We start from the raw sequence: 57671 nt of genomic DNA, 5'->3' as shown, positions 1-57671 counted from the left end.
TACCCCACTGCCAGTGTTGACGTTGCCGGAGGTACCACGAATCGACTGAGCATATTGATCGCCAAACTCGACACGCGACCCCTTGAAACCGGTCGTTGCCACGTTGGCAATGTTGTTGCCGGTGACATCGAGATTCTTGTTCGCCGCATAGAGCCCACTAAGGCCGATATTGAATGACATTTACCACTCCTCGCCGCTTGGTCGGCTCTTACAATCCGATTGTCTGTACTTTGGACAACGCGATACTGCTACCGCCCGCCAGGTTAAGGGTCATGTCAGCGCCAGTGGACGACATCTTCACGCTACTGACGGTCGCCGGCAGGTAGGTGGTCAACGCGGTGCCGCTGCCATTGATCGAGGCATTGGCACTAAAGGTATAAGTGCCAGCCGGGAATGCAGTACCGTCATCCTTGAGACCATCCCACGTAAAGCTCTGCGTACCGGCAGACTTCGACCCCATATCAATGGTATCGACCAGATTCTTTTCGGCGTCGTACACACTGATCTTGGTTGAAGTGCTCGATGCTGGCAGAACCACAGAACCGGTCAGCCCCTTGCCCGCCTCCACATAGACACTGCCCGCATCAACCATCACTGAGCGACCGACCAGCGAAGACGCCTGCAGCGCCTGCGAAGACTTGTAGGTGGTAGCAATCGCATCCACCGACGAGGTCAGGTTCTGCATGCTTTCCAGGCTACTGAACTGCGCAAGCTGCGACACGAACTGGGTGTTGTCCTGAGGATCCAGAGGGTTCTGGTTCTTCATCTGGGTCACAAGCAGTTGCAGGAACGCGTCTTTGCCCAGCGCGCTGGTGCCGGTTTTCTGCTCGACCTTGGTGGAGGTCGGATTCTGCAACGAATTGACGAATTTCGCGGATACGTCGTTTTCAACGGCCATGTTTCATCTCTCCGTCACTGACCCAGCGTCAGCACTTTCTGCATCATGGTTTTAGCGGTGTTCATGATCTCGACGTTGGTCTGGAAAGACCGGCTGGCGGAAATCATGTTGGCCATTTCTTCGACGACGTTGACGTTGGGGTAGTAAACGTAGCCATTCTCGTCAGACGAAGGATGATCAGGCTCGTAACGCGCTTCCAGATTGGAGCTGTCCTCGATAATCCCGGCGACTTGCACACCTTGGCCGGCCTGGCCCTGATCCTGGAACAGCGAACCACCAGACACCGACTGCTGACCCTGCAGCACGGTGGCAAACACCGGGTGACGGGCGCGGTAGGTCTGATCCATGCTCGAAGACACGGTTTCGGCGTTGGCGATGTTACTGGCCGTGGTGTTCAGACGCGTGGTCTGGGCACTCATGGCACTACCGGCAATGTTGAACACATTGGTCAGCGACATGGATTACTCTCCGCGAAGGGCCGAGACCAGGCCCTTGAACTTGCTGTTGAGCAGCGTAAAGCTGGCCTGGAAACTCATGGAGTTCTCGGTATAGCTGGCCTGTTCGACCTGAGCATCGACGGTGTTCTGGTCCAGCGAAGGCTGAGTGGCGGTGCGGTACATCAACACGCCCTCCAGATCACTGCCAGCCCCTTGCGCTGCGATATGGCGACCATTGGTGGTATTCATCGCGAACTGGCCCTTGCTGGCCTTCTCGCTCTCGGCAGCCAGCACCGCAGAAAACTCCAGGTCACGCGCCTTGTAGTTAGGGGTATCGGCGTTGGAGATGTTGTTGGCCAATACCTCGGCGCGTTGTGCACGGAAGTTAAGTGCCTTCTCGTGGATACCCAGTGCTTTATCGAAGCTGATGCTCATGTCGGGAAACCTTTACCGGTTGACCTGATGTTCGTAGCTCTGAGAAAGCAAGCTGCGTGCCAGTTCCTCAAAAGCCATATTTACCGGGGGCCGGAGCCCGTCGGCAGAAGCCGCTGCCAGAAAAGCGGCAAGAGTTTTCCTCTCCAGGCGGACCATACGGCAAACAAGGTGCCGTTTTTTTGCCAGTATCGGCAGGTGACAACCGTTCAGCGCGGCGCTTTCGTTAGCAGGAGCCAAAACGACTGCGGGAGCGGCGCCCGGTCCTGTTATGGATGGGCGTCGCTCCCGCAGATGGCTGACTGTATTCGCTGTATTCGCGACTAAAGTCGCTCCTACCGATCCTACCGATCCTACCGCTCCTACTTGGCTTTGTAGATGATCCCCGGGCTGCACTGGACCATTTGATAATGATCCGGCAAACCGTTCAGCGCCTCGGAGGCCCCCAGGAACAGGTAGCCGCCCGGCTTGAGCGTGCCATGAATGCGTAACAGGATGTCCTTCTTCACCTCGGCTGAGAAGTAGATCAGCACGTTGCGACAGAACACGATGTCGAATTTGCCCAGGCTGGCATAGCTGTCGAGCAGATTGAACGGGCGAAACTCCACCCGGTTCTTGATCGGCGCCTTGACCGCCCAGCGTGCCGGCCCCTTGACATCAAAGTAACGCTGCAAGCGGTCTGGCGACAAACCACGACCAATGGCCAGGCTGTCGTACTCACCGCTTTTACAGTTATTGAGCATTGCACCGGACAAATCGGTCGCCACGATCTGCACCCCCGACTTGAGCTGGCCAGGATTGCTACGCTCGAACTCATCAATCGACATCGACAGCGAGAATGGCTCCTGCCCCGAAGAACAGGCCGCCGACCAGATACGCAGACGCTGGCCGGGGCTGGCCTTGATCTGCTCGGGCAGCACCTTGTTTTTCAGAACCTCGAACGGATAGGTATCACGAAACCACAGGGTTTCGTTGGTCGTCATCGCGTCGATCACCTGCTCCCGCAGACCGCTGCGCGGCTGGCTCTGGATCCGCTGCACCAGCTCACTGAGGGATTTGATGCCCTGCTGCTCCAACAGCTTGTTGAGACGGCTGGACACCAGGTATTGCTTGTTCTCCCCCAGCAAGATGCCACAGGCTTTTTCCAGAAAGACCCGGAACTGCTCAAAATCCAAATTACCCGTAGACAAAGGTGCCGCCTCTCAAATCATGTAATCGACCAGGGACACATCCCTAGCTGTGGTCTGCTGCCTTGATCCTGGCAACCACTCGGGCCGCCAGATCGTCAGGCCGGAATTTCGCCAGGAAATCGTCGGCGCCGACCTTCTTGACCATCGCCTGGTTGAACACCCCAGACAACGAGGTGTGCAAAGTGATGTGCAGATTCTTCAACCGCGGATCGCTGCGGATCGCTGCTGTCAAGGTATAGCCATCCATCTCCGGCATTTCAATGTCGGAGATCATCATCAGAAATTCTTCTTCAGGGTTCTTGCCCTCGGCCAGCATCGCCTGCAGGTAGTCCAGCGCCTGACGCCCGTCGTTGAGTGCCACAACCTCGACACCTACGGTTTCGAGGCAGCGACTGACCTGCTTGCGCGCCACCGACGAGTCGTCGACCGTCAATACCCGCAGCGAAACGGCCTTGTGATGAATCTCTTCATCGATCACACCCGACGACACCGACTCGCTGATCGGCGCCACCTCCGCAAGAATCTTCTCGACGTCGATGATTTCCACCAGCTGATTGTCCACCCGCGTCACTGCCGTCAGGTAATGATCGCGGCCGGTGCCCTTGGGTGGCGGATGAATCTCTTCCCAGTTCATGTTGACGATGCGCTCGACCGAGTGCACCAGAAAACCCTGAACCTTGGTGTTGTATTCAGTAATGATGACAAAGGAGTTTTCGAGCGAAATCATCCCCGCCGAACCGGTGGCCATGGCCAGGTCCATGATCGGAATGGTACCGCCGCGAATATTCGCCACGCCCCGCACGATCCTGCTCGACTTCGGCATGATGGTGAGCTTGGGGCATTGCAGCACTTCTTTGACCTTGAATACGTTGATCCCGTAGAGCTGCTTGCCCTGCAGACGAAACAGCAGCAACTCCAGGCGATTCTGACCAACCAGCTGCGTGCGCTGGTTTACCGAATCCATAACTCCCGCCATGCCCTGACCCCCTTACCTCTGCCATCGTTCACCACGTACCAGGTTTGGTAAGCGGCACGGGCCTTGCTTTTTATACGTCATGAATGCCAAGACGACAATTTTTCGACACGCCGCATTAGAAACCCGCCGACTGCTGGGTGCAATCGTCATGCTGAGTCTTTTTTGCGCAACAACACCAGGCAATGCACAGAGTTTTACTCTGCCTGAACAGCTTATCGGCGTCACCGAGGGGTTTCTTGAGTACACAGTTCAAGAGTATTTAACGACCAATCAGATTCAGGGTCGTCATGAAATCCAGGTCCGCTCCCTGGACCCGCGCATGCGCATGGCGTTTTGCGACAAGGATTTGACAGCGAGCCTGGAGAGCCCGCGCCCGGTGGGTCGGATATCAGTGCGAGTCCGCTGCGAGGGGTCTGCGCCCTGGACCGTGTTTGTGCCGGCCCAGGTCAACCTGTACCGCGAGGTCATCACCACTACCCGCCCGCTCAAACGTGACACCGTCATCAGCGAGATGGACGTGACGCTGCGCGAGCGCGATATCAGCTCACTGGGTCTGAGCTATATGACCAGCCTGGACCAGGCAATTGGCCAGAAGCTGGTCCGACCAGCGGTCGTCGACCAAGTGCTGTCACCGAACTTTCTCGAGCAACCGGCTATGGTACGCAAAGGCGACCATGTAGTGATCATCGCTCGCAGCAGCAGCCTGGCAGTGCGCATGCCCGGCGAGGCGCTGTCCGATGGCGGCTTCAACGAGCAGATCCGGGTCCGCAACCTTAATTCAAACAAGGTCATCAAGGCCCAGATTACCGCCCCGGGACAGGTGGAAGTGGCCATGTGAGAGGCAACGAGAGGCATCTGATACTGGTGCGCGGCAGCGGTTTTTTCTAGACTGCCAGGCAGGTCCGAATAGCCAGGGGCGACTTTTCAGCTCCTGCATTCGTGCATTGCCATAATGTGCCTAAAGTTTTTTCCTGGGTGGCCGAAAACAAGGCAAGCGTCCAGAACACCCAGAGGTTTACGATCATGCCCATAGATTTCAGTCGACTAGGTAATTCACAACCACTTGGCGGTGCATCACGCACCGGCAACAGCCGAGAAGCCGGCAAAACCGACGTACCTGCTACGATCGGTGATAGTGCCAATGTAAAAAATGCAGGTGAATCCGTTCACCTGAGCAGCGAGGCTCAACAGTTGCAAGGTATCACTGACAAACTGCGCGACCTGCCAACCGTCAACAGCGCTCGCGTTGCCGAGCTCAAACAGGCGATTGCAGACGGCAGCTACACCGTGGACAGCAACCGTCTGGCCAGCAAACTGCTCAACTTCGAGGCCTTGAGCTAAAGCCGAGGCATCCTCCGGACGCTTGAAAAACCAGAGCATGCGATGCAAGACACAACGTTACTGCAGATGATTACGGATGATATGGCCCCGACACGCCAGTTGCTCGATCTGCTCCAGGCAGAGTCGCTGGTACTGCACGGCCGGGACATGACCGAGATGGAGCAGGTGCTGGCGAAGAAGCAGGCACTGGTCGTCCAGTTGGAGCAGCATGGGCGCAGGCGTAGCCAGGTGCTGGCTGGCCTCGGCTTGCCGACCAACCGGGCCGGTCTCGAAGAGCTGGCCAGCCAGTCTGCGGTAGGCGAGCAGTTGCTGCAGGCAGGCGATGAGCTGGCCAGTCTGATTTCCGATTGCCAGGCACTCAACGAGCAGAACGGCAAACTCATTCAGTTGCAACAGATGACAACCGCTCATCAATTGCGCATCCTGAACGGCGGCGACACACCGACGCTGTACGATAACCGCGGTTCGACCGCTGGAAGAGCCCGGCCTCGCCCACTCAGTCAGGCGTAACTTGCTATTCAAGTCGCCCTGCGTGATGGCAGAATGCTCTTATTCAGCGTTGCCGTAGTTTTTTGCCTGGAGATGCTTAAACGTGAATGGTTTAGCCGCGGATGATGCTCCGCAACCCCCAAAGGTTCTCAATACGCCTTTGGAAATTGCCTCCAACCTGCGGTTGCTGATGGAAAGTCACGATCCACTGATCATTACCTTCCATGACCGTGCCCAGCGCTTCCAGAGCTACCTGGTCGAGGTTGACCGCGACACCGGGACCATCGGCCTGGACGAAATGATCCCGCGCGATGGCGAACGTTTTTTGACCAATGGTGAATCCTTTCGCGTCGAAGGCTTTCATGACGGCGTACGTATCGCCTGGGAATCCACCGCACCCGCAACCCTGATTGACACACCCGAGGCACGCTTCTATCGCACCCCGCTGCCTGATGAAGTGGTCTATCACCAGCGCCGCAATGCGTTTCGCGCTGCACTGAAGCTGTCGCATCTGGTCGATATCGAAATCGGCGGCGACAAGCTCAAGTCACCTCTGGTTGGCAAACTGCTGGATATTTCCGCTACCGGTTGCAAGCTGCGCTTCGAAGGTGACATTTCTGACCGTATGCAATTGGGCCAGGTCTATGAGCGGTTTATCGCCAAGCTTCCGTTCGGCGCCATGACCGCCCCGGTGGAACTGCGCTATCTGCATTTCGAGGAGCGTTTTCACACGACCTTTGCCGGCGTACGCTTCCATAACATGAGCGGCCTGGTACAACGCCAGGTCGAGCGCTTTGTCTACCAGTTGCAACGCGAAGCGCGCCGCTTCGACAAGGACGACGATTTCTGAGTCGTCTGCCGCTCCCGACCTCGGGAGCGGCATTGATTCCAGCATGTTGATTTTCCAGTGGCAACGAGCAAGCTCGCGAAAGCTGTTTCTCAGACGCTACAAATTCTGCACCTGACCCGGCCCTTTCGCGACCAAGGTCGCCCCTACATCTACCTTAGCCCTGCTTGCGCTGCGACTCATCAAGCTCTTCCACCGGCTCAGTGCCACTCTCAGGCTCGGCATCGGTGTCAGCCTGCATCTTGTCCTGCACAACCTGCTCATCGACCCGAGGGTCAAGGGCCACCGACAGCGGTGAACTGGCCATGCTGTCGGGCATTGCCACGTGCTGCAAAGGTGCATTCTCGACTTCATGCAGGCGGGTAACGGCTTTGGGACGGATCAACAGCACCAACAAGGCCGCTACAGCACAAATGAAGGCATACAGCATGTTGCCGCCAAAGGTACGCATCAGCACACCCGCCAGCAATGGTCCGATACTTGCGCCGATGCCATAGGTCATCAGCAACATGGCGGTCAGCGAAACCCGCCGTTCAGCCTCGACGTGGTCATTGGAGAAAGCGACCGCCAAAGGATAAAGACTGAACTGCATCAGTGCGGCCAGGAAGCACACGATAAACAGCACCTCTACCGGCACATCGGCCAACACCACCAACGGCAGACTGAACAGCACCAGCAGCGCCGCAATGACGCGAATCAGCAACGCCCGGTCAAACCGATCCGATAACAGCCCCAGCGGCCACTGCACGATAAAGCCGGCCAGAATGCAGCAGCCCATGAACAGACCCACCTGCTCGGTCGGCATCCCGTGCCCGGCGGCATACACCGGCGCCAGGCCATAGAATGCGCCAAGCCCCAATCCTGCGCCCAGCACGGTGGTTAGTGACTGCGGCACACGCTTCATGAAAAACAGCGGCTCCAGCGGCGCCGGGTGTAACGGTGCAGGGTGAATACTGCGGGTCATCGCCACCGGCACCAGGCACAGGGCAAAACACATCGCCACCAGCATCAGCAGCTCAGGGCCCAACTGTGGATGCACCACCAGAATCAGTTGCCCCAGTACCAGCCCCAGGTAGGAAGCGATCATGTAGCCGCTAAAGACAATACCGCGCTGGCTGGCATTGGCCTGCTCGTTGAGCCAGCTCTCGATGACCATGTATTGGCACATCATGCCAAGGCCGACAATCAGACGCAGCCCCAGCCAGGCCGGCAACCAGTCGGTCAGGCCATGGCCCAGCACCGCCGCACCGACGATCCCGGCGCAGGTGGCATAGGCACGGATATGGCCGACCCGGCCGATCAGCCGGTGGCCGATCTTGCCGCCCAGCACCAGGCCGACGTAATTGGCTGCCATCAATCCACCCACCCACAGGCTATCAACCTGATCGGCCGCCAGGCGCAAGGCCAGGTAGGTACTGAGCAGGCCGGAGCCGATCAACATCATCAGTGAAGCGAAGTACAGCGCTCGAAACGATTTCCAGATTTGGCGCATGGTAGTCCCGACTATCAAAGTTGCCCGTGTGGGCATGGTCAATCATTCGCAGCGCGGTGCCTGTAGGACTGGCTTGAGCCGGGAATGGTTTCGATCCGGCTGCCGGCCAAAGACAATACTGGTCGCTCAGATCTGGCTGCCAAGCACTCTTCTTTCCCAGGGCGTGATTTCATCGAGGAAGCTTGTCAGCTCCAGGGTCTTGCTGGCAATGAAGCCTTCGATGAACGCCTGCCCGAACAGTTCCTTGGCCAAGGCGCTGCGCTCAAGCCGCAACAGCGCCTCCTGCAAGGTGACGGGCAGCCGGAGGGCCGGCGGCACATCGATTTCGCCCTGGACCGGCGGCGCCGGCTCCAGGGCATGCTGCAGACCGTGCCAGCCTGCTGCCAGGCTGGCAGCAATCGCCAGATAAGGATTGGCATCAGCACCGGGCAAGCGATTCTCCACCCGCCGCGCCTCGGGACCACTGGCCGGAATGCGCAACCCGGCCGCGCGGTTGTCATGAGACCAGCACGCATTGTTCGGTGAGGCATAGGGATGAAACAGACGCTGGTAGGAATTGACGTTCGGCGCGAACAATGCCGTGAAGTCCGCCATGCACGCCTGCTGCCCGCCGATAAAGTGATGAAAAGCCGGCGTTGGCTGACCATCCGCATCGCTGAACAGATTACGCCCCGAGGCAACATCAACAATGCTCTGGTGAATGTGCATCGAACTACCCGCCGCCTGAGCCAGCGGCTTGGCCATGCAGACCACAGTCAGGCCATGTTTGAGCGCCACTTCCTTGAGCAGGTGCTTGAACAGGAAGGTCTGGTCGGCCAGCAACAGCGGATCACCGTGCAGCAAATTGATCTCGAACTGGCTGACGCCCATCTCATGCATGAACGTGTCGCGCGGCAACCCAAGCGCTGCCATGCAGGTACGCACTTCGGCAAAGAAAGGCCGCAAACCATTGTTGGAGGTCACACTGAACGCCGAGAAGCCCTGCTCACGACGGCCATCAAGCCCGACAGGGGGCTGGAACGGCTGCTGTGGATCAGGGTTGGGCGCGAACACGTAGAACTCCAGCTCAGTGGCGACCACGGGCGCCAGCCCCTGCCCGGTGTAACGAGCCAGCACCGACTTGAGCACGTTACGGCTAGACAGCCCGCTGGGCTGACCGTCCAGCTCCAGCGCATCACAGATTGCCAAAGCGCGATCGCCGTCGCTCCAGGGCAACTGATAAACGTGCTGCGGATCAGCGACCAGTGCCAGGTCGCCGTCATCGCTGCCGTAGAACTTCGCCTGCGGATAGCCACCCATGATGCATTGCAGCAACACGCCGCGCGCCATCTGCAACCGTCGCCCGCCGAGAAAGCCCTCGGCGGTCATCACCTTGCCACGCGGTACGCCATTGAGGTCGGGGGTGATGCATTCGACTTCGTCTACCCCGGCCAGCGCCTGCGGCGCGGCTGAGTGTTCTTCGCAGGCCATTGCCTCGTTCCTTGATATCCAGTCTGGCGAACCGCGAGATTAGGCAGCAGGCCAACGAATTTCAATGGCCACAAACAAGTTGCATAGCAATCAGACCCTGAAATAACCAACGCTGGAGTCGAACGGCAGGCGCTTGAGCTCTACCTTATTCAGGTCCAATACTTCACGCAGGGCTGTAGTCTCGCCAGGGAAATTACGGTAAGCAACTTCGTCAAGCACCACGATAGCGCCCTTGGGCATATAGGGCAGGAATGTTTCCAGCGCCACTTTGGTTGAAGAGTACAGATCCGTATCGAGGATCAGCATGGCCACGACCAGATCGGGACGGGTTTTGGGGAACGCTGGCACGGTCTCCATGATATCGCCCTTGATGATTTCGCAACGCGGAATGCGGTTGACCGGCCGCACCAGATCATTGGCATCGATCATGTCCTGAATCAGCGACTCGTCGGTGTCGGAGAACATGCTTTCGTTGATGTCCTTGGGGTCCTCTTCGGCATCGATACTTGCAAAGCCGGAGAAGGTATCGAAGCCGATGATCGAACGATTGATCGCATAAGGCTCAAGAATCATCGACAGGTGCATGTAGAGCATTAGCGAATTGCCCTTGTACACCCCGCACTCGATGATCGCGCCGGGCACATCGTGAATCATTTTGAACAGTTCCATGCGCGACAAGGCTGCCGTCACAGTAATGCGATTTGCAAACACGAACGGAGCATCGGCCACATACTGCGAGTCTACCCGCTTGAGGACGCTGGCGCGCTTTTCGTTGTATTCAACTTCAGCGGCGGTCAGGCGGCGCTTGGTCATGGATTGACTCCTTTGAACTGGGAAAAATCGCTGGCATGGAAAAACTGGGACAGGCCGGCTTCGGCTTCTCGCACCTTGTTATCAACGTTGATCGCACCACGGCCGGCCAACAGGTCGGCAATATGAATCAAGCGAAAATCGACACTGAAACGAGTCTTGTTGGTGTGGTTGGCCACCGTACCGTGCAAATGCGCTGACGAAAACAGCAAGATATCACCGGAATTACCGGCCACACGCAACTCGGAGGCGGTGGACAACTCTTCGAGCGGCAACGGATGCACCCGTACCTCTTCGGTTACATTAGCGGTCGCCAAAGGGCGCTGCACATTGATCCAGTGCGCCAGGCTCCAGTCGGCCGACGAGTTTTTCACCGCCACATCGAAATAGGCAGGATTGATCATCATCGTTTGTTCCGGCTCGATGCTATAGACCGGCATCCAGGTGTTGATCTGGCATTCGGGGCTGCCATACCAAGTATCACGATGCGGCTTGTAGGCGTAGCTAACTCCGGCATGCAGGTAGTCATAGTTGGGCACTACACGAATGCGTGGCACATCGAAAAGATAATCTTCAGGCGCCAAACCCAGGTCCACTATGAACTGGCGAATCATATCCTTGACTTGTTGGCAGTTGGTGAACTGGCCTTTGAGGCGCTGCACCAGACTGACAAATTCCTCCACCGGCATCATCGTGTGCAGAGCCTGATGATCGGTTTCACCGTTGAACGCTGCCGTAATGCTTTCTCTGGCGAAGGCACACAGGGACTCGGCCATTGGCAGATCGGTATCGAGGAAAATATCGCCGCGGTAGATCGCATGACGGAAGTCCGGCTTATTGCGGACTTGATTGATGTACAGATTCACATCAGCCCTCCTGTTGATTGCTCACGCTTGGTAATCGGCTGAAATCACCATAACTGAAGCGTGGCAAAGGGCCTGTTCAAATCGGACGATGTCGACGAATTGCCTTTACGGCAAATACAACGTAAACAACCCGCCCCCCAACGCCCCGCCATTGGCCAGCTCAACCCGGCCTGCCACCCCGTTACGCGCGTGCAGGCTGGCGATATGACCGGCAAAGTACAAGCCCAGACCGGTGCTGCCACTGATCGGGTTGATGCCTTGCACCAGCTCATGCTGGTGTTCGATCATCGACGCCGGATACCCCCGGCCATCGTCATTGATCGTGATGAACAGCTCACCGCCCTGCTCACCGGCGGTAATGGCAATCGCCTTGTCGGCGTAGCGAATGGCATTGACCATGATGTTATTAAGCACTGAGCCGATCAGCTCCCGGTCAAAGAAGCCCAGCGGGGTCAGACCATCGACGCTGTAGCTGGCCGAAATGCCGCGACTGTCGAGCACTTCTTTATGGTGCACCAGTTGCGCTTCGATGAAGTCATCCAGGTCGTGGTAGTCGGCCTGCATCGGCAACTGGTTGACGCCCAGTTTGTAGAGCCCCAGCAGTTGCACCAACATGCCATTGAGGCGGGCGAACTCGTATTCCATGACCCCGTGCTCGGGGTGCTCTAGCTGCTCCTGACTCAGGCGCTCCACCCAGTTGTGGTGGGCCTGGCTGAGGATGGTCAGGGAGTTTTTCATGTCATGCACCGTGGAGGCGATGACCATCGAGAAGTCCGGGCCTTGCGGTTGATCAGTCATGCACCAAATGCCCTTTCCTTGAGTTTCTGGTAGCGCGGGTAGCGCGCGTCAGTTTCTGGCATTTTGCCGACCATGGTCAGCGATGCCCGGCACTCTTGCAGCGCTTCGGCGCTCAAGCTCTGGCCTGGGTGCAACAGTGACTGGGCAAGGTTCAGCGCAATACTGATGTTCTTCGGCTGCAGCGCCAGAGCCTTGCGAAACAGCTCCTGGGCCTCGGACAACTGACCGGCTTTATAGCTGCGTACGCCCTGAACGTTCAAGTCGATGGCGGCCTTGTTGGCACCGAGTATCTCGGGATCATCAGTCAGGCTGGCCAGGGTTTTCATGACCTGCGGGTCATCACCGTAGATCTCTGCGGTGTTTTTCAACACGCCGGCACCCGCCTGCTCCTGACCCAGTTGCTTGAGCTGGCTCGCAACCACCATGGCGGCGTCGGCGCTAAGAAACTGGCTCATGCCATCGAGCCGCGCCACAGCCTGTTCGGTGAGCTTGGCGGCGGTTTCCGGGTCCGAGTGTTGCAGGCTGGCGGCCTTCATCAAGCGCGCACGTACCTGCAAGCCCTCGTCATTGGCATGTTCCTTGGCCACATCGCCCAGCGCCTGGTTGATTTCCGCACGGGCGCGCACGTCGAGTCCCTGATCGCCGCCTTTATTGATCAAGGCATGGGCCAGGCCCAGATTGGTTTCAGGGTTTTTGAAGCGCGAGAACTGGCCCTGGGAAACCGCCTGACGGTAAGCCCGCGAGGCGCTCTCGAAATCCTGGTTATCCATGGCCAGCTTGCCGAGCATCGTCTGCCGGCGTACCGCCAGCGGCGACAGGCGCACGGCGGTCTCCAGAACACTCTGGGCGCGCTTGGTTTCACCACGGACCATCAGCACATCGGCCAGCCCGTCGAACAGCGCAGGAAACATCGGAAAAGCCTTGGTGGCCTGCTCGTAGACCCCTTGCGCATCGGCGGTGCGGCCACGCTTGAGCAACAGGCTGCCGAGCATGCCGTAGGCCCACGGCGTGGGCCGGTCGGCAATGATCGAGTTGAGCAGGGCTTCGAGCGGCTCGACCTGATTGAGGTCGCGCAAGGCAGCAGCCTTGTAGCGCAGGCACAACGGCGCCAGGCGCGGGTCCTGCTTGGCCAGATTGACGCAGGCCGCCAATACCTCGGCAGGCTTGCCGCGGTCCAGCGCCTGGAAGATCGGCTTGAGCAGGGTCTTGCGCTGGACCATCTTCTCGATGCGCTGCGCGAGCCCGGCACGGTTGAACGGTTTGGTCAGGTAGCCATCCGGCTCCCACTCCAGAGCACTCATGACCATCGCCTGACTATTCTCGGCGGTGACCATGATAAATACGCTTTCATAACTGAGCAGTCGCTCGGTCATCAGATCTTCAAGCACTTGCTGGCCATTCTTGCGGCCGTCACCCAGATTGAAATCGTGCAGGACGAAATCGTAGCGCTTCTCCGAGCACATCTTCAGCGCCTGTTCGCCGGTGTCGGCCGTATCCACTTCCTTGACGCCCAGCTCACGCAGCATTGACCTGACCGAACTGCGGAAGTCGGAAAAGTCATCGACGATCAGAAAGCTTTTTTGGTTGTACGCCAGCATCCAGGGTCCTGTCTTCAAGGGGGTGCGAAATCGGCTCTGCGGGTTTGGGTCCCGGGTTCGACACGATTCTGAGGGCGCAGATAATAACTAACGGCACAATGCCATCAAACTGATTTTCCTGCGCCCGTTCGGCTACCTGCCTGATGGACAAGTTAGCAAAGCCAAAAAGTTTTTCGACCTTGAAGCGGGAAACTGTAGAGCGAAATCACAGTTAGACGCCTGGAAAGCGGATTTTCTTCAGTTTTCAGCGGCCATCAGGCTCGCAAGCCAGGTGCTTACGAACCCGATGGCGGCTGTCGAACGCCCGGATAGATGACTGTCAGACCCAGCCGTCGTTGCGTTTGCGCTTGCGGCTCATGGCCGGCAGGATCAGACCGATCAGCAGACCGACCCCGGCAATGCTGGCGCCGTAGACCATGTAACTCATCAGCGCCTGCTGGTTTTCGATACCCAGCCGTGCCTGAGTATCACGCAGCTCGGACTGCGCCTGGGTCAACTGCTCGGTCAGTCCCTGGCTGCGAGCCTCAAGCTCATCGATCAGTTTCTTGCGCGAATCCATGGTTTCCTGCATGCCTTGCACGCGAGCCTTCCAGGTGTCGTCGATCTTGGCCAACTGGTCGGTCAGTTGTGCCACCTGACTGGTGAGCTGTGGCAGCCGCTCGGACTGACCGGGTTCTTCCTGCAGGTCACTGGTCAGAATCCACACAGTGCTGCCACCCTCGCCGCGGATCTGGCTGTAGGAACCCTGGCTACCGAGCAACTCGACCTTCTGGCCGGATTTGAGCGTGCCGACAATCCGGTGGCCATCAGTCGGGCCGCTGCGTACGTAGGTATTGAGGCTGTCGCTGATCCAGCGGTCATTGGCGGCCGCCTGCAGCGATTGCGAACCCAGCAGGCCCAGCAGCGCGAGAAACAGTCCGGCACGCAGGTGGCGACGTGGCGGGTTTGACAGGAACAGGCCGGGCGCGCGGGCCAGCAGTGAGGAAAAATGACGAGGCATGGCAGTGACTATCTTCGCTGAATAAAACAAAGGCCGCGGTGAACGGGCCGGCGCACGATGGGCATCCATGACGGGACTTTGCGTGCAACTCCTGCAGCCGCCGGATGTCAGCAGTACACGAGCACCATGGCCGCAAGGCCAGGCCTCGAATCAGCAGGCCGTCGAGAATCCATCGCTCTACAGACCCTGTAAAAGGTGTCAGGTTCATTACTGGCCGATATCGGCGTCAATTTTCAGCCGCAAGGCGTTCCCGGCAAGATATTCACCAGAGTGGTTTTCTTGCGACACAAATGCTGGCAATACTGCGCAGGGTTTGCTTTGCAGCGCGGCTGCCAGCAAGAATAGCCCTCAAGCGTTAACGTCGCTGATGTTCACCATCAAGGTGCCACCGACACAGTGTCGGCGGCATCGCTCTAATGGAAAATAGAATGCTCCCAAGACAAGTGATCAACGCCTCGGTCAGCCCCAAGGGCAGCCTTGAAACGCTCTCCCAGCGCGAAGTCCAGCAACTCTCCGCCGCCGGCTCCGGCAGCGTTTATAGCCTGTTTCGCCAGTGCGCCCTGGCAATCCTCAATACCGGCGCGCATGTCGACAACGCCAAGACCATTCTGGAAGCCTACGAGAGCTTCGAAGTCCGTATTCACCAGCAAGATCGCGGCGTACGTCTTGAATTGCTCAACGCCCCGGCGGATGCCTTCGTTGATGGTGAGATGATCGCCAGCACCCGTGAAATGCTGTTCAGCGCCCTGCGCGATATCGTCTATACCGAAAGCGAACTGGACAGCCAGCGCATCGACCTGAGCTCCTCGCAAGGCATTACCGACTACGTGTTTCACCTGCTGCGCAACGCTCGCACCCTGCGTGCCGGCGTCGAGCCGAAGCTGGTGGTCTGCTGGGGCGGCCACTCGATCAACACCGATGAGTACAAGTACACCAAGAAGGTCGGCCACGAGCTGGGCCTGCGCAGCCTGGACATCTGCACCGGTTGCGGTCCGGGCGTGATGAAAGGCCCGATGAAAGGCGCCACCATTGCCCACGCCAAGCAGCGCATTCACGGCGGCCGCTACCTGGGCCTGACCGAGCCGGGCATCATCGCAGCCGAAGCACCGAACCCGATCGTCAACGAACTGGTGATCCTGCCGGATATCGAAAAACGCCTGGAAGCCTTCGTGCGCGTCGGCCACGGCATCATCATCTTCCCCGGCGGTGCCGGCACGGCCGAAGAGTTCCTGTACCTGCTGGGCATCCTCATGCATCCGGCCAACCAGGACCTGCCTTTCCCGGTGTTGCTCACCGGCCCGAAAAGCGCTGAAGCCTACCTGCATCAACTGGATGCTTTCGTCCAGGCCACCCTTGGCGAAGCCGCGCGCAAGCACTACAAGATCATCATCGACAATCCGGCCGAAGTCGCCCGGCAGATGGCCCAGGCCCTGAAAGAGGTCAAGCAGTTCCGCCGCGAGCGTAACGACGCGTTCCACTTCAACTGGCTGCTGAAAATCGACGAGAGCTTCCAGCACCCGTTCGACCCGACCCACGAAAACATGGCCAGGCTCAAGCTCAGCCACGACGTGCCGCCGCACGAACTGGCGGCCAATTTGCGCCGGGCGTTTTCCGGGATCGTCTCGGGTAACGTCAAGGACAAAGGCATTCGCCTGATCGAAGAGCACGGCCCCTATCAGATTCATGGCGACCCGGCGATCATGCAGCCACTGGACAAACTGCTGCAGGCGTTCGTCGAACAGCACCGCATGAAGCTGCCCGGTGGCGCGGCCTACGAGCCATGCTATCGGGTGGTGAGCTGATCGCGAAACTGCCGGGGCGAGACTCCGGCAGCACGCTTGAAGAACCGGGTGAAATACGCCGGTTCCGAAAACCCCAGGCTGTCGGATAGCTGATTGATGGTCATGGTGGTGTACACCAGGCCACGCCTGGCTTCGAGTAGCAGGCGCTGGTTGATGATCTGCAACGCAGACTGGTCCGCCAGCCGCCGGCACAGTGCATTGAGGTGCGCGGCACTGATACCCAGGCGCCGCGCATGCTCCTCGATTGACCAGTGCAGACGAAAACTCTCCTCGAGTTGATGCATGAAACGCTGCAAATGCTCACGCCCCCGGTCGGGGGAGCCCGCTGCCTGCCCTGCGCCACTTTGCTCACTGCGCCGGCATAACCACACCAGCAACTGATTGATCAGCGCCTGCAGCATCAGCTCGCGACCGACCCTGACCTGATGGTACTCACTGACAATCGCGCTGAATAACCGGTCAAGCTCTGGTGAATCGTCACCCGGCCCGTGACAAAGCGGGGTGGCCAACCTGAAACCGTCCAGCGCAGCCTCCAGTTGCTCCACCAGCGGCATCGCCAGGGTCAGAATGTGGCCCTGGATGGTGTCCGCGAACCGAAAGGTATGCACGCTCAGGGCAGGCACGACCTGCAGCACCGGCCCCTCGACCTCACGTACCACCTCCTCAACCTTGAGCAACGCCCGCCCCGACTGCACATACAGCAGTTGCACCAGATCACTGTGCCGGTGCGGCTTGATTTCCCAGTCGTGCAGGCTGCTGCGCTCGGCAATCGATTCGCAATGGATCAGATCGGGTGTCGGCCAGACGACCGTCTCGCCGTACAGCTTGAACACCGGGATGTTGCTGCCAGGCCGGCCGGACATTCAGATAACCCTCGAAAAATCCAGATAATGCGCTGGATAGTGCCTTCTTATGCGGTATCCATCCATTAAAAATACAGGAGACAACAACAACGACAGCCCGCAGACCCTTGGTGTGCAGGGCGCAAAGACAGGACAACAACAATGAAAACCCAAGTCGCGATCATCGGCTCAGGCCCGTCCGGGCTGTTGCTGGGCCAACTGCTGCAACGTGCCGGCATTGCCAACATCATCATCGAACGCAAAGACCCCGCCTACATACTCTCGCGCATTCGTGCCGGCGTGCTGGAACAAGGCATGGTTGAGCTGCTGCGTGAAGCCGGTGTCGGCGCACGTCTGGACGAAGAAGGGCTGGTACACGACGGCTTCGAACTGGCCTTCGATGGCCGCTGCGAACGCATCGACCTCAAGCACCTGACCCAGGGCAAGACCGTGATGGTCTACGGCCAGACCGAAGTGACCCGCGACCTGATGCAGGCCCGCGACGCCGCTGGCGGCACCACCCTATACGACGCCGACGATGTGCAACTGCATGACCTCAAGACCGACCGACCCTACGTAACCTTCACCCGCAATGGCGAAAGCCAACGGGTCGACTGCGATTACATCGCCGGGTGCGACGGTTTTCATGGCGTATCCCGCCAGTCAATCCCGGCCGACAGCCTCAAGGTCTTCGAGCGGGTCTACCCGTTCGGCTGGCTCGGCGTGCTGGCCGACACCCCGCCGGTCAACGAAGAACTGGTCTACGCCAACCACCCGCGTGGTTTTGCCTTGTGCAGCATGCGCTCACCGACCCGCACCCGCTATTACGTGCAGGTCGGGGCAGAGGAAAAGGTCGAAGACTGGTCGGACGAACGCTTCTGGAACGAGCTGAAAACCCGCCTGCCCAACCATCTGGCCGAACGCCTGATCACCGGCCCGTCCATCGAGAAGAGCATCGCGCCGCTGCGCAGCTTCGTCGCCGAACCCATGCAGTACGGCCAGCTGTTTTTGCTCGGCGATGCCGCACACATCGTCCCGCCTACCGGCGCCAAGGGGCTGAACCTGGCGGCCAGCGATGTCAGCACCCTGTACCGCATCCTGCTCAAGGTCTACCGCGAGGGCCGCACCGACCTGCTGCAACGCTATTCACAAATCTGCCTGCGCCGGGTCTGGAAAGCCGAACGGTTTTCCTGGTGGATGACCTCGCTGCTGCACAAGTTTCCAGACACCGACGATTTCAGCCAGCGTATCCAGCAGACCGAGCTGGATTACTACGTGGGTTCGCAGGCCGGGCGGCAGACCATTGCCGAGAATTATGTGGGGTTGCCTTACGAGGCGGTGGAATAGCCCGGCTTGATGGCCGTCTTGTTGGTGATCATGTCGGCAAGGCGGCTCAAAACATTCCCGCCTTGCTGATGGCCATAGGCTGGTTTAACCTTGCGAATAATTCTTATCTACAGATGCATTCGCAATGGCCGCCAGCGAACTCCCTCTCAAGCACGCCGTGCATGAGCTCTACACCGAGCACCATGGCTGGCTGTTCGCCTGGCTGCGCAAGAAGCTTGGCTGCCCGCACAATGCCGCCGACCTGTCGCATGACACCTTTGTGCGCATCATGGGCTCGCGCGAAAGTCTTGGGCGGTTGCGTGAGCCGCGGGCGTTTCTGACCACCACGGCGCGTCATCTGCTGATCGACCGCGCCCGGCGGCGCAAGATCGAGGACGCCTACCTGCGCGAGCTGGCGTTGACTGCCGATGTGCTGGAGCACTGCCAGCAATCCCCCGAGCAGATCCTGCTGACCCTGGAATCGCTGGAGCACATCACTTTCGTGCTCGACGGTCTGCATGACAACGCCCGGCAGGTGTTCCTGCTGTATTTCCTCGAAGGCCGGCGTCAGGCCGAGATAGCCAGCCAGTTGGGCATCAGCGAGCGCATGGTGCGCAAGCATCTGCTCAATGCGCTGGTGCATTGCAATCATGCGCTGGACGTCTGAACCGGCATGACTCCTTTGCAAAACATCGAGCAGCAGGCCGCCGACTGGGTCATCCGCTGCACTGAAGGCCCGCTTGGCGAGGCCGAGCGCCAGCAGTTCGAACATTGGCAAGCCCAGGACCCGCGGCATGCGGCGGCCTTCGAGCGGCTGCAGACCTTCGTTGGCGGCGTGCAGTCATTACGCGCCAGGCAGGCACCGGCCCGGGCGGCGCTGAATGCCGGCGCGGTGGCGCGCCGACGCTTGCCGCTGCGCGGCGCGACCTGGGCGCTGTTGCTGGCCTTGCCACTGGCCCTGCTGCTGCGCAGCTATCCGCCTGCGGTGCTGCTCGCCGATCAACGCAGTGCACCGGCGCAGTGGCAACAGCTGACTCTGGATGATGGTTCACGGTTGGTCATGAGCGGCAACAGCGCGGTGGACATCGACTTCAGCCACAACCAGCGACAGATCAAACTGCTGCGCGGTGAAATCCTCATTGATGTGGCCCGTGACCACCAGCGCCCCTTCACGGTGGTGACCGAAGATGGGCGTATGCGCGCCCTCGGCACGCGCTTTACGGTCAAGCGTGAACACGACTCAACGCTGTTGAGCATGCTCGAATCCAAAGTGGCTGCGCGCACTGCGCTGGCGCCTGAAGAGACCCAGGTCAGTGCCGGCGAGCAGGTTCGAATCACCCGCGAGCAGGTGCAACGGCTCAGCAGCATCGACCCGGCGGCGTTGTCGGCTGCCTGGCAACGCCATCAACTGGTGGTGGATGACCGGCCGTTGCCTGAAGTGCTTGATGAACTGGCCCGCCAGTATCGCGGCCATGTGCAGTTCGACCGCCAGCAACTGGCCGATCTGCGCGTCTCGGCGGTGCTGCCGCTGGATAACCCGCAGCAGGCCATGCGCCTGATCAGCGATGTGCTGCCGGTGCGTATCGAACCTTACGGGCCTTGGTGGTTGCAGGTCGAACGGATTGCGGCCTCGGCAGCAAAATAAATTCTGCGCCGGTTCCGGTTTGCCCACGCCCTGCGTCAAGGAAGGACAACCCACAAGACAGGACTGCCTTCCATGCCGCTGGACACGCCCCAGACCTTCCCCTGCCGCCTGGCGCCTCTGGCGCTGACCATCAGCCTGGCCAGCAGCGCGTTGCTCGGCCTGGGCGTCCCGTTTGCACACGCTCAGCAGCAGGCTCAGTCTTACAACATCGCTGCTGGTGAGCTGGCCCAGGTGTTGAGCCGCTTCGCTCAGCACAGCGGCGTGGCGTTGATGTTCAACCCGCAAACAGTCGCCGGTGTGCAAAGCCAGGGCCTGCAAGGCAGCTATGGGGTCGATGAAGGCTTTGCACGGATTCTGCAGGGCAGCGGCTACCAGGCGCTGCGTGGTGCCAACGGCTATCTGCTGACCCCGGCGCTGCAGGCCGGCGACAGCCTGGAGCTGGCGCCCACCGCGATTGGCGCCACGACCGAACAAACCGCCACCGGCCACGTACAGGGCTACGTGGCCAAACGCAACCTGAGCGCGACCAAGACCGACACGCCCATTACCGAAACCCCGCAGTCACTGTCGGTGGCCACCAGCGATGAGATTCGTGACCGGCAAGCGGAGACGCTTTCGCAGAGTCTGGACCTCACCCCCGGTTTTACCAGCCAGCCCACCAGCTTCAACCGCACCGCCGACCGATTCCGGATTCGCGGCTTTGACGTTGAGTCAGCCACCGGTGGATCGCTGCGCGACGGCCTGCGTTTGCAGAACAACTCTTACGATGGCGTGCAGGAACCCTACGGCCTGGAACGCGCCGAAGTGGTTCGCGGCGCCGCCTCGGTGCTCTACGGTCAGTTGTCGCCGGGCGGGCTGATCAACGCAGTCAGCAAGCGCCCCAGCCAGACCTCCTGGAATGAAGTCAACGCGCAGCTCGGTGAGCATGACCGCAAGCAGTTGTCCGGCGACTTCACCGGTCCCTTGGGCGACAGCGACACCCTCAGTTACCGGCTGACCGTGCTGGAGCGCGACAGCCAGACCAGCGCCGATCATATCGACAATGACAAGTTCTACATTGCGCCGGCCCTGACCTGGCAACCGACCGAAGACACCTCGCTGACACTGCTGTCGTTCTATCAGAAAACCGCAACGGGTTTCTCGGCGCCACTGCCCTGGCAATTGACCAAGGGCGTGGGTGACAGCCCGTTCGCCATCGGCCGCCACGATTTTATCGGTGAGCCGGATTACGACCGCATGGATGGCAATATGTCGGCGCTCGGCTATGAGTTCGACCACCGCTTCGATGAACACACCAAAGTCAGCCACAAGCTGCGCTACTACGAAGCTGACGTGACCTGGCGTTATCTGCAAGTCAACACAGCGACACTGGCCAATGCCCTCAATACCGGGACTCTCGGCCGCCAGTACAGCGACCGCCGCGAACGTTCGCGCGTGCTGGCCAGCGATACCAATGTGCAAAGCCAGTGGCAGTTCGGCAACTGGCAGCACACCTTGCTACTGGGTTTCGACGCCTATGACAGCAGCTATGACTCACACAACTTCCGTGGCAATGCGCCGTCGCTGAACCTCAATAACCCGCAATACGGCCAGCCGGTGGTGGTTAACCGCAACCCGGCAACCGATCGTGGCTCGCAAATAGACACCCTGCAAAAAGGCATTTACTGGCAGGACCAGATCAAGTTCGACGAGCGCTGGGTTCTGCTGCTCGGGGGGCGGCATGACTGGGCCGACCAGAGCACCAAACTGTTTCGCAACCAGAGCCACAGCAGCCAGAGCGATGAATCCACCACCTGGCGTGTGGGCCTGGTGTACAAGGCCGACAATGGCCTGGCACCGTACCTGAGCTACAGCGAGTCATTCTTCCCGGTGGCCGGCACTGACCGTGACGGCGTGGCGTTCGTGCCTACCGAAGGCAAGCAGTACGAAGTCGGTATCCGTTATCAGCCCGAGGGCAGCAACACTCTGCTCAGCGCAGCGGTCTATGAACTGACCCAACAGAATGTCCTGACCCAGGACCGCACCGACATCAATTTCTCGGTGCAGACCGGTGAAGTGCGTTCCCGTGGCCTGGAACTCGAAGCACGCACTGAACCTGTGCCGAACCTGAGCCTGATCGCCTCATACGCCTACATCGATGCACGCATCACCAAGAGTAACGTGGCCGCAGAAATCGGCCAGCGCAGCGAAGACAGCCCGTATCACCAGGCCGCGCTGTGGGCCGACTACCGCCTGCACGCGCTGGGTATCCCCAATCTGCGCATCGGCGGCGGCGCCCGTTACAAGGGCAGCACCCAGGCTTCGGGCGTCCCGTCAGGCATGCCGGCCTACACCCTGTTCGATGCGCGGGCCAGCTACGAGATCGACCCACACTGGGAAGTCGCGCTCAACGCCAACAACCTGACCAACAAGCGCTACACCTATTGCGAGTTCGCCATCTGCCGCTACGGTGACGAACGCCAGTTGGTCAGTACCCTGAGCTATCGCTGGTAACGCGGGTCAGGCGGCCGCCGTTGCCGGAACCGAGGCAGGCCGGCTCAGACGCAGCGCCACCAGGCTGCCGACAATGGTCAACGCCGCCAGCGCATACAGCGCGGCGGTGGTCGAACCGGTCTGATCCTTGATCCAGCCCACCAGATAAGGGCTGAGAAACCCGGCCATCTGGCCGATGGAGTTGATCAAGGCCAGGCCGCCGGCGGCCACGCTGGCGCTGAGCAACGCGGTCGGCAACGGCCAGAACATCGGCAGACCGGTCAGCGCGCCCATGGTGGCAATGCACAGGCCGGCAATGGCGATCACCGGCACACTGGCGAAGTTGGCGGCAATCATCAGCCCCGCCGCGCCCATCAGCATCGGCACCACCAGGTGCCAGCGCCGCTCGTTGCGCAAGTCGGCCGAACGCCCCACCAACAGCATGAACACCCCGGCCAGCAGGTAAGGGATCGCACTGATCCAGCCGATCACCAGCGCATCGCTGAAGCCCAGGTTCTTGATGATCGAGGGCAGCCAGAAGTTGATGGCATACACCCCGCTCTGGATGCAGAAGTAGATAAAGCCGAGGGTCCAGATCAGCGGCATGGTCAGCACGCTGGCCAGCGACGAACTGGCCTGTTTCGGGCGGTTCAACTCGTCATTGGCCACATCACTCCTGACCCGTTGCTGTTGTTCGGCGCTCAACCAACGGGCGTCTTCGACCTTGTCGCACAGCAGCTTGAAGGCCAGCAGGCCGAGCAACACGGTCGGCAGGCCCTGGATCAGAAACATCCACTGCCAGCCATCCAGGCCGCCCTGGCCATGGGCGAAGTGGTTGAGGATCCAGCCGGAGAACGGCCCGCCAAGCAGGCCGGACACCGGAATCGCCGACATGAACAGCGCCATGATCCGACCGCGCCGCTGGTTGGGGTACCAGCGCGACAGGTACAGCACGATACCGGGGAAGAAGCCGGCTTCGGCCATGCCGGTCAGAAAGCGCAGCACATAAAATTCCATCGGCGTGGTGACAAACAGCAGGCAGGTCGAGAACGTGCCCCAGGTGATCATCATCAGGCCGATCCAGCGCCGCGGCCCGAAGCGGTTCAAGGCCAGGTTGCTGGGCAGGCCGCACAGCACGTAACCGATAAAGAAGATCCCGGCGCCCAGGCCGTAGACCGTTTCGCTGAACTTCAGGGCGTCGAGCATCTGCAGCTTGGCGAAACCGACGTTGACGCGGTCCAGGTAGTTGAACAGGTAGCAGATGAAAATGAAGGGGATCAGACGCAGGGTGATGCGACGGTAGACAAGATTGCCTTGCACGTCGTCAGCCTCGCGAGTCGGCGAGTTGGACATGGTGTGGAGTCCTTGAAGGATGTTGTTGTTATGGGCAGCCCGTTGATCATAGGGGTGCGTCAACAAAAACTCTTTGGCGGTTTGCACCACGGTATGGCCGCGTTGTTGTGTGCTTGCACAACGGCGTGTGCGGATGACGGGCGCCGTAGGAGCGGATTTATCCGCGAAGGCTTCCCGGCTAGAGCCATTACTGTTCGGATAAGCGCTATCTGCCTTTGTGGGAGCGACCTTGGTCTGGGCGGCATTCCGACGAAGAGGCCGGCAAAGTCACAGCATCTGCTGCGAATGTGCAGCCGCTTTCGCTAGCAAGCTAGCTCCCACAGGAACCGCGTTGTCCTTAACGGATCAGCATTACCCCTCCAAGGTTACCCTTATGAATCACGGCTCAATGCGTTTGAGTTCGCGCAGCAGCTCCAGCAGTTGCTGCATCTTGTCTTCGCCAAACTGCGCCTGGATGCGCTGGTAATTGCGCTCCATGTCTTCGCTCATCGAGACGAAGCACTGCTGGCCCTGCTCGGTCAGGCTGACCAGCATGCGTCGCTGGTCATGGGCCGGTTTGCTGCGCCGTACAATGCCGTCGCGCTCCAGGCGCGCCAGCACGCCGGTCATGCTCGGCTTGAGGATGCAGGCCTGCTCGGCCAGTTGGTAGCTCTCCATTTCACCCTGCTGGTTGAGGATGCGAATGACCCGCCATTGTTGTTCGGTCAGGCCATGTTCGTTCAATGACGGACGAAAGAACGCCATCGCTGCTTCACGGGCCTGCAGCAGGGTAAGGGTCAGAGAGGGTCTGGGGCTGGGCATGGTCTACACAATAGCCGGTGCAGGACCGGCGGTGGGAGGGTTCGGATGATGGCCGAGGACTATAGCCGACGACTGGTTAACAAGTAAACGATTGACCGATCCCGAACCCCCGATCGGCCTGCCGGAAGGCTCAGGCCGCGTCGGTCGTATTGCGTTCCAGTTGCTGCTTGCCGTGCGCCACCGACAGCGTGTCAGGCAGGCGTACGCCGTTCTTGATCGCCAGTACCTGGGCCATGATGCTCACGGCGATTTCTGCCGGGGTCTTGCTGCCGATGAAGATGCCGACCGGGCCATGCAAGCGTTGCAACGAGGCTTCGCTCTGGCCGAAATGCTCGATCAGTCGATCACGACGGCTGCGGTCGTTGCGCCGCGAACCGATGGCACCAACGTAAAAGGCCGGGCTGTCCAGCGCGGCCAGCAGCGCCAGGTCGTCGAGCTTCGGGTCATGGGTCAGGCCGATGACGCAACTGCGCACATCCGGTCTGAAGGCCAGCACCTCGTCATCCGGCATGCCGGTCACCAGTTCAGCTCCGGCCACCGACCAGCCGGCCCGATATTCATGACGCGGGTCGCAGACCGTGACCCGAAAACCACTGAACAAGGCCATGGTCGCCAGGTACTCGGCCAGTGCCCCGGCGCCGATCAGCAGCATCCGGTACGCCGGCCCCAGGGTATTGATCAGGGTCGCGCCATCGAACTGCAAGGCTTCGGGTTGGTTGGCAGGCACCAGCGTGACATCACCCGTGGCCATGCCCAGCGTGCGGCGCATCAATACGCCGTCATCCAGCGCGGCCAGCAGGTGCGCCAGTGACGCTTGGTCAGGCTCGAATTCCAACACCAGTTCAAGGGTGCCGCCGCACGGCAAACCGAAACGATGCGCCTCATCAGCACTGACCCCGTAGCGCACCACTTGGGGTGCGCCAACGGGCATCGGTTGAGTGCTGAAGGCGGCGCTGTAACGATGAATCAGGTCATCCTCGATACAGCCACCCGAGACGCTGCCAGCGGTGCGACCGTCATCACGCAACGCCATCATCGAGCCCACCGGGCGCGGCGATGAACCCCAGGTCCTGACCACTGTGGCCAGCAGCACCCGCCGCCCTTCAGCCAGCCAGCCTGAAGCGGTGCGCAGTACCAGCAGGTCAACGCTTTCCATCTTCGATCTCCTTGCTCGGCCGTGATCAGCGCATCTGCAGAATGATCGGATTGCTGCTCGCCGCGCGGGTTCGCTCGCGCAGTTCAGCCACCTCGGCAGGCGTCACCGGCCCACCCTGATTGCCCCAGCTGCTGCGGATGAAGGTCAAGACGTCAGCCATTTCCTGATCGTTCAGTTGATTGCGATAAGGCGGCATGCGATAGGCATCGGGCATGCCCTGCGCCACGACCCGGTCCGAGCCATTCAAGGCCACGTTGATGCTGGTGGCGCTGTGTTTGGCCATCGATGACGACGCACCGGCCAGCGGCGGCATCCACTGCCCCTGACCGCGACCGTCGATGCCGTGGCAGGAACTGCACTTGGCCACGTAATTGGCCGCCCCCGGTTTTTGCATGTCACTGGCGGTCAAGGCCTGGGCGCGCGCCGGGTCCCAGGCCGGCCCGTCGCGTTGCGGGTCGCCGGGTAATGACGCCAGGTAGCGGGCAATACCGGCCAGGTCGTGGTCGGTCATGTACTGGGTCGAGTTGTTGAAGGCCTCGGTCATGGTCCCGGTGACCACGCTGTGAACGTTCCGGCCGTTTTGCAGGTACTGGACAATCTCGCCTTCGCTCCAGCGCCCCAGTCCAGTGTTAGGGTCCTGGCGCAGGCTCGGTGCATACCAGCCATCGAGCAACGCACCACTGAGGTACCGCGGGCTGCTTTCATCCATGCCCTGCTCGTTCATGGCCAGCCCGCGTGGCGTGTGGCAACTGCCGCAGTGGCCCGGCCCCTGAACGATATAGGCGCCGCGATTCCACAGCGCATCCTGGCCGGCTTTGTCCTGATAGGCGCCTTGCGGGGCAAACATGGCGTTCCACAGTGCGATGGGCCAGCGTATGTTCAGCGGCCAGGCAATCTTGCCCGGCTGATTGGCCTGCTGTACCGGCTTTACCCCATGCATGAAGAAGGCATAGAGCGCGCGAATGTCTTCATCGCTGTACTTGGCATACGACGGATACGGCATCGCCGGGTACAGGCGATGCCCGTCGGCGGCCACCCCGGAGCGTACCGCCCGGTCGAAGTCGGCCAGGCTGTAGCGGCCAATCCCGGTCTGCGGGTCGGGGGTGATGTTAGTGGTGAAGATCGAGCCCATGGGCGTGGCCATTTCATAGCCGCCGGCAAACGGCGCGCCCTTGGGCGTGCTGTGGCAGGCCACACAGTCGCCGAGCCGGGCGACGTATTCGCCGCGCTGGATCAGTTCAGGCGTGGCCGCTGCCGGCGTCTGGTTGTCCAGCGGCGAATGGGGTGTGCGGGTGACAAACCAGGCCAGGCCCGCAGCCACCGCGACACCGACCACCAGCAGATAGCGTGTTGTTCTGTTCAACGGCTGATTCCTTGCTCAGGTGTCGAAGCGATAGTGCGACAGGGGCATGCTGCGAATCGGCTGCCCGGTCAATCTGGCGACGGCATTGGCCACTGCCGGTGCCACGGCCGGCAACGGCGGCTCGCCGATCCCGCCCATCTTGGCGCCGCTCTCGATCACCGTGACATGCACCCTGGCCATCATGCTCAGCGGCAAGATCCGATACAGGTCGTAATTACGCGCCAGCGGCTGGCCCTCTTCGTATTGCGCTTCTTCGATCAGGGTCTGCGACAGCCCGAGCGCCACCGCGGAGTTGACCTGCGCCTCAATAATTGCCGGGTTGACGATGCTGCCCGGATCGATCGCCTGCCAGATGTCGTGCACCTTGATCTGGCCGTTGTGAATCGATACCTCGGCAATCACCGCCACCTCGGTGCCGAACGGCGAGGCCATGGCAACCCCCCTCGCCCGCCGGCTGCCATCTTCTGCGGTAAACGGGCCGCGCTTCCAGCCGCCGGCCAGGCTGGCCACCGCGTTGAGCAAGTGGGTCAGCCGCTGATTGCCCTGCAACAGCCGCAGCCGCAATTCAAAGGGGTCTTGCTTGCCGGCATCGGCCAGTTCATCGAGAAAGGCTTCGTAGACAAAGTCATTGATCGAGTTGCCCACCGAACGCCAGTAGGCCAGCGACAGCGGCGTTTTGCGGTAACGCTGGGCAATGCGCCGGTCAGGGATGCGGTATTGCTTGCCGGTCAGCCCTTCCACAGCCGTGGGGTCGATTTTCTCACCGCGTTTGTTGGCGATGCCTTCGGTCGGCCCTTCAGTGACGGTGATTGCCTCAAGCGCGACCGGCAATCCCTCGGCGTTGACGTGACCGCGCAGATGCACCACTGACATCGGTCGCAACGGGTCACGCAAGAACTCCTGCTCACGGCTCCAGATCACCTTGACCGGACGCCCGACCGCTTGCGCGAGCAAGATCGCCTGCGGGTAAGGCGAAGCACTCGGGTAGATAAAGTGCCGACCGAAGAAACCGCCCAGCAACGGTGAATGCAGGGTGATGCGCGACGGCTCAAGGCCCGTCAATTTGACGATCTCGGCCAGAAACAGATCCGGGGCCTGGTTAGGCAGCCACACCTCAAGCCCGCCGTCAGCGTTGAAACGCGCCAGCGCCGAGGGCGGCTCCAGCTGGGCGTGGTGCAGGTTCTGGGTATGATAAGTGGCACTCACGGTCTTGCCGGGACCGGCAAAGGCCTTGACCGGATCACCCTCGACCTCACTGTCTTGACCGGGGTCGCGATCGTCCTTGAGCTGCTTGAGGTACGCCGCGCTGGAAAAGTCCGCCGGCATGTAGCGCATGGCGGTATTGTCTTGCGGCTCTCGCCACTCGACCTGCAGCGCTTCGACGGCCCGTTTGGCAGTCCACCAGCGCTGCGCGACGACCGCGACGGCGCCGGGCAGCACATGCACCGAATGGACACCGGGCAGCGCCTGGACCTGCGCCTGGTTGCGCACTTGCTGTACTTCCAGGCCGAGCCGCGGCGCGTGCTGGATAGCCGCCTGCAGCATGTCATCGACCCGGCAGTCGATGGTATACACCGCCTTGCCTGTGGACTTGTCGCGCACGTCCAGGCGCGCCACCGGCTTGCCGATCCAGCGGAACTGCTGCGGGTCTTTGAGTTGCACTCGCTCAGGGTCGGGAACCGGCCGGTCCAGCGCGGCACCGGCCAATTCGCCGTAGCTTGCCGAGCGGCCGGATGCCTGGTGGATGACCCGGCCAGGCTCGGTGGTCAGTTGCGCCACCGGCACCGACCACTGTTCGGCGGCGGCCTCCAGCAGCATCAGGCGTGCAGCGGCGCCGAGCCTGCGCATGGTGGTGTAGCTCGACCGCACCGACATGCTGCCGCCGGTAAAACGTGCGCCTATGTCCATGACCTTGTAGTCGCCACCGGGCGGGGCCATTGCCACGACAAAGCGCTGCGGGTCGGCGTCCAGCTCTTCACCGACGATTTGCGCCAGGCCGGTGAAAATCCCCTGCCCGCCCTCCGCGAAGGGGCTCTTGAAGTGGATGCTGTTGTCCGGACGAATTTCCAGAAACGCCGGCACCCGTGCACCGGGCGCCATTGCCGCCGGGCCTTGAGCGGCACGCGCCTCCCTGAGCGGCAGGCCGAAGCCAATCACCAGCGCGCCAGCGCCAAGACCTGCCGAGGCCAGAAGAAAGCCACGCCGCGAGATATTGACCGGTTCTGCCAACGGAAATTGACCGTCGCCGCCGGTAGGTCGGTTGTGCCTTGCCATGTTTTGTTCTTCCATCGAATGAGGTCGAAAACGCGCGGGTTCAAGCAGGTCCGCTGGAAAGATCAGCAATCGCCGCCTGGATTGCGTTGTAGGTTCCGCACCGGCACAGGTGGGTCATTGCCGCACTGACCTCCTCTGGCGACGGATTGGGCGAGCGTTTGAGCAACGCGGTGGCAGCCATGACCTGGCCGGACTGGCAATAACCGCACTGCGCCACCTGATGCTTGACCCAGGCAGCGACAACCCGCTGACCGAGCTCGTCGTCTTCTATCGCTTCGATGGTGCGAATCTTGCGACCGACCACACCCTCGACCGGCGTGACGCAGGAGCGCACCAGCATGCCGTCGACCATGACCGCACAGGCGCCGCATTGCGCCAGGCCACAGCCGTACTTGGTGCCGGTCAGTCCGATGTCGTCGCGAATCAGCCAGAGCAACGGGGTGCCCGCCTCGGCCTCGACCTCATAGGTCTTGTCGTTGATATTCAACTGCATGGCGCTAATCCCGGTGGGTGAACTGCTTTTTAATATTCATGGCCAGCACTCCGCGCAGCAGAGCCTGGCTGGAAAACTATAGACAGGTTATTTACCCAGAGCCTGGGCAAACCGGGTAGCTCATTACGCTGGATTTCTTGCCTGATCCGCTGGCAAGTAGCGCCGCTTTGAAAAGTACCAGCGCAACCGGCGAAAAGGCATTTTCCGCAAGGGCCGGCGCGCCCATCATCAGCGCCAGACACCACGCTTGTCGCATTCAGGGATAGATCACCGGGCGTAATGCCGCCTTCGCGAGCGAGCTTGTTCCCACATTTTCACCCCTGCGCAGGAGATCGATCATGAGCGTGCGCCTGGCTGTGCCGGTACTCGCCGGGGCTCATCCCGGCATAGCGCAGGAAAAAGCGGCTGAAGTACGCCGGGTCCTTGAAGCCCAGCCGGTAGCAGATCTCAACGGCCGACAGGCCAGTGAACAACAGCAGGCGCCGCGCCTCCTGCATCAGCCGCTCAAGAATCAGCCGCTTGGACGGCAGGTCGGCGATGCGCCGGCAAACATCATTGAGCCGCGCCTCGGTCACGCCAATGCCACTGGCATAACGCGGCAACGCCCAGTGCTCCAGATAATGGCTTTCGATCAGTTCGTTGAAACGGTGGAAAATCTGCAGGTCTTCATGACGTGCAGGCCGCGCTTGCAGCGAACGGGCACACAGCCGCAGCAGGCTGGTCATAATCAACTGGGTCAGGCTGTCCAGCGCGGTGCCGCGTCCGGCACGCCGGTCGTTGATTTCCTCACGCAGTTCCTCGAACAGAAATTCAAGGCGGCGAATCTCTGCGGCGAACGCCGGCCCCAGTTGCGACAGCGCCACGCAAGCGGCCGGCAGTTGCGGCCCCGGTGCCAGGCTGGGGTCTGCCTCGATCAGGTTCCAGACAAGCTGCTGACGCACGGTCAGGACGTGGCCGTCACTGTCGGGTTCGGTGACGAACGAATGCGCGATGGTCGGCGGAGTCAGGAAGAACATCGGGCCGGACTCGACGTATTGCTGGTCATCCAGATACACCCGCACGCTGCCGCTGTTGACGTAATGCACCTGAAAGAAACGGTCATGCCGATGCACCGGCATGTTACGGCCGAAGAAGCCCGCCAGGTTGCCCAGCTTGTCGTAATGCACCTCGGCATCGCTGTAGCGCTGGTCATAGACCTGACCGATGTTGATGTTGGGGATCGGCTGTCGATCGTTCATCTGATCATTCTCGTTGTTGTTTTCCAGCGTCAGTGCGCCTGCAGCCATGCTCCGCCTTTTGCGCGACGCATACCAGTGCCTGGCACTTGACGATCATTAACATCTTAACTTATAAAGTTAATACATTAACAAGTAAACGATCTGGCAGCCGCTGCCCGATCACTGCCAGGAGAACAACATGACCCGTGCCCTGCACGACGTCGCCCATGGCACCCTGCTCGGCGTTGCGCTGAACTATCAGGGTCTGCTGGAGCAGCGTCTCGCCGAATTCGAGCAAGCGCCTTACAAGCAGCCGCCCGTCAAACCGGTGCTGTTCATCAAGACCCCCAATACCCGCAACAGCCATCAAGGCCAGGTCATCCAGCCGCGCGGCGAACGCCTGCAGGCCGGCCCCGCGCTGGGTGTGGTGATCGGCAAGTCGGCCAGCCGGGTCAGCCTTGAGAATGCCCTGGCGCATGTGTCCGGTTACCTGATCGTCAATGAGTTCAGCCTGCCCGAAGACAGCTATTACCGTCCGGCGGTCAAGGCCAAGTGCCGCGATGGTTTCTGCGCGTTGGGCCCTGAACTGGTGCCTGCCGCGCAGGTGGCGGACGCCGGCCAACTGACCCTGGAACTGTTCGTCAACGGCGAACTGCGCCAGCAAAACAGCACCGCCAACTGGGTGCGCAATGTCCCGCAACTGATCGCCGAAATCAGCGAGTTCATGACCCTGCACGAAGGCGATGTGTTGATCACCGGCACCCCGGAAGGCCGCGTCGATGTCGTGCCCGGTGACCGTGTCGAGGTGCAGATCAGCGGCCTGGGCCGACTGAGCAACAGCATCGTCGCCGAACAGGAGCCACGCCCATGAAACACGCTCGCATTGGCTTTGAAGGCCAGGTCCACAACGTGCAGGTCGAAGTCGGCGATGACACCAGTCTGAGTGTGCGTCTGGCCGATGGCCGCGTGCTGGTTGAGGACCAGGTGCAGTGGCTGCCACCGGCCACCGGCAACATGTTCGCGCTGGGCCTGAACTACGCCGATCACGCCGCAGAACTGGCCTTCGCGCCGCCCACCGAGCCACTGGCCTTCGTCAAGTCGCCGGGCACCTACACCGGCCACCGGCAAATCAGCTGGCGCCCGGACAACGTCGCCTACATGCACTACGAGTGTGAGCTGGTGGCGGTAATCGGCAAGCCGGCACGTAACGTCAAGCGTGAAGACGCCTTGCAGTATCTGGCCGGTTACACGGTGTGCAACGACTATGCGATCCGCGATTACCTGGAGAACTACTACCGGCCCAACCTGCGGGTCAAGAACCGCGACGCCACCACCCCGGTCGGGCCGTACATCGTCGACGTAGCCGATGTGCCAGACGCAAGCAACCTCAAGCTGCGGACCTGGATCAACGGCGAGCTGAAGCAGGAAGGCACCACCGCTGACATGATTTTCGATATCCCTTACCTGATCGAATACCTGTCCAGCTTCATGACCCTGCAGCCGGGCGACATGATCGCCACCGGCACGCCCGAGGGCCTGGCCGATGTGCTGCCGGGCGATGAGGTGGTGGTGGAAGTCGAAGGCGTCGGCCGGCTGGTCAACCGAATCGTCAGCGAAGCTGATTTCTTCAAGAACAATAAGGCGTGAGCAGCATGATCAAACACTGGATCAATGGCCGTGAGGTCGAAAGCAAAGACGTATTCGTCAACTACAACCCGGCCACCGGCGAAGCCATCGGCGAAGTTGCCAGCGGCGGCGCCGAGGAAGTCGCCCAGGCGGTAGCTGCGGCCAAGGAAGCCTTCCCTAAGTGGGCCAACACGCCGGCCAAAGAACGCGCCCGGCTGATGCGCAAGCTCGGCGAGCTGATCGACCAGAACGTGCCGAAGCTGGCCGAACTGGAGACCCTGGACACCGGTCTGCCGATCCATCAGACCAAGAACGTGTTGATCCCCCGCGCCTCGCATAACTTCGATTTCTTTGCCGAAGTCTGCACCCGCATGGACGGCCACACCTACCCGGTGGACGACCAGATGCTCAACTACACCCTGTACCAGCCGGTGGGTGTCTGTGGCCTGGTGTCGCCGTGGAACGTGCCGTTCATGACCGCGACCTGGAAAACCGCGCCGTGCCTGGCGCTGGGCAACACTGCGGTTCTGAAAATGTCCGAGCTGTCACCGCTGACCGCCAACGAACTGGGCCGTCTGGCCGTTGAAGCCGGCATTCCCAACGGCGTGCTCAACGTGATCCAGGGCTATGGCGCAACCGCTGGCGACGCACTGGTTCGCCACCCGGACGTACGTGCCATCTCGTTCACCGGCGGCACCGCCACCGGGCGCAAGATCATGCAGACCGCCGGCCTGAAAAAATACTCCATGGAGCTGGGCGGCAAGTCGCCGGTACTGATTTTCGAAGACGCCGATCTGGACCGCGCCCTGGATGCGGCGCTGTTCACCATCTTCTCGCTCAACGGCGAACGCTGCACCGCCGGCAGCCGGATCTTCATTCAGCAAAGCGTCTACCCGCAGTTCGTTGCTGAATTCGCGGCCCGCGCCAAACGGCTGATTGTCGGTGATCCAACTGATCCGAAGACTCAAGTCGGCTCGATGATCACCCAGGCGCACTACGACAAAGTCACCGGCTACATCAGGATCGGCATCGAAGAAGGCGCCACCCTGCTGGCCGGTGGCCTGGAGCGTCCGGCCAACCTGCCTGCGCACCTGGCCAAGGGGCAGTTCATTCAGCCCACCGTGTTCGCCGACGTGAACAACAAGATGCGCATTGCCCAGGAAGAGATCTTCGGCCCGGTGGTGTGCCTGATCCCGTTCAAGGACGAAGCCGAGGCTCTGCAACTGGCCAACGACACCGAGTACGGCCTGGCCTCGTACATCTGGACCCAGGACATCGGCAAGGCTCACCGCCTGGCACAAGGCATCGAAGCTGGCATGGTGTTCATCAACAGCCAGAACGTGCGCGACCTGCGCCAGCCATTCGGCGGCGTGAAGGGTTCAGGCACCGGCCGTGAAGGCGGCCAGTACAGCTTTGAAGTATTTGCTGAAATCAAGAACGTGTGTATTTCAATGGGCAGCCACCACATCCCGCGCTGGGGGGTATAAGGCAGCTGCAAGCTTGAAGCGACAAGCTGCAAGAAAGAGCGTAACGCTTCTGGCTTGTAGCTTGCCGGTTGGCGCTCAATTAACAATAAAAACCGGGAGAACCACCATGGGCAAACTTGCTCTGGCTGCCAAGATCACTCACGTTCCGTCGATGTACCTGTCGGAGCTGCCCGGCCCGCGCCAGGGCTTTCGTCAGGCGGCGATCGACGGGCATCACGAGATCAGCCGACGCTGCCGCGAACTGGGCGTCGACACCATCGTGGTGTTCGACACCCACTGGCTGGTCAATGCCAATTATCACGTGCTGTGCGGGCCGCATTTCAAAGGCGTGTACACCAGCAATGAACTGCCGCACTTCATCAGCAACATGGAGTACGAATTCCCCGGCAACACCGAACTGGGCAAGCTGCTCGCGCAAGAGTGCAACCGCTTCAACGTCGAGACCATGGCCCACCACGCCACGACTCTGGGGCCGGAATACGGCACCCTGGTGCCGATGCGTTACATGAACCAGGACCAGCACTTCAAGGTGATTTCGGTCTCGGCGCTGTGCACCTCGCATTACCTCAACGACAGCGCACGGCTGGGCTGGGCCATGCGCAAAGCGGTCGAGGATCACTACGACGGCACCGTGGCGTTCCTGGCCAGCGGCTCGCTGTCACACCGCTTCGCCCAGAACGGCCAGGCGCCGGACTTTGCCACCAAAGTCTGGAGCCCGTTCCTGGAAACCCTCGACCACCGCGTGGTGAAGATGTGGGAAAACGCCGAGTGGCCGGAGTTCTGCGGCATGCTCCCCGAATACGCAGCCAAGGGTCACGGCGAAGGCTTCATGCATGACACCGCGATGCTGCTTGGTGCGCTGGGCTGGTCGGACTATGACGGCAAAGCGGAAGTGCTGACGCCCTACTTCGGCTCCTCGGGCACCGGGCAGATCAACGCGCTGTTCCCGGTCACGCCGCAGGATGGCTCGGCGATTCCACCGGCCCAGGCCGCCAATCCGGCGGCGGTGGCGTCCACGAGCCGGCTGTAAAACCGGTTGCGGCACTGGTTGCAGGATCGGCTGCAGGACCGGCCGTAGGACCGGCTTTAGCCGGGAAAGGGCCATTCCAGACGCAGCATTCATGGCGCCTGGAAAATTCGCGACCAAAACCGATCGCCGCCCGGGCGCTCCCACAGCGTTGCAACCCTATTCAGGAACACATCCTCATGCCCCATCTGGTCCTGCTCTACACCGCCGACCTGGAACACCAAGCCGATATTCCCGGCCTGTGCCGTGCGCTGGCCGACAGCATGCTTGAACAACGCGATGAAACCGGCAAGGCGGTGTTCCCCACCGGCGGCACCCGGGTGCTGGCCTATCCGGCGGCGCACAGCGCGGTGGCTGACGGCCAGGGCAACTATGGCTTTTTATACGCCAACCTGCGCATGGGCAGCGGTCGAAGCGCTGCGGTGCACAAAGCGGTCGGTGACAACCTGCTGAGCGTGCTGCGCCAGCGTCTGCAGCCGATCCTCGATCAACGCCCGGTGGGCATCACCCTGCAGGTCGATGAAAGCCACAACCAGGTCTATGACGGCAAGCACAGCAGCCTGCACCCCTTGTTCAACAAGAGCACCTGACTGCCGCCAAAGAACCCAGCCGTGTCGTCTCAACCAACAAAAAGTACAAGACCATGAGCGCAACCCACTCTGCCGCAAGCGCCGCTGCTGAGCACAACCTCAGCGACGCCACGCACCGCACCGTCACCTGGCGGCTGATGCCGCTGTTGCTGGTGTGCTACCTGTTCGCCCACCTGGACCGCATCAACATTGGTTTTGCCAAGATGCAAATGAGTGCCGACCTGCACTTCAGCGACACCGTCTATGGCCTGGGTGCCGGGCTGTTCTTCGTCGCCTATGCGCTGTTCGGGGTGCCCAGCAACCTGGCACTGGAACGGGTCGGGCCACGCCGCTGGATCGCCTGCCTGATGGTGGTCTGGGGGCTGTTGTCTGCCGGTATGTTTCTGGTCCAGAGCCCAAGCGGCTTCTACACCCTGCGCTTTTTGCTGGGGGTGGCCGAGGCCGGGTTCTTTCCGGGCATTCTGGTCTACCTCAACCGCTGGTACCCGGCACGCCGCCGTGCGCAGATCACCGCGTTGTTTGCGATTGCGGTACCGATGGCCGGAGTGATTGGCGGCCCGCTGTCCGGGGCCATCCTGGAGTGGTTCAACGGCACCGGCGGGCTGCGCGGCTGGCAGTGGATGTTTGTCCTGGAGGGCTCGCCGGTGGTATTGCTCGGCTTGCTGGTCTGGCGGGTGCTGCCGGAGCATTTCAGCCAGGTCGGCTGGCTCAGCGCTGCGCAGAAGCAACGCCTGGGCGAAGAACTGGCCGCCGAAGAGCAGCGCAAAACCATCACCTCGTTCGCCGGGATCCTGCGTGATGCTCACGTATGGCTGCTGGTGGCGATCTACTTTGCCGTGATGCTGGCGGTCAATACCCTGGCATTCTGGATGCCGACCCTGATTCACGGCGCCGGCATTGGCCGCGACAGCATGGTCGGCCTGCTCAGTGCGATTCCTTACCTGGCCGGTGTGCTGTTCATGCTCGCCTGCGGACGCTCGTCAGACCGCCATCGTGAACGCCGCTGGCACCTGTGCGTGCCGCTGCTGATGTGCGCGCTTGGCATTGCCGTGACCGGCGTCACGCCAGCCAGCGCGGTGCCGGTCATGGCCGGGCTGATCATCGCCGGCATGGGTGCCAGCGCCGCACTGCCGATGTTCTGGCAATTGCCGCCGGCCTTTCTCTCGCTGCGCGCCATCGCCGCCGGCATCGGCCTGATCAGCTCGTTTGGCAGCATTGCCTCGTTTCTCGCGCCCTACCTGATCGGCTGGATGCGCGACACCACTCACAGCGCCAGCCTGGCCCTTTATGTGCTGGCGCTGCTCATCGCCCTGGGCGGCCTGCTGGTGTTGCGTACCCCGGCCGCTATCGTCAATCCGCAATAAGGAGCTTTCCATGCTTGCCCCTACCCTCATCCAGCAAGCCGCCGAGCGGCTCGACCAGGCCGAACGCTCCCGCGAGCAGGTTGGCCAGTTCTCTCTGCAATACCCGGACATCAGCATCGAAGACGCCTACGCCATCCAACGTGCCTGGGTCGCCCGCAAGATCCGCGACGGGCGCAAGCTGGTCGGCCACAAGATCGGCCTGACCTCCCGCGCCATGCAGGTGTCGTCGAACATCACCGAACCGGACTACGGCGCGCTGCTCGATGACATGTTTTTCGACGAAGGCACCGACATCCCGTTCAATCGCTTCATCGTGCCGCGCGTGGAGGTGGAGCTGGCGTTCATCCTCGGCAAGCCGCTCAAAGGCCCGAACGTGACGATCTTCGATGTGCTCGATGCCACTGAGTGGGTGGTTCCGGCGCTGGAAATCATCGATGCCCGCATCCAGCAGGTCGACCCGCAGACCCAGGTCACCCGCAAGGTGTTCGACACCATTTCCGACAACGCCGCCAATGCCGGCGTGGTCATGGGCGGCAAGCCGGTACGCCCTACCGACATCGACCTGCGCCGGGTGCCAGCGGTGCTTTACCGCAATGGCGTAATCGAAGAGTCCGGGGTTTCGGCTGCCGTGCTCAATCATCCAGCCAAAGGCGTGGCGTGGCTGGCCAACAAACTGGCGCCGTATGACGTCACCCTGCAGGCTGGGCAGATCATTCTGGGTGGCTCCTTCACCCGACCGGTCGCCGCCAGGCCGGGCGACACCTTCCACGTCGATTACGACCAGTTGGGCAGCATTGCCTGCCGTTTCGTGTAACCCCCTTTGAAATGCTGTAGGAGCTGCTTTAGCAGCGAAAAGACCACGCCAGGCATCACATTCATTATGTCGGGCAGACTTCGCGGCCAAAGTCGCTCCTACCCAGGAGCCCCCCCATGGATATGCCTATCAATACCTTCAAGCAGCGCCTGCAATCGGGCGAGGCGCAAATCGGTCTGTGGCTGGGTCTGGCCGACCCGTATTGCGCCGAGCTGGCGGCCAATGCCGGTTTCGACTGGCTACTGATCGACGGTGAGCACGCGCCCAATGATCTGCGGGGTCTGCTCGGTCAGCTGCAAGCGGTGGCGCCCTACCCTGGCCAGGCGGTGATTCGTCCGGTGATCGGTGATACAGCGCTGATCAAACAGGTTCTCGATATTGGTGTGCAGACGCTGCTGGTGCCAATGGTCGAAAGTGCCGAGCAGGCCCGTGAGCTGGTGCGCGCGATTCACTATCCGCCCAACGGAATACGCGGGGTGGGCAGCGCACTGGCGCGGGCTTCGCGCTGGAACACGATTGACGGTTACCTGGATAAGGCCGACGAGCAGATGTGCCTGCTGGTACAGATCGAGAATCTGGAGGGTCTGGCGCGGCTGGACGAGATTGTCGCGGTAGAGGGGGTCGACGGGGTGTTTATTGGCCCGGCGGACCTGAGTGCGGCCATGGGGCATCGGGGTAATCCCGGGCATCCTGAGGTGCAGGCGGCGATCGAGGATGCGATTGTGCGGATCGGTCAGACCGGCAAGGCGGCAGGGATTCTCAGCGCCGACCAGAAGCTGGCACGGCGGTACATTGAGCTCGGAGCAAAGTTTGTAGCAGTAGGGGTGGATACGACCGTGCTGATGCGGGGGTTGCAGACCCTGGCGGCGGCATTCAAGGACGGGCCTGCGCCGAGCAGTGGGGGCGGGGTTTACTGATTTTGCGGGCGTGCGCCGCCCGTTCGGGCTGCAGCAATGGTTCAAGCCAAGCAGGATTGGGCTTAAGTTAAACGCTATACATCTCTGTGGGAGCTACCTTGGTAGCGAAGAGGCCGGTAAGGTCACAGCAACAGCTGCGAATGTACCGCCGTCTTCGCGACCAAGGTCGCTCCTACAGGAGCAGGCGGCATTTAAGTGAACAAAAGTGGCTTAAATGTGAGTGGGTGTTTCAGAAGTGACGAGGAGCCAAAGAACCGTCGCTTCAATCCCTCGCATAACACCCGCGCCAGACAACTGATTTTCCAAGTTATTTATAAAAACCCAAACCAGCCTGAGCCGTGCCGCAGAGCGCTTTTTACAATTGGCCGGCTATCTGTCACCCATTTTTTTCTGATCTCAACTTGACGAACTCAAAAGAGCACCAATAATCTGATGCCGTAATGCCATTATCGGTATTCAGCACCAGAGCATGTATCGCGCAAGTGCCCAACGGAGGGGCGGTTCGGATGAGTTCGACTTACGAGATTTTTCCAAAGATTGGTGTTGCCCGTCTTGGTAACAGCCCCACAGAGTTTTATTTATCGCCACAAGCCACCGGGGGCTTACCCCTTGAATGTGACGCACAGGGCAATCTGCAACTGGATAACGGCAAGCCCAGGTTCGTCAATGCCTTCAAAGACAGTGTTGGTCGTATCAAGCGCCAGGCTGCCAAGTTTCAGATTGTCCGCACTGATGGTACTAGCCCGCAACCAGTCACACTTGACAGTGAAGAAATCAGTTCCATTGAGTGGACTGTCCATATCGCTAACAAGAAGCCGATCTGGTACACGTTTTCCGAGTTGCAGGGCAATCTGGAGTTTGGTCCAGACAACAGTTATGAAGCCCAACATATTCCGGTTAACAACTCCAATGTCACCGACCCCGTGGCGCGTCAGCAACTGATTATTGACCCGGGTCCGCGCAGTATTTCCGGGGCCGGGCAAAACATTCAATTCTCGCGCTATAACATCCCGAGCGATTATTCAAAAGGTTCGTTCCCGCCCGTGGGTTCGGGTGGAGAGCAAATTGATGTATTGGGCGAGCTGAAAACCGACAGCAGCGGCAATCTTGTGGCACTGGGTGGTTTTGGCAAGGTGACGGGGTCAGGAGAAATATCTTCATTTCGGGGTGCCTCCGGGTATTGGGATGATATCTCCGACGGTTTTGTCTGTGCGCAAATCACCCTGCGCGATGGCAGTAAAATCACACCTGAGCCGGCATGGCTGATCGTTGGCAGTCCGAAGTATGTGCCCGAGGTGGTCAACGTCATCACCCTCGCCGATACCTTGTACGATGTAGCCGTTCGCCAGATGGGGGCAGATCCGAGCCTGTTTGATTCGGAGCAGCACACGGCGCAAAACTCGGCCGATTATTTTGCCGAGATCGGAAAATATTGTCCGTTGTACGGCTTCAATCCCACGTTCAAAATCAACTTCGACGCCCATATTCAGCCGATTCTGGATGCCCTGTCCCGCTACAAATGGGTCGCCAACGTTCCCACCATGGATGAGTTTGCCAGGCCGTCTTTTGACATGCGTGATAGCAGTGACGCGAACCGTGAACTGCGCATGGCCTACTTCAAATACTTCCGCGTTCCGCTCTTGCCCGCAGACTACGACAGCCATTACGCCGACATGGAATTCGGTCCGGCCCAGCTTGAGCGCGACGGTCAGCCGATGATGCCGCTCAATTCCGGTGATAACTCCGTCACCAATTTTGGCCCCATTTATAAATTCCTGACCCTCACCGCCACCCAGTACTTCTTTCTCTACCAATGGGCGAAGGGTAACTTTACGACAGCCCGCTCAAGCGGCAGCACGTCCCATCGCTCGGTGCAGAAATACTATCATCAGCTCCATCATGCGGCCGAAGAGGCTCCGCAAACCCAACTGGCGCTGGCAGATATCAGCAACTGTGTCGGCGGGCCCTTCTCACCAGGCATCGAAGTGACCTGGAGCATGCGCAGTGCCAATCTCTATGATGCGCCTTTCCATATCATGCTGGCCCATGCCAATTCGGGGCAAACCGATATGCAGGCACACTATCGGGAATATGGCCTGTCGATTCAAAGCCGTAATGAAACCGCCCCAGATGCTGATGGCAAGAAAATTGGTTGTGAACCGGGGGACTTGACCAAACGCATGGCAATCCCGTGGATGGCCGACTTTCAGGAATGCACGGTTCAGACCCCGAATATTTCCGATATCAATATCAACCAACTTTCCGATGGTTCCGGAATTGAACTGCCGCCGACCTATTATGTGTACTGGTGGCCGCCACAAAGCCCGTTCAATGTCATGACTGGCGCCACTCACCCGCAAGATCAGGTGCTGGACGCTTATGTCAGCCAGATTGACGGGCAGCCCGTTATCCCGGCCGGACAGAATGTTGAATATCAACGCGGCATTTTTTCGAAAGAAGACATGATCAGCAACTGGTCGGCGCTGGGCTTTGTCGTTAATCAGGGGAGTAACGAAATCCCCTATCTGGTGGAGAAAGAGCGTAACTTTGGGCAGTTGGCGCAGTTCAAAATGAATAACGATTACGCCATCAGACTTAAAGCCCAAGGTAAGTAAACGTCATGACCGGTTCTGTCGACGAAACAATACCGTGTTTCGATGTCGTGATAATCGGGGGCGGGCCGGCCGGTATCTCGGCCGCCTTGACTCTGCTAAAACGCACCGATATCTCGGTTCTGGTAGTAGAGGCCGGTCATTATGACCGGCCCAAGTCGGGTGAGTCCTTATCACCCGGCGTTCGCAACCTGCTGGATTACCTGGCGGTGTGGGATGATTTTGCCGGGATGGCACCGTTGCAGACCTGGGGTAACCAGGCCGCCTGGGGCAGTGAGCAGTTGGCGTCGTTCGACTTCATGTTCAACGTCCACGGGCACGGTTGGGCGATTGACCGCGCCCGTTTTGAACACATGATGGCCCGCCTGGTGAGCCAGCGCGGCGGGCGGCTGGAGTGTGATACCCGCTGCCTGGCGGTGCGTCAGTTGATGCCTGATCGTGATCAATATGATGGCTGGCAACTGACACTGCGCAACAGCGGTGACCACGAGCATGCGGTGCGTGCCAGAGTGGTGATTGATGCTGCCGGCCGGACATCGCGATGGAATGAGGCGCTGCACCACCGCCATGATGATCTGGTCGGCGTCAGCGCTCTGCTGACGGCCTCTGCAACCCATTCGCCGGCGGCCTTGACGACCGTTGAGACCGTGGCCAATGGCTGGTGGTATGCGGCCCCCGTACCCGGAGGCCGCGTTGCAGTGTCGTTCATGAGTGATTCGGACATCATTCATCAGAACAAGCTGTCGCGACCGGAGAACTGGCTGACAGCCCTGGCGGGCACGCGCCATATCGCCGAGCTCATCAATCCTGCCGGGAACGATGTCGAGTTACGCACTGATCCGGCCTTCTCGGCCTGCCTTGTGCCTGGCTCAGGCTGCGGGATCATTCCTGCCGGGGATGCAGCGGCATCGTTTGACCCACTCTCCTCCGGCGGTATTCCTCACGCTCTGGCCACAGGTATACAGGCCGCCCGTGCTGCTTCGGATCGCCTGCATGGTGAGGGGCTACTGATCTCGGCCTACGAGACCGCCATTGCCGCTGACTTTCGCCAGTACTTGCGTACACGCTGGCGCATTTACGGCATGGAAACCCGCTTTGGCACTTCACCTTTCTGGGTGAGGCGGCAAACACCGGTTTCGCTACCGCCGGAAAACATCCTGATTGCCGATTCACATACCGACAGCCAGACCATCTTCCTGCCCCGCCAGGTGGCGGATCTGATCCGCCATACAGCCATCAACCCCATTTCGGCGGCTGAGCTGATCGGCAAGGTCGGGGCATCCTGCCCTGCCTACCCGGCTGAGCGGCTGATTCTGGGGGTACAGGACATGATCGGTAAGGGCTTGACGAGCTACCCGCTATCGGCCTGATGTGATGTACGAAACGTACGGCGACGATCCCTGACGCAACAACGACAGTGAGTCGCCGTACACCCTCCACAGCGCCTTGAGGCGTCTGGCATACGCCTCGGGTGTTGCATAGAGAAGCTCTACATGGAGGCTGTCGACGATGCCTTGCCAGGCATCGCAGTACAGCTCCAGGTCGGTATCATCCATCTGCGGGTAACACTGGGCGAGCAGTGGTCTGAACAACTGGCGCATCTGGGCCAGGTACTCTTCGAAGCCTGCACTGATCATTGGGCGCAAGACTTCTGGCGGGTAGAAGGCCGCGCGCAACAGGCAGCGCAACGAGGCCGATGCCTGGTAACGCTCGGCCAACTGGTGGACCAACAGGCCGCCCGGCACGCTATTGAGCTCGCTGGCGGTATCGAAGCAGCTTTGCATGTGCAGCCGTTCGTTTTCCAGAGCGCGTTCAAACACCACGCTGTAGAGCTCATCCTTGCTGGAGAAATGCGCATACAGCGACGGCTTGCGCATATTGGCCAGGATCGCGATGTCGTTGAGCGACGAACCGTCATAGCCGCGTTCGGCGAAATGCTCAATGGCCAGGCAGCAGATGCGTTCAGCCGAGGCACTCAGGGTTTTCATCAGTGTTTTCCTGCCAATCACTATTGTAGTGGCTCGCGCCAGTAATGCCGGTGGGGACCATACGGGGCTACGCCGAGTCCCGGCATGGCCCCCGCCCCTCCCATACAGCCTATCGACACCTAAATCTACCTATCGATAGGAAGGATAACTGGCCACTATAAAAACCTTCTCGCAAAGAGGCAAACGCTCCAGGTTATGGGTTGTGCTGCCTCACGCCGCGCCAGCCGCATGGGTCAGGCTGACACTGCGGAAATCCTTGGGCGACTGTTCAAACTGCTTCTTGAATGAGCGGCTGAAATGCGCCGAGTCGGTGAAGCCCCATTTGTAGGCAATGGTGGTGATCGATTCGCTGCGCAGGAAAGGATTGGCCAGGTCTTCGGCACTGCGTTTGAGCCGTGCACGCTGAATGTAACGGCACACACTGTCGCCTTCATCTTCGAACAAGCGATACAGATGCCGCACCGAGATGTTCAGGCGCCCCGCCAGCACCGCCGGGTTCAGGCCGGGCTGGCCCAGCGATTCGTCGATCAGCTTCTGCACACAACTGCGCAGGTTGACACTGCCTGACGCGCTCAAGTCGGTACAGGCCTCATCGCTGTGTTCCAGCGCCGATGGCAGCAGCGAGATCAGTGCATTCTGCAAGCCGTGCTCATCGGTTGCGACGGACTCGTCATCGCGGGTGTCCTTGCAAATCTGATCCATCAACACATGCAGCATGCGCCCGCAGGTCTTGGCGGCAGATACCTTGCCGAAGGCCAGCCGCTGGTTTTTCAGCCCCTTGAGTACATCCTGGCGCGGCAAGGATAGCGAGGCGTGTTCGATCAGGCCGAACGGGGTAATTTCACAGTAGCCGCTCGAGTCCATCAGCAACATGTCGCCCGGCGCCAGCTTGATGCTGATGCCGTGCTGGGTGATCTGTGAATAGCCACTGCGCTGGCTGACCAGAAAACAGTCCTGGTCGTTGTCCAGGTCGGCATTGCCGGCCTGACGGACGATATTGCCAGCGTTGGTGCGCAGGCTGGCCAACTCCAGACCGGAGCGTGTCCAGGTGCAGATCTCACCGATGAACAGTGAGCGATTGAACGCAAGGTCAGTCTCGAAGCGGCCACAGATGGCGCGCAGTCGGGTATTCCATTGTTCAAGGGCATTGCGGGCGATTTGATCAGTGTTCATACCTGCCTCCACGATGAATCTTGTTGTTATGCGCTTATTGATAACATGTTAATAATAAGCACACAACTTCACTTGAATCGTTCATGTATAGGCAGGATACGTGCCAGTCGACCTAGATCTCGCGCAAGACGCGGGACAAGGCATTCAGCGCCGCGAACAGGCTGGTTTTTTGTTCTGCGCTGATAGCGATATAGCGACGAAACGCAGGCATGCGGTTGACCACTTCACTGCCGCCCATATGCTCCAGACGCACCGTCCACTGGCCGTCAGCAGCGTCCAGAAGCAGACGTTTGAAGTCCAGCGGCATCAGGGCCTCACGCAGCGGCTGATCCAGCTCCAGTGCCTGACGCAGCGTAGCGAGTGCTGCGCTATCACCACCCCGGCGCCGGCAACGCAAGCCGCTGCGGCGGATCGAACCGGTATGGTGCAGCTCATAACGCCCGGCGCACTGATTTGCGCCCGGCACCTGCAGCACAAACTCACTCATCACCAGGTGCATCAGCAATTGCGACTCGGTGCGCTCGCGCACCTCAACCATCAGGCCATCGAGGCTCACTCGCGCCAGGCGCGGCTCAAGCTGCTGCCAGCCGCTGAGCGCCAGGTTGCGCCGCAGGCACTCAAGCGTCACGCCAGGCCGGTAACCGGCCGGATCACGCGGGGCGGTCAGGCCATCAAACAGTCTTGAAAGCATCACGGGCTGCAGCCTCCGGGTGAATGCCTGGTTGGTTGGCGAACTCTTTGGCCAGTACGTCTTCGACCCTGGCTGGCTTGAATGGATGGACCTTCTGTATCACCAGCGTCCAGAACAATGCATAGGCGGCAGTGCCCGCGAGCATGATGCCGAACGGTACGTAGATATCTGCAGGATTCATCCCGGGTGGGGTGATAAACCACATGCCCAGCAGGATGCCGACACTGGAGACGATCTGCGGCAACGGGAACAGCGGCGAGCGATAGGCGCGCGGCAGGTCCGGGCGGCGGATACGCAGGCTGACCACCGACAGGGTCACCAGCAGATAAGCCGTGCTCCAGGCACACACCGCCGCCAGCACCAGGTTGATAATGTTGTCGGTGTTACCGCCCAGATACCAGGCATGCACGCATGGGATCAGCATCGCGACCAGAATGCACAATAGCGGCGTCTTGAAGCGCGGGCTCAGGTAGGTGAACACCTTGGGTAACGCACCGTCGACCGCCATGCCATAGATGATTCGCGGCACGCCGGCCATCAGCGTGTTGATGGTCGCTGCACCGGCGAACAGAAAACCGATACCCAGCCAGATCGGGCCGATATCGCCCATTACCTGCTCGGCGAATTTCGGGATGGCCATGGGTGTGTCGAGCAAGTGCACGCCGGTAGCGGCGTCCAGCACCACGTTCTCCACCTGGCGCTTCATCGCAGCGCCGTAGATGAACATGCAGCTCGCCACGCCCAGCAATCCCAGGATCATCGCCTTGGGCATGACCTGAGCCGAACGGCGCAAGTCCGGCGCCAGCGGGGTGACGAACTCGCAGCCGACGAACATGAACATCGCCATGCCCACCAGCGACAGAATGGTCACCAAGTCAGTACCGACCAGCGACGCACCGAACAGCCCGTCGAGCTGCACCGCCGGCGCGGCGATCAGGCCCAGCACACCGAAGGTCATCAGGGTCACCCACATGCCGAAAGTCAGGATGATCTCGGCCTTGCCGAACGCACTGACGCCAAAGGCATTGAGGATACCCAGCACCACCACGAACCCTACGCCCAGCAACCAGGAACCGCCGGCCGATTCGGCCAGGGTATTGAGGTGCTCGAAATTCACCAACGCCATGACCCCGGCCAGGATGGTCTCGGCGGTGCCGGCAAAAACGTGGACGATCAGGTAAGCCGCCAATGTGCCCATAATGGCGAAAAAGCGTCCCAGACCGCAGTTGATGTAGTCATATACGGAGCCTGTGGTCGGCAGGATTGAGGCCGCCTCGGCAAAGGTGGTGGCCTGCGCCAGCATCATGATCACCGCCAGGATCATGGCCAGGGCAAAGGCGCTGCCGCCGATGCCGAAGCCCATGGTCGCGGTGAGAATCACCGGGCTTGCCATGATCAGGCCGATGGTACTGGCCAGCGCGGTGGGAAACCCCACTGTGCCGCGATTCAGATGCTCAGTGAGCTGTTGGTTGAGTGACATGCTGGACCCCTGCTGTTCTAGTCGTTCGATCAGGCAATGCAAACAATCGCCGACAAGTATTGCGCCACTCCCCTGTCAAGCGATGCCAGCCGACGATCGCCGCACTGCGCCATGCAATCACTGTGCGCCGGCCCTCCTTCAACGTCTTGCCCATGGCTGACGGCGATTTTGTTGCAGCCTGCCAGCATCGAGGCCATGGCGGACAGATACAAATGGCTGGCACGCTCGGCAAAGACCTGCCGCCTTGCAATACCCCTAACTGATGGCAACCCACGTCCATTAGAAAAAAGGGGCAACACCATGGAGCGCTTTACCCGACGTAATACCCTGGCTCTGGTCATCGGCCTGAGCAGCCTGCTCGGCGTCAGTCAGAGCCAGGCCATCGAACTGTACAGCGATGAAGACACCCAACTAACGGGTAACTTCCTCGCCGTCTACGGCCACTTCAACAGCCGCAAGAACTACGACGGCACGCCAGGCGGTTCGACCTGGCGCGAGGGGTTCATCAAATACGGGCTGAGCGCCAGCCAGGGCCTGGCGGGCTTTGGCAGCCTGTATGGCACCGCAAACCTGGTCAGTTCAGCCACTTGGGGCGACGGCGATGCGGCCGGCTACACCAATGGCAGTGAGCGCACGACAAAATTCGACGAAGCCTTTGCCGGCTGGAAGTCCGGTGACCTGTTTCCAGTGCTGGGCAAGGATGGTGTCGATCTGTCATGGGGACGCCAGGTCATTACCCTGGGAGACGGTTTCATCATCAACGACGACGGTATCAACCTGGGTAAAGGTATCGCTGACGGTGACATGAACCGCGGCGGCGCCTACTATCTGGCCGCCCGTCACGCCTTCGACAAAACGGCAGTATTGCGCCTGGGCGGCAAGGATGGCCTGCATGGCAGCCTGTTGTGGTTCAAGTCCGACAACCGTGCCCAGGCCAATACCGAACTGGCCGCCGCGACCCTGGAATACAGCGCTGCGCCAGGCACCCTGGGCCTGACCTGGATCCACGGTCTGGGCGTCGACAAGCAATACGCCAGTGACTTTCAGCGCCAGCGTGACGGCATGAACATCTACAGCCTGCGTGGCGCCGGTAATGCCGGCATCGACAACGCACACTTCTCGTTCGAATACGCCAGGCAAACCAAGGACGCAGGTCACGAGCAAGCCTGGTACACCGAGGCCGGCTACACCTTCGCCGATCTGCCCTGGAGCCCGGACCTGAGCTACCGCTACAGCCGCTACTCCGAGGGTTGGGACTCGATGTTCAATGGCCAGAACCGTGGCTTTGGCACCTGGTTCCAGGGTGAGGTCACCGCCAACTATGCCGGCCCCTTCAACAGCAACACCGCCATTCACCATCTGGGCCTGAAGGTCAAGCCGCTGGACAACCTGACCATCGGCGCCCTGTTCTTTGACTACCGGACCTTGCACACCGGCCAGGCGCTCAACCTCGATGGCCGCGAAGCCGACCTGTATGTCGAATGGGCGGTCAATGATCACCTGATCATCACCCCGCTGGTCGGCCTGTACAAACCGCGCAAGGATCAGGACAACGGCGGAAACCAGGTCGGTGGCAACGGCACCAACGTCTACAGCCAGCTGATTGTCGCGGTCCCGTTCTGATAGTCAGCAGCGAGCTTGTGGTTAATGCTGATCAGTCAAGGCCGACGCGATCCTTGTCGGACCTTGGTCTGGTCGGCAGATTGACGAAGGCGGCGTGAGATCCACTGCGAATGTGCTGGTTTCATCGCCGCTTTCGCGAGCAACCGGAACGCCGACCGGCTGCTACTGAACACTCCTGCAGCTAGCCCCTAACGCCGCGCATCACGCACCAGCATGGTCTGGATCTGCTGGGTCGCGTGGCGGGTGCTTTCGGCCAGCTTCTTGACCTCATCGGCGACCACCGCAAAGCCGCGGCCCACCTCGCCGGCACGGGCCGCTTCAATCGCCGCATTGAGGGCCAGCAGGTTGGTCTGTTCGGCAATCCCCTTGATCACCCCGACCACCGTGGAAATCTGCGCGTAAGTCGCCTGGTTCTGCTCCAGCATCTGCGCGTGACTGGCCTGGGCCGAACGCTCGTCGCTGATATCGCGCACCGCGCCCATCACCCGTTGCAGCACACCGCGCTCGTCACGGATCGCCCGGCCCCGCTCGCGGCACCAGATATAGCCACGGGTCTTGTGCCGCATGCGGTACTCGAACACATACTCTCCGCTGCCTGCGGGCATGACGATCTCACGTTCAAAGATCGTCATGATTGCCGCCAGGTCATCCGGATGAGTGATACCGACCTGGGCATCCCAGCCATCAGGCAACTCGTTGGCGGCATAGCCCATCAACGCCCGAAACGGGTCAGAGATGCGCATGAAGCTGGCCGGATCGTCAATCCGCCCATGCGCCACGCGAATGTCCCAGAAGCCTTCAGTGAGGGTCGACTGCAACAGCTCCCAGACCCGCTGCTCCTGATGATGCTGATGTAAGCGTTCATGCAACTGCTGGTTGCTGTCTTCAAGCGCCTTGAGCTGTGGCAACAGCCGCTGCTGCTCAAGCTCGGCCGCCGCCAGAGCATTGCGCAGCTGGCTCAGACGTTCCTCGACGTCGGCCTGCGCGCTGGCTTGTTGCTGCTCACGGGCACGCCACTGAGCGTGTAACGCCGCAACTGCCTGCAGGTTTTGCTGCACCAGAGGAAAGCGCTGCATCACGCCTGGTGCCACGGGCTGTCCATTGCCCAACTGTTGCAAGGCCTGGTTAAGTTCATCGACCCATTTGTTGTTATTGAAAAACATCAGACACCCCGGACGTGAGAGACACCCGTTGCCATCAGGCCTTGAATCGCCGGGGTTCGCATGTGCCAGGCTGCCAGGCGATTTGCATCACCCTGCCAGCCAGCCCCCACCCCCCAGTTGCTCAGCCGCGAATCACCGCCTGCAACACCGCCTTGAAGGTCGCGATCTGTTCAGCGCTGAACGCACCGAATACCTTGTCCTGCTGCTCGCGGGCAATGCTCCAAAGGCCCTCGGTTTCATCCACGCCGCTGGCGGTCAGGCAAACCCGCTCGTCACGATCACAGACCAGCCCCTTGCGGCGCAGATTGGCGACGGCTTCGTCGATTTCCAGGGCCGGCATCGCGACCTCTCGTTGCAGGTCATTGAGGCTCAGGCCGGCATCGTTTTCCAGCACCATCAGCATCCGCGCCTCGCTGGTGCGCAGGCCGGTAGATAACTGGCGAGGCTGGTAGCCGGCCTGATACGCACGCAAGGCCTGAGTCATCAGGTAATACAGGTTGTGCTGCAGACGGCCCTGAAAGTGACTGCTCGGCGCCTGGCCCTCTTCACGCCTGGTCATCCGGGTATGTGGCAGCACCATCGAGTAGGCACCCTGATGGTAGAGCAGCGGTGAACGGCCAAAATCATCGAAGGCCACCACCTTGCCGATCAGAATCCAGTGGTCGCCGCCGTCGATCTGCTGATACTTCTGGCAATCGAAACGCGCCGAGCAATCGAGCAACAACGGTGAACCACCGACACCCGGCTCATGGGCGATACCGGCAAAGCGGTCGTCGCGTGGCCGGGCGAAGTTGTTGGACAGCTCGATCTGATCCGCAGCCAGAATATTGACCGCAAAATGGGTGGCCTCGGCAAACACCTCATGGCTGGTCGAGCGTTTGTCCAGACTCCAGAGAATCAGCGCCGGGTCCAGCGACACCGAGTTAAAGCTATTGGCCGTCACCCCGACCTTGTGACCCGCAGCGGTGGCGGCGGTGACCACCGTCACACCGGTGGCGAAATTACCCAGCGCCCGGCGAAATGCACGGGGGTCCAGAGCAGGGTTAACGGCAATTGCGCTTGGTTCAGACATGCAAGACTCCCGGACAGCCGCCAGCGGCTGCCCTGATTCGAATAAGGTTATCGGGCGCATCAGGCAGCCTCGGCTGCCGATATCACAGGGTCCGTCAGACCATGCTTGGGTCCGGCTCCAGGCCCATCAACTCGCGACCGAGGATCTGCGCGCAGACGTCGTAGTCGGTGTAGGCATGCGCACCGGTCATGTGCGAGTCACGGAACAGTCGCTGCATCTCGTTGCTTTCGAACCAGGCCGTGCCGCCGGCCGCAGCGAACAGTCGATCCACGGCCTCAATGCACATCTTCACCACATAGCCCTGGTTGGTACGCCAGTACGCCAGCGTGTCGCGGGACGGGTACTCATGGCGCTCACCGTGCTCAGCGTGGTCCTGCCAGGTTTTTTCCAGAAAGGCCCGCGCCGCCGCCACTTGATGGGTCGACTCGGCCAGGCGCATCAGCGCCGGAGTCGCGGCCCCTACCGCCGCACCGGTGTAGGCACGCACACGGTTGCGAGTCTTGTCGCGAAAGACCTCAAGCATACGCTCGGCAATTCCCAGGCTGACCGTCGAGAAGCCACTGGCAAAATACGGGCGATAGGGCGAATAGAAAATCTTGCTGTCCGGGTACAGGCCGAACCCGGCCGACTTGCCTTCCATCATGTCCTTGGCTTTCTGGATGCGGTGCTCAGGCACAAACACGTTGTCGATCACCAGAGTCTTGGTGCCGCTGCCTTTCATGCCGGCGGCGTACCAGTCGTCACGGATCTGATAATCGCTGCGCGGCAACACGGCAAAGCAGTAATCCTGGCCGCCTTCGGCGTTCTGACGACGGAAACCGACAATCGCCCACTCGGCGTGATCGCTGCCGCTGCTCCAGCCCATTTCACCACTGAACAGCACACCACCATCGGTTTCAGTGGTGCGGCCAAACGGGGCAATACTGCTGCTGGCGGTGGCATCAGGATTAGCCCCCCAGATCTCTTCCTGCAAGCGGGCCGGAAACAGCGCCAATTGGTGACTGTGCGTGCACAGCAGGCTCATGGCCCAGGCGGTGCTGGCACAGGCGCCGGCCAGCAAGGCGATGCAGTCGCCGAACTGCGGCAGGGAAATTTCCAGCCCACCATAAGGACGGGGCTGAAAGGCCCGATGCAGGCCAATGCTTTTGAGCAGGGCGATATTTTCGGCGGGCACCATCCGGTCTTTTTCTGCCTGAGCGGCATTGGCCGCAATGGCCGGCAGGATCGCACGCAGGTCTTCAAGCAGGGGATTTGGCTTTTTCATGAGGGGGCTCTGCTTATTATTGGACATTTTCCAGCGGCCTGACCCAGCACTGATGACCCTCGGGTCAAAGGCCGGTCAGCCGAACACAGCGCCAGTATGGGTCTGGCGTCGGATGCGGAAAATGCACCTTCCAGATGGAAGATTGTACTTTTCATAGCCGGCCCACTGCTCAAGCCACCCAGTCGCTGGCACGCACAGACAAGCGCTGGTCAGCCCTGATCAAGCGTGTTTGACCGCGCCTGGTTACCCTCAGGCAATACGCGTGGTTCACGCTTTTTTCTGCCCGTTTTCTGCCTGAGGTACTGCTCGTGTCCGACATTCAACTGCTCCCCCAGGTCCGTGCCTTTCTGGACCGCGACCATGGCCTGTTCATCGACGGGCGCCCCCAGCCATCCCAGGGCAACGGACGGATCGAGGTGGTCAGCCCGGCCAATGCCCAGGTCATCGCGCGGGTCAGCGATGCCGTCGAGGCCGATGTGGATGCTGCGGTCGCTTCGGCTCGTCAGGGTTTCAAGGTCTGGTCACAGACCGCCCCGGCCGTGCGCAGCGCCGTGTTGCTCAAACTGGCCGACCTGCTGGAACAACACGGTGAGGAGCTTGCCCAACTGGAAACCTTGCAGTCAGGCAAGATCATTCAGATATCCCGCGCTTTTGAAGTGGGCCAGGCCGCGCACTTCCTGCGTTACTTTGCCGGTTGGGCAACCAAAATCACCGGTCAGACCATCACCCCGTCGCTGCCTTCGTTCAACGGCGAGCAATACACCGCCTACACCCTGCGTCAGCCGGTGGGCGTGGTGGTCGGTATCGTGCCGTGGAATTTCTCGACGATGATCGCCATCTGGAAGCTGGCGTCAGCCCTGACCACCGGCTGCAGCGTGATCATCAAACCCAGCGAGTTCACGCCACTGACCATTCTGCGCATCGCCGAGCTGGGTATTGAAGCCGGTCTGCCGGCCGGCGCACTTAACGTAGTGACCGGCCTGGGCAAGGTCGGCCAGGCGCTGATCGAACATCCCGGCACCGACAAAGTATCGTTCACCGGCTCCGTGCCCACCGGCATCGCCGTGGGCAAAACAGCGCTGGGCGCCAACCTGACCCGCGCGACGCTGGAGCTGGGCGGCAAGAACTCGGTGGGGTTTCTGGCCGATGTCGACATCGACAAAGCGGTCAACGGCGCCATCGAAGCGGGCTTTTTACACTCAGGGCAAATCTGCGCCGCCGGTGAACGTTTCTTTGCTCCGCGCCAACGCATCGATGAGTTGATGGACAAACTCAGCCAGCGCCTGGCCGCGCTGAAAGTGGGCTCGCCGCTGGATGAAAGCACTGAATTCGGCCCGGTGACCAACCGCATTCACCAACAGAAGCTGGGCCAGTTCTTCGACCGCGCCCGCGCAGAAAACTGCACCATTGTCCACGGCGGACGCTTGATCGAACGCGAAGGCTTTTATGTAGAGCCGACCGTGATCCTCGCCAACTCGCTGAGCGACACCCTGTTGAGCGAAGAAACCTTCGGCCCGATCGCCACGTTCCTTGCGTACGACGATGAGGAGCAGTTGCTGGAGCTGATGAACAGCACCCCGTACGGCCTGAGCGCCAGCCTGTGGACCAACGACCTGGGCAAGGCCATGCGCATGGTGCCACGCATTGAGGCCGGCACCGTATGGGTGAACATGCACACCCTGCTCGACCCGGCCGTTCCCTTTGGCGGAATCAAGGCTTCCGGAATCGGCCGCGAATTTGGCTCGGCATTTATCGATGACTACACCGAGCTTAAATCAGTGATGATTCGCTACTGAGCAAGACCTGAAGCGGCGGATGCTGAACCGTCAGCATCCGCAGGCTGTTCTTGCCTGCTAAAACAACTGAAATTTCGGAAACGTCCTACATATCGCCGGGGAGCCAAAAAATACACTGCCCCTCCATTTATCAAGGAGGGCGACCATGGCCAACTGCGGTTACATGACCATCAAGAGCGACAAGCAAGGCTTCATGTCCAATGGCTGCTGCACACCGGAGTCGCTGGGCGGCAAAAACCAGACCAGCCACGCCGACCAGATCATGGTGCTGGCCTTCACCCACAACATGGCCAACCTCGACAACGCCCGCCACGCCACACACCAACCGGTGTACATCACCAAGCACGTTGACAAATCAACCCCGCTGTTGAGCCAGGCGCTGGCCAATCGAGACCAGATTGATTGCATGATCGATTTCTACCGCACCTCCTCGCGCGGTACCCAGGAGAAGTTCTACACCGTCGAGATTCGCGGCGGACTGATTCGTGAGCTGACCCAGGACATGCCCCACGCGCTGCTGCACAACGACGGTCAGCCGCAGGAGCACCTGGCAATCAGTTACCGCGACATTATCTGGACCCATCACGCGGGGAGCACCAACGGCTATGCGTCGTGGATCGCGGATCAATAACAGCTGCGCCAAGGACCGCCTGTGAACCGGGAGGCCGCAAGACCTCCCCTCACTCATGACCTCAACGACTGAACCGTTCCGCCAGACTGTGCAGGTACTGGGCCATTTCTTCGAGCTCACGGCTGATCGCAGACCCTTGCTGCGCCTGGTCTGCGCTCTGGTCACACAGTTGCGCGATGCGGGTGATCTGCTGGCTGATGTTCTCGGCCACATGGCTCTGCTGTTCCGACGCCGAGGCCATTTGCTGGCTCATGCCGGTAATCCGTGTGACAGCCTTGCTGATGCCATCCAGAGCTTGCTGGACGGCCTCGACGCTGGCCACGCTTTCCTGGGAGTTCTGCTCGCCGCGGCTGGCGGTGGCGACGGCGCGGTCAGCACCATCACGCAACGAGGTGATGATCTTCTGGATTTCCTCGGTGGACGATTGAGTACGTGACGCCAGCGAACGCACCTCGTCCGCAACCACGGCAAAGCCCCTGCCCTGTTCGCCGGCACGAGCCGCCTCGATCGCAGCGTTGAGGGCCAGCAGGTTGGTCTGTTGGGCAATCGAGGTAATCACGTCCACCACACTGCCGATCGATTGCGTTGCACCCGCCAGCTCGCCAACGGCGTGGCCGATTTCATTGACCGAGTTGGCCATGTGCCGGATCGCCAGCAGGCTTTCGTCGGCCAGGTTGCGACCCTGCTGGGCCAGTTTGTCGGCCTCTTCAGCGGCGTGGGCAGTGCTCTGCACGTTGTGCGTGACTTCCTGGATCGTCGCGGCCATCTGGTTGATCGCCGTGGCCGACTGTTCGGTTTCGTTACGTTGCTGATCCAGAGAGCGTGCCTGTTGCACCGACAATTGCGCCGACTGCCCGGCACGCGACTTGACCCCCTCGCCGGTGTCCACCAGCCGGGTCAGAGCCGTTTGCAGGCGGGCCTCTTCGCTGATCATCGCCAGGTCCAGTTGCGCTTGCGGGCCGCGGTTATCACTGTAGGTCAGGGCGACCAGCGCGCTGGTGAACGCCTTGGGGTGTTCATCGAGGGTTTTCTGCAGACCACGCCGGTGACGAATCTCCAGATAGCCACCCAGCCCCACCAGCACCGCCAATAACAAGAACACGAACGGCGTGTCCTCGAGCAAGTAGGTACCCACAGCCAGAATCAGGGTGGCTACAACCATCGGTAACTGGCGGCTGAGGTGGTAAATCGCACTACCGGTTCTCGACACGGCCGGCTTTCCAGCCCTCAGGCGGGCATACAGTGCTTCAGCACGGCGCACCTGATCGCGGGTTGGCAGCGAGCGTACCGATTCATAACCAATGATGCGGCCGTTTTCATACACCGCCGTGACGTAGGCACTCACCCAATAAAAATCGCCGTTCTTGGAACGATTCTTGACCACCCCCATCCAAGGTTTACCCTGCTTGATGGTTTCCCACATATGGCCAAACACCGATGGGGGCATATCGGGGTGGCGTACCAGGTTATGCGGCTGGCCGATCAACTCTTCACGGGTAAAGCCGCTCATGGCGACAAAGGCGTCGTTACAGTAGGTAATGTGGCTGCTTAGATCGGTGGTGGAGATCAAACGCTCGTTGGCAGAAAAGGTTCTTTCATTTTGGGTAACCGGCATGTTCAAACGCATCGACTGCAACCTCTTCTGATAACTGCAAAGATCCAGGCATACCTGAACTTACTGCACGACAATCGTTGCGATTGAGTCATGCGGCATTGAAAGCACGCTATGTAAGGGTTTAGCACATCCTGTTGCGTCAGGAGACACTGCCTCAGAGGGACCCTGAAGGTTGGCAATGCCCGACAGGCGCTGGCAATTTCTCGCCCCATCGCACCTGAAATCCAAGCGTAGCGAAGAAAAACCGAGGAGCAAGTCGACAATTACCGACTTGCCAACGACTCATCATCATGGTCATGGATGGCATTTTGCAAGCATATCTGAAACATTTGTTTTCAGAACATTCAAACGCTTGAATTAATGGAAATTTCCATTCTTTATCGGCCTTGCACAAATAGCCCAGAGGCAGCATTGCTGCTGCGACACTTTGCCAGCCATCAGCGACACTCCCGGCTATCAAGGCTGCGAAAACCTGTCAGTGGCCGCCTGCAGGTTCCTCAGGCACACTGCCGACCTGCCCCTTGAATTGCTCAGGTTTTGTCATGTTCGCTGCCCACCGTACCTGCACGCTGCTTGCCCTGTTGCTCAGTGTCACACTGCTGCCCATGAATGCCCAGGCCGAGTCGCGCACCAAACCGGCCAAGAGCGAGACCCGTCAGCCAGTATCGCTGCTCGGCGGCAAGCTGGCCTTTAACCTGCCGGCCACCTACAAGAAAAGCGAGATGCAGGAAGTCGATGCCAAGGCCATCGCTGAAGGTATCAGTGGCGCGATGTACACCGACGAAGCCAACCGGCGGGTATTGATCGTGACCGAAACCCCGAACCCGGTGACTGACCAAGCCACTGATAACGACAGCCAGGTGCTCGATGAACTGAGCAGCGCAGCGCTGAGCCAGCAAAGCAACAGCTTTCATGACTTTCAGAAACAGGGCGAGCAACGCGTGCTCAAGAAAAATGGCCTGGGCGTGCGCCAGCTTGATGCCTACGCCACGCTCGGCGGTGGCAAGGTCCTGACCAGCACCCTGGTGGCGGCGTCCGGTAAACGCTCGGCAGTACTTACCGTGATTTCCAGCGCCAAGGATCCGAAGGGTCATGCCGACACGCTAAAAACGGTGATCGGCAATTGACATCCTCCCCGTCCTAAAGGACGGGGATTCCCACAATTGGACGCTCATGCCCGAGCGCGAGAATGTTCTTGGCGGCGTTGACGTCGCGGTCGTGGGTGGCACCGCACCCACAACAAGTCCATTCCCTTATTCCAAGCCCTGCGATACCTCTCGGCCTCGAGTCCGGCAATTGCTTGCAGCTCGAACAGGTTTGGGTGGTGTTTCTCTCGCTAACAACCTTGAA

General features: G+C 60.4%; 52 protein-coding genes and 2 pseudogenes (1 of these 54 running past the window's edge). 23 read left to right on the top strand and 31 right to left on the bottom strand.

What is annotated here, in order from left to right; genetic code table 11:
- The 6 genes from flgE to NRB16_RS15305 all read right to left on the bottom strand — a co-directional run.
- On the bottom strand, positions 1-180 hold the 5' end (the start) of the coding sequence (gene flgE, locus NRB16_RS15330) for a flagellar hook protein FlgE (protein ID WP_045489356.1). The gene continues 1203 nt to the left of window position 1, outside the view; the window shows 180 of its 1383 coding nt (coding positions 1-180); the start codon lies at positions 178-180; its stop codon lies off the left edge, out of view.
- A 28-nt stretch (positions 181-208) separates the two neighbouring features.
- Positions 209-898, bottom strand: a complete 690-nt coding sequence (locus NRB16_RS15325) for a flagellar hook assembly protein FlgD (RefSeq protein ID WP_045489354.1) — start codon at positions 896-898, stop codon at positions 209-211.
- Positions 899-912: 14 nt separating this feature from the next.
- Positions 913-1356 carry a flagellar basal body rod protein FlgC gene (gene flgC, locus NRB16_RS15320; protein WP_045489353.1) on the bottom strand — a complete coding sequence of 148 codons (444 nt, stop codon included), beginning with the start codon at positions 1354-1356 and terminating at the stop codon, positions 913-915.
- A 3-nt stretch (positions 1357-1359) separates the two neighbouring features.
- Positions 1360-1770: a flagellar basal body rod protein FlgB gene (flgB, locus tag NRB16_RS15315; protein WP_045489352.1), complete on the bottom strand. Its 411-nt coding sequence runs from the start codon at positions 1768-1770 to the stop codon at positions 1360-1362.
- 359 nt (positions 1771-2129) lie between these two features.
- Positions 2130-2957 (bottom strand): protein-glutamate O-methyltransferase CheR, encoded by an 828-nt coding sequence (cheR, locus tag NRB16_RS15310; protein WP_253140106.1) that lies wholly within the window; start codon positions 2955-2957, stop codon positions 2130-2132.
- A 43-nt stretch (positions 2958-3000) separates the two neighbouring features.
- Entirely contained in the window at positions 3001-3933 is a 933-nt protein-coding gene (locus tag NRB16_RS15305) for a chemotaxis protein CheV (RefSeq protein ID WP_045489350.1), read from the bottom strand.
- 79 nt (positions 3934-4012) lie between these two features.
- Between NRB16_RS15305 and flgA the strand changes: the two genes are divergently transcribed.
- From flgA to NRB16_RS15285, 4 genes are all read left to right on the top strand, one after another.
- On the top strand, positions 4013-4771 hold the full coding sequence (gene flgA / locus NRB16_RS15300; protein ID WP_045489349.1) for a flagellar basal body P-ring formation chaperone FlgA: 759 nt from the start codon (positions 4013-4015) through the stop codon (positions 4769-4771).
- Between the two features lie 185 nt (positions 4772-4956).
- Entirely contained in the window at positions 4957-5274 is a 318-nt protein-coding gene (flgM, locus tag NRB16_RS15295) for a flagellar biosynthesis anti-sigma factor FlgM (RefSeq protein ID WP_045489348.1), read from the top strand.
- 42 nt (positions 5275-5316) lie between these two features.
- Positions 5317-5784: a flagella synthesis protein FlgN gene (locus NRB16_RS15290; RefSeq protein ID WP_045489345.1), complete on the top strand. Its 468-nt coding sequence runs from the start codon at positions 5317-5319 to the stop codon at positions 5782-5784.
- A gap of 82 nt (positions 5785-5866) precedes the next feature.
- Positions 5867-6613: a flagellar brake protein gene (locus tag NRB16_RS15285; RefSeq protein ID WP_144403273.1), complete on the top strand. Its 747-nt coding sequence runs from the start codon at positions 5867-5869 to the stop codon at positions 6611-6613.
- 154 nt (positions 6614-6767) lie between these two features.
- On the opposite strand, the gene NRB16_RS15280 is transcribed toward NRB16_RS15285, so the two are convergent.
- From NRB16_RS15280 to NRB16_RS15250, 7 genes are all read right to left on the bottom strand, one after another.
- Positions 6768-8102: an MFS transporter gene (locus NRB16_RS15280; protein ID WP_045489341.1), complete on the bottom strand. Its 1335-nt coding sequence runs from the start codon at positions 8100-8102 to the stop codon at positions 6768-6770.
- A 126-nt stretch (positions 8103-8228) separates the two neighbouring features.
- Entirely contained in the window at positions 8229-9470 is a 1242-nt protein-coding gene (locus tag NRB16_RS15275; protein ID WP_257106478.1) for a glutamine synthetase family protein, read from the bottom strand.
- Positions 9471-9662: 192 nt separating this feature from the next.
- Positions 9663-10385 carry a TylF/MycF/NovP-related O-methyltransferase gene (locus tag NRB16_RS15270; RefSeq protein ID WP_045489334.1) on the bottom strand — a complete coding sequence of 241 codons (723 nt, stop codon included), beginning with the start codon at positions 10383-10385 and terminating at the stop codon, positions 9663-9665.
- Positions 10382-11248, bottom strand: coding sequence for a hypothetical protein (locus NRB16_RS15265; RefSeq protein ID WP_045489331.1), 867 nt, complete (start codon positions 11246-11248; stop codon positions 10382-10384). Before NRB16_RS15265 ends, NRB16_RS15270 begins: the two co-directional genes overlap by 4 nt.
- Before the next feature lie 105 nt (positions 11249-11353).
- A complete protein-coding gene (locus tag NRB16_RS15260; RefSeq protein WP_253115399.1) occupies positions 11354-12046 on the bottom strand; it encodes a sensor histidine kinase KdpD in 693 nt (230 codons plus the stop codon).
- On the bottom strand, positions 12043-13644 hold the full coding sequence (locus tag NRB16_RS15255; protein WP_253140101.1) for a tetratricopeptide repeat-containing response regulator: 1602 nt from the start codon (positions 13642-13644) through the stop codon (positions 12043-12045). Before NRB16_RS15255 ends, NRB16_RS15260 begins: the two co-directional genes overlap by 4 nt.
- A gap of 319 nt (positions 13645-13963) precedes the next feature.
- Positions 13964-14644: a TIGR04211 family SH3 domain-containing protein gene (locus tag NRB16_RS15250; protein ID WP_045494503.1), complete on the bottom strand. Its 681-nt coding sequence runs from the start codon at positions 14642-14644 to the stop codon at positions 13964-13966.
- A gap of 428 nt (positions 14645-15072) precedes the next feature.
- On the opposite strand from NRB16_RS15250, the gene ppnN reads away from it, so the two are divergent.
- Positions 15073-16446 (top strand): nucleotide 5'-monophosphate nucleosidase PpnN, encoded by a 1374-nt coding sequence (gene ppnN, locus NRB16_RS15245; protein WP_253115401.1) that lies wholly within the window; start codon positions 15073-15075, stop codon positions 16444-16446.
- Here ppnN and NRB16_RS15240 read toward each other — a convergent pair.
- The gene (locus tag NRB16_RS15240; protein ID WP_045489319.1) at positions 16428-17309 is read right to left on the bottom strand and encodes a helix-turn-helix domain-containing protein; all 882 of its coding nucleotides are present in this window, start codon (positions 17307-17309) and stop codon (positions 16428-16430) included. The genes ppnN and NRB16_RS15240 overlap by 19 nt on opposite strands.
- Before the next feature lie 141 nt (positions 17310-17450).
- Here NRB16_RS15240 and pobA point away from each other — a divergent pair, with 141 nt between their 5' ends.
- From pobA to NRB16_RS15220, 4 genes are all read left to right on the top strand, one after another.
- On the top strand, positions 17451-18635 hold the full coding sequence (pobA, locus tag NRB16_RS15235) for a 4-hydroxybenzoate 3-monooxygenase (RefSeq protein ID WP_257106444.1): 1185 nt from the start codon (positions 17451-17453) through the stop codon (positions 18633-18635).
- A gap of 124 nt (positions 18636-18759) precedes the next feature.
- Positions 18760-19281, top strand: coding sequence for a sigma-70 family RNA polymerase sigma factor (locus NRB16_RS15230; protein WP_257106443.1), 522 nt, complete (start codon positions 18760-18762; stop codon positions 19279-19281).
- Positions 19282-19287: 6 nt separating this feature from the next.
- Positions 19288-20259 (top strand): FecR domain-containing protein, encoded by a 972-nt coding sequence (locus NRB16_RS15225; RefSeq protein ID WP_257106442.1) that lies wholly within the window; start codon positions 19288-19290, stop codon positions 20257-20259.
- 72 nt (positions 20260-20331) lie between these two features.
- Positions 20332-22752 carry a TonB-dependent siderophore receptor gene (locus tag NRB16_RS15220; RefSeq protein WP_257106441.1) on the top strand — a complete coding sequence of 807 codons (2421 nt, stop codon included), beginning with the start codon at positions 20332-20334 and terminating at the stop codon, positions 22750-22752.
- A gap of 6 nt (positions 22753-22758) precedes the next feature.
- On the opposite strand, the gene NRB16_RS15215 is transcribed toward NRB16_RS15220, so the two are convergent.
- The 7 genes from NRB16_RS15215 to hpaA all read right to left on the bottom strand — a co-directional run bounded on the left by NRB16_RS15215 (position 22759) and on the right by hpaA (position 31409).
- A complete protein-coding gene (locus NRB16_RS15215; protein WP_257106440.1) occupies positions 22759-24084 on the bottom strand; it encodes an MFS transporter in 1326 nt (441 codons plus the stop codon).
- A gap of 378 nt (positions 24085-24462) precedes the next feature.
- Positions 24463-24885 carry a homoprotocatechuate degradation operon regulator HpaR gene (hpaR, locus tag NRB16_RS15210; protein ID WP_045489305.1) on the bottom strand — a complete coding sequence of 141 codons (423 nt, stop codon included), beginning with the start codon at positions 24883-24885 and terminating at the stop codon, positions 24463-24465.
- A 130-nt stretch (positions 24886-25015) separates the two neighbouring features.
- Positions 25016-26041, bottom strand: coding sequence for an XdhC family protein (locus NRB16_RS15205; RefSeq protein ID WP_257106439.1), 1026 nt, complete (start codon positions 26039-26041; stop codon positions 25016-25018).
- Positions 26042-26066: 25 nt separating this feature from the next.
- Positions 26067-27404, bottom strand: a complete 1338-nt coding sequence (locus NRB16_RS15200; protein WP_045489299.1) for a cytochrome c — start codon at positions 27402-27404, stop codon at positions 26067-26069.
- 15 nt (positions 27405-27419) lie between these two features.
- Positions 27420-29678 (bottom strand): molybdopterin cofactor-binding domain-containing protein, encoded by a 2259-nt coding sequence (locus NRB16_RS15195; protein WP_257106438.1) that lies wholly within the window; start codon positions 29676-29678, stop codon positions 27420-27422.
- A 40-nt stretch (positions 29679-29718) separates the two neighbouring features.
- The gene (locus NRB16_RS15190; RefSeq protein ID WP_045489296.1) at positions 29719-30171 is read right to left on the bottom strand and encodes a (2Fe-2S)-binding protein; all 453 of its coding nucleotides are present in this window, start codon (positions 30169-30171) and stop codon (positions 29719-29721) included.
- Positions 30172-30485: 314 nt separating this feature from the next.
- Positions 30486-31409 (bottom strand): 4-hydroxyphenylacetate catabolism regulatory protein HpaA, encoded by a 924-nt coding sequence (gene hpaA, locus NRB16_RS15185; protein WP_253140220.1) that lies wholly within the window; start codon positions 31407-31409, stop codon positions 30486-30488.
- Between the two features lie 178 nt (positions 31410-31587).
- On the opposite strand from hpaA, the gene NRB16_RS15180 reads away from it, so the two are divergent.
- From NRB16_RS15180 to NRB16_RS15135, 10 genes are all read left to right on the top strand, one after another.
- Complete coding sequence (locus tag NRB16_RS15180) at positions 31588-32259, top strand: fumarylacetoacetate hydrolase family protein (RefSeq protein WP_045489293.1); 672 nt, start codon at positions 31588-31590, stop codon at positions 32257-32259.
- Complete coding sequence (locus NRB16_RS15175; protein WP_045489292.1) at positions 32256-33035, top strand: fumarylacetoacetate hydrolase family protein; 780 nt, start codon at positions 32256-32258, stop codon at positions 33033-33035. Before NRB16_RS15180 ends, NRB16_RS15175 begins: the two co-directional genes overlap by 4 nt.
- A gap of 5 nt (positions 33036-33040) precedes the next feature.
- Positions 33041-34501: a 5-carboxymethyl-2-hydroxymuconate semialdehyde dehydrogenase gene (gene hpaE / locus NRB16_RS15170; protein WP_253115422.1), complete on the top strand. Its 1461-nt coding sequence runs from the start codon at positions 33041-33043 to the stop codon at positions 34499-34501.
- 106 nt (positions 34502-34607) lie between these two features.
- Positions 34608-35531: a 3,4-dihydroxyphenylacetate 2,3-dioxygenase gene (gene hpaD / locus NRB16_RS15165; RefSeq protein WP_257106437.1), complete on the top strand. Its 924-nt coding sequence runs from the start codon at positions 34608-34610 to the stop codon at positions 35529-35531.
- 176 nt (positions 35532-35707) lie between these two features.
- Positions 35708-36118 carry a 5-carboxymethyl-2-hydroxymuconate Delta-isomerase gene (locus NRB16_RS15160; RefSeq protein WP_045489288.1) on the top strand — a complete coding sequence of 137 codons (411 nt, stop codon included), beginning with the start codon at positions 35708-35710 and terminating at the stop codon, positions 36116-36118.
- A 53-nt stretch (positions 36119-36171) separates the two neighbouring features.
- Positions 36172-37482: an MFS transporter gene (locus NRB16_RS15155; RefSeq protein WP_257106436.1), complete on the top strand. Its 1311-nt coding sequence runs from the start codon at positions 36172-36174 to the stop codon at positions 37480-37482.
- Positions 37483-37492: 10 nt separating this feature from the next.
- A complete protein-coding gene (gene hpaH / locus NRB16_RS15150; RefSeq protein ID WP_045489281.1) occupies positions 37493-38296 on the top strand; it encodes a 2-oxo-hept-4-ene-1,7-dioate hydratase in 804 nt (267 codons plus the stop codon).
- Between the two features lie 116 nt (positions 38297-38412).
- A complete protein-coding gene (gene hpaI / locus NRB16_RS15145; protein ID WP_045489278.1) occupies positions 38413-39213 on the top strand; it encodes a 4-hydroxy-2-oxoheptanedioate aldolase in 801 nt (266 codons plus the stop codon).
- A 506-nt stretch (positions 39214-39719) separates the two neighbouring features.
- Positions 39720-41828, top strand: coding sequence for a LodA/GoxA family CTQ-dependent oxidase (locus NRB16_RS15140; RefSeq protein WP_257106435.1), 2109 nt, complete (start codon positions 39720-39722; stop codon positions 41826-41828).
- 5 nt (positions 41829-41833) lie between these two features.
- On the top strand, positions 41834-43195 hold the full coding sequence (locus NRB16_RS15135) for an NAD(P)/FAD-dependent oxidoreductase (RefSeq protein WP_257106434.1): 1362 nt from the start codon (positions 41834-41836) through the stop codon (positions 43193-43195).
- Here the strand turns inward: NRB16_RS15135 and NRB16_RS15130 are convergent.
- From NRB16_RS15130 to NRB16_RS15115, 4 genes are all read right to left on the bottom strand, one after another.
- Positions 43184-43813 carry a TetR/AcrR family transcriptional regulator gene (locus NRB16_RS15130; protein ID WP_257106433.1) on the bottom strand — a complete coding sequence of 210 codons (630 nt, stop codon included), beginning with the start codon at positions 43811-43813 and terminating at the stop codon, positions 43184-43186. The two genes, NRB16_RS15135 and NRB16_RS15130, sit on opposite strands and share 12 nt — an antisense overlap.
- 210 nt (positions 43814-44023) lie before the next feature.
- On the bottom strand, positions 44024-44986 hold the full coding sequence (gene feaR / locus NRB16_RS15125) for a transcriptional regulator FeaR (protein WP_257106432.1): 963 nt from the start codon (positions 44984-44986) through the stop codon (positions 44024-44026).
- Positions 44987-45098: 112 nt separating this feature from the next.
- Positions 45099-45677 (bottom strand): DUF3156 family protein, encoded by a 579-nt coding sequence (locus NRB16_RS15120; RefSeq protein ID WP_257106477.1) that lies wholly within the window; start codon positions 45675-45677, stop codon positions 45099-45101.
- On the bottom strand, positions 45658-47157 hold the full coding sequence (locus NRB16_RS15115; RefSeq protein ID WP_257106431.1) for an APC family permease: 1500 nt from the start codon (positions 47155-47157) through the stop codon (positions 45658-45660). The genes NRB16_RS15120 and NRB16_RS15115 overlap by 20 nt, the downstream gene beginning before the upstream one ends.
- A gap of 300 nt (positions 47158-47457) precedes the next feature.
- On the opposite strand from NRB16_RS15115, the gene NRB16_RS15110 reads away from it, so the two are divergent.
- Positions 47458-48780 (top strand): alginate export family protein, encoded by a 1323-nt coding sequence (locus NRB16_RS15110; RefSeq protein WP_045489258.1) that lies wholly within the window; start codon positions 47458-47460, stop codon positions 48778-48780.
- Positions 48781-48989: 209 nt separating this feature from the next.
- Here the strand turns inward: NRB16_RS15110 and NRB16_RS29710 are convergent.
- The 4 genes and pseudogenes from NRB16_RS29710 to NRB16_RS15090 form a co-directional block, all read right to left on the bottom strand.
- Positions 48990-49253, bottom strand: a pseudogene (locus NRB16_RS29710) (methyl-accepting chemotaxis protein); the annotation flags it as partial.
- Positions 49230-49856, bottom strand: a pseudogene (locus tag NRB16_RS15100) (PAS domain-containing protein); the annotation flags it as partial. The pseudogenes NRB16_RS29710 and NRB16_RS15100, both read right to left, overlap by 24 nt.
- 208 nt (positions 49857-50064) lie before the next feature.
- Positions 50065-51015 carry a p-hydroxyphenylacetate 3-hydroxylase reductase component gene (locus NRB16_RS15095; protein ID WP_045489252.1) on the bottom strand — a complete coding sequence of 317 codons (951 nt, stop codon included), beginning with the start codon at positions 51013-51015 and terminating at the stop codon, positions 50065-50067.
- 94 nt (positions 51016-51109) lie between these two features.
- Positions 51110-52279, bottom strand: a complete 1170-nt coding sequence (locus NRB16_RS15090) for a p-hydroxyphenylacetate 3-hydroxylase oxygenase component (protein ID WP_253115444.1) — start codon at positions 52277-52279, stop codon at positions 51110-51112.
- A gap of 308 nt (positions 52280-52587) precedes the next feature.
- Here NRB16_RS15090 and NRB16_RS15085 point away from each other — a divergent pair, with 308 nt between their 5' ends.
- Together NRB16_RS15085 and NRB16_RS15080 are read left to right on the top strand one after the other, a co-directional pair.
- Positions 52588-54075 (top strand): aldehyde dehydrogenase family protein, encoded by a 1488-nt coding sequence (locus tag NRB16_RS15085; protein WP_045489246.1) that lies wholly within the window; start codon positions 52588-52590, stop codon positions 54073-54075.
- A 145-nt stretch (positions 54076-54220) separates the two neighbouring features.
- Positions 54221-54706 carry an Hcp family type VI secretion system effector gene (locus tag NRB16_RS15080; RefSeq protein ID WP_253140080.1) on the top strand — a complete coding sequence of 162 codons (486 nt, stop codon included), beginning with the start codon at positions 54221-54223 and terminating at the stop codon, positions 54704-54706.
- Positions 54707-54767: 61 nt separating this feature from the next.
- On the opposite strand, the gene NRB16_RS15075 is transcribed toward NRB16_RS15080, so the two are convergent.
- Positions 54768-56321 (bottom strand): methyl-accepting chemotaxis protein, encoded by a 1554-nt coding sequence (locus NRB16_RS15075; protein WP_373568469.1) that lies wholly within the window; start codon positions 56319-56321, stop codon positions 54768-54770.
- A 542-nt stretch (positions 56322-56863) separates the two neighbouring features.
- Between NRB16_RS15075 and NRB16_RS15070 the strand changes: the two genes are divergently transcribed.
- The gene (locus NRB16_RS15070; RefSeq protein WP_045489240.1) at positions 56864-57448 is read left to right on the top strand and encodes a hypothetical protein; all 585 of its coding nucleotides are present in this window, start codon (positions 56864-56866) and stop codon (positions 57446-57448) included.
- Positions 57449-57461: 13 nt separating this feature from the next.
- Here NRB16_RS15070 and NRB16_RS15065 read toward each other — a convergent pair.
- Positions 57462-57671, bottom strand: a 210-nt coding sequence (locus tag NRB16_RS15065) for a transposase (RefSeq protein ID WP_257106429.1), incomplete at its 5' end; no start/stop codon positions are given.

Source organism: Pseudomonas sp. LJDD11 (assembly GCF_024584215.1).
GTDB lineage: Bacteria > Pseudomonadota > Gammaproteobacteria > Pseudomonadales > Pseudomonadaceae > Aquipseudomonas.
The sequence above is the reverse complement of the archived record's forward strand: the minus strand, read 5'-3'. Positions and strand labels throughout refer to the sequence as shown.

Coding starts and splice junctions, on each gene's coding strand:
- NRB16_RS15325 (WP_045489354.1), bottom strand. CDS start 898: ATGGCCGTTGAAAACGACGTATCCGCGAAATTCGTCAATTCGTTGCAG.
- flgC (WP_045489353.1), bottom strand. CDS start 1,356: ATGTCGCTGACCAATGTGTTCAACATTGCCGGTAGTGCCATGAGTGCC.
- flgB (WP_045489352.1), bottom strand. CDS start 1,770: ATGAGCATCAGCTTCGATAAAGCACTGGGTATCCACGAGAAGGCACTT.
- NRB16_RS15305 (WP_045489350.1), bottom strand. CDS start 3,933: ATGGCGGGAGTTATGGATTCGGTAAACCAGCGCACGCAGCTGGTTGGT.
- flgA (WP_045489349.1), top strand. CDS start 4,013: ATGAATGCCAAGACGACAATTTTTCGACACGCCGCATTAGAAACCCGC.
- flgM (WP_045489348.1), top strand. CDS start 4,957: ATGCCCATAGATTTCAGTCGACTAGGTAATTCACAACCACTTGGCGGT.
- NRB16_RS15290 (WP_045489345.1), top strand. CDS start 5,317: ATGCAAGACACAACGTTACTGCAGATGATTACGGATGATATGGCCCCG.
- NRB16_RS15280 (WP_045489341.1), bottom strand. CDS start 8,102: ATGCGCCAAATCTGGAAATCGTTTCGAGCGCTGTACTTCGCTTCACTG.
- NRB16_RS15275 (WP_257106478.1), bottom strand. CDS start 9,470: ATGACCGCCGAGGGCTTTCTCGGCGGGCGACGGTTGCAGATGGCGCGC.
- NRB16_RS15270 (WP_045489334.1), bottom strand. CDS start 10,385: ATGACCAAGCGCCGCCTGACCGCCGCTGAAGTTGAATACAACGAAAAG.
- NRB16_RS15260 (WP_253115399.1), bottom strand. CDS start 12,046: ATGACTGATCAACCGCAAGGCCCGGACTTCTCGATGGTCATCGCCTCC.
- NRB16_RS15255 (WP_253140101.1), bottom strand. CDS start 13,644: ATGCTGGCGTACAACCAAAAAAGCTTTCTGATCGTCGATGACTTTTCC.
- NRB16_RS15250 (WP_045494503.1), bottom strand. CDS start 14,644: ATGCCTCGTCATTTTTCCTCACTGCTGGCCCGCGCGCCCGGCCTGTTC.
- ppnN (WP_253115401.1), top strand. CDS start 15,073: ATGCTCCCAAGACAAGTGATCAACGCCTCGGTCAGCCCCAAGGGCAGC.
- NRB16_RS15240 (WP_045489319.1), bottom strand. CDS start 17,309: ATGTCCGGCCGGCCTGGCAGCAACATCCCGGTGTTCAAGCTGTACGGC.
- pobA (WP_257106444.1), top strand. CDS start 17,451: ATGAAAACCCAAGTCGCGATCATCGGCTCAGGCCCGTCCGGGCTGTTG.
- NRB16_RS15230 (WP_257106443.1), top strand. CDS start 18,760: ATGGCCGCCAGCGAACTCCCTCTCAAGCACGCCGTGCATGAGCTCTAC.
- NRB16_RS15225 (WP_257106442.1), top strand. CDS start 19,288: ATGACTCCTTTGCAAAACATCGAGCAGCAGGCCGCCGACTGGGTCATC.
- NRB16_RS15220 (WP_257106441.1), top strand. CDS start 20,332: ATGCCGCTGGACACGCCCCAGACCTTCCCCTGCCGCCTGGCGCCTCTG.
- NRB16_RS15215 (WP_257106440.1), bottom strand. CDS start 24,084: ATGTCCAACTCGCCGACTCGCGAGGCTGACGACGTGCAAGGCAATCTT.
- hpaR (WP_045489305.1), bottom strand. CDS start 24,885: ATGCCCAGCCCCAGACCCTCTCTGACCCTTACCCTGCTGCAGGCCCGT.
- NRB16_RS15205 (WP_257106439.1), bottom strand. CDS start 26,041: ATGGAAAGCGTTGACCTGCTGGTACTGCGCACCGCTTCAGGCTGGCTG.
- NRB16_RS15195 (WP_257106438.1), bottom strand. CDS start 29,678: ATGGCAAGGCACAACCGACCTACCGGCGGCGACGGTCAATTTCCGTTG.
- NRB16_RS15190 (WP_045489296.1), bottom strand. CDS start 30,171: ATGCAGTTGAATATCAACGACAAGACCTATGAGGTCGAGGCCGAGGCG.
- hpaA (WP_253140220.1), bottom strand. CDS start 31,409: ATGAACGATCGACAGCCGATCCCCAACATCAACATCGGTCAGGTCTAT.
- NRB16_RS15180 (WP_045489293.1), top strand. CDS start 31,588: ATGACCCGTGCCCTGCACGACGTCGCCCATGGCACCCTGCTCGGCGTT.
- NRB16_RS15175 (WP_045489292.1), top strand. CDS start 32,256: ATGAAACACGCTCGCATTGGCTTTGAAGGCCAGGTCCACAACGTGCAG.
- hpaE (WP_253115422.1), top strand. CDS start 33,041: ATGATCAAACACTGGATCAATGGCCGTGAGGTCGAAAGCAAAGACGTA.
- hpaD (WP_257106437.1), top strand. CDS start 34,608: ATGGGCAAACTTGCTCTGGCTGCCAAGATCACTCACGTTCCGTCGATG.
- NRB16_RS15160 (WP_045489288.1), top strand. CDS start 35,708: ATGCCCCATCTGGTCCTGCTCTACACCGCCGACCTGGAACACCAAGCC.
- NRB16_RS15155 (WP_257106436.1), top strand. CDS start 36,172: ATGAGCGCAACCCACTCTGCCGCAAGCGCCGCTGCTGAGCACAACCTC.
- hpaH (WP_045489281.1), top strand. CDS start 37,493: ATGCTTGCCCCTACCCTCATCCAGCAAGCCGCCGAGCGGCTCGACCAG.
- hpaI (WP_045489278.1), top strand. CDS start 38,413: ATGGATATGCCTATCAATACCTTCAAGCAGCGCCTGCAATCGGGCGAG.
- NRB16_RS15140 (WP_257106435.1), top strand. CDS start 39,720: ATGAGTTCGACTTACGAGATTTTTCCAAAGATTGGTGTTGCCCGTCTT.
- NRB16_RS15135 (WP_257106434.1), top strand. CDS start 41,834: ATGACCGGTTCTGTCGACGAAACAATACCGTGTTTCGATGTCGTGATA.
- NRB16_RS15130 (WP_257106433.1), bottom strand. CDS start 43,813: ATGAAAACCCTGAGTGCCTCGGCTGAACGCATCTGCTGCCTGGCCATT.
- feaR (WP_257106432.1), bottom strand. CDS start 44,986: ATGAACACTGATCAAATCGCCCGCAATGCCCTTGAACAATGGAATACC.
- NRB16_RS15120 (WP_257106477.1), bottom strand. CDS start 45,677: ATGCTTTCAAGACTGTTTGATGGCCTGACCGCCCCGCGTGATCCGGCC.
- NRB16_RS15115 (WP_257106431.1), bottom strand. CDS start 47,157: ATGTCACTCAACCAACAGCTCACTGAGCATCTGAATCGCGGCACAGTG.
- NRB16_RS15110 (WP_045489258.1), top strand. CDS start 47,458: ATGGAGCGCTTTACCCGACGTAATACCCTGGCTCTGGTCATCGGCCTG.
- NRB16_RS15095 (WP_045489252.1), bottom strand. CDS start 51,015: ATGTCTGAACCAAGCGCAATTGCCGTTAACCCTGCTCTGGACCCCCGT.
- NRB16_RS15090 (WP_253115444.1), bottom strand. CDS start 52,279: ATGAAAAAGCCAAATCCCCTGCTTGAAGACCTGCGTGCGATCCTGCCG.
- NRB16_RS15080 (WP_253140080.1), top strand. CDS start 54,221: ATGGCCAACTGCGGTTACATGACCATCAAGAGCGACAAGCAAGGCTTC.
- NRB16_RS15075 (WP_373568469.1), bottom strand. CDS start 56,321: ATGCCGGTTACCCAAAATGAAAGAACCTTTTCTGCCAACGAGCGTTTG.
- NRB16_RS15070 (WP_045489240.1), top strand. CDS start 56,864: ATGTTCGCTGCCCACCGTACCTGCACGCTGCTTGCCCTGTTGCTCAGT.